At 38.9% G+C, this 57,671-nt stretch carries 57 protein-coding genes, 2 rRNA genes and 1 other annotated feature (1 of these 60 running past the window's edge); of the genes, 44 read left to right on the forward strand and 15 right to left on the reverse strand.

Going from position 1 to position 57,671, the window contains the following annotated elements; all coding sequences use genetic code 11:
• Both ACTWPF_RS07535 and rrf read left to right on the forward strand, forming a co-directional pair.
• Window positions 1–121: ribosomal RNA gene (locus ACTWPF_RS07535) — 23S ribosomal RNA — on the forward strand; the annotation flags it as partial.
• Window positions 122–200: 79 nt separating this feature from the next.
• Window positions 201–316: ribosomal RNA gene (gene rrf / locus ACTWPF_RS07540) — 5S ribosomal RNA — on the forward strand.
• Between the two features lie 82 nt (window positions 317–398).
• Here the strand turns inward: rrf and ACTWPF_RS07545 are convergent.
• Complete coding sequence (locus tag ACTWPF_RS07545; protein WP_106897204.1) at window positions 399–599, reverse strand: hypothetical protein; 201 nt, start codon at window positions 597–599, stop codon at window positions 399–401.
• A 96-nt stretch (window positions 600–695) separates the two neighbouring features.
• Window positions 696–1,946: an NAD(P)/FAD-dependent oxidoreductase gene (locus ACTWPF_RS07550; RefSeq protein WP_443148873.1), complete on the reverse strand. Its 1,251-nt coding sequence runs from the start codon at window positions 1,944–1,946 to the stop codon at window positions 696–698.
• 189 nt (window positions 1,947–2,135) lie between these two features.
• Here ACTWPF_RS07550 and ACTWPF_RS07555 point away from each other — a divergent pair, with 189 nt between their 5' ends.
• The 5 genes from ACTWPF_RS07555 to ACTWPF_RS07575 all read left to right on the forward strand — a co-directional run bounded on the left by ACTWPF_RS07555 (window position 2,136) and on the right by ACTWPF_RS07575 (window position 6,886).
• A complete protein-coding gene (locus ACTWPF_RS07555; RefSeq protein ID WP_443148874.1) occupies window positions 2,136–3,758 on the forward strand; it encodes a putative polysaccharide biosynthesis protein in 1,623 nt (540 codons plus the stop codon).
• An 11-nt stretch (window positions 3,759–3,769) separates the two neighbouring features.
• Window positions 3,770–4,489, forward strand: coding sequence for a pseudouridine synthase (locus tag ACTWPF_RS07560; protein WP_443148875.1), 720 nt, complete (start codon window positions 3,770–3,772; stop codon window positions 4,487–4,489).
• Between the two features lie 10 nt (window positions 4,490–4,499).
• On the forward strand, window positions 4,500–5,078 hold the full coding sequence (thpR, locus tag ACTWPF_RS07565; RefSeq protein WP_443148876.1) for an RNA 2',3'-cyclic phosphodiesterase: 579 nt from the start codon (window positions 4,500–4,502) through the stop codon (window positions 5,076–5,078).
• Entirely contained in the window at window positions 5,053–5,988 is a 936-nt protein-coding gene (locus ACTWPF_RS07570) for an NERD domain-containing protein (protein ID WP_238020579.1), read from the forward strand. Before thpR ends, ACTWPF_RS07570 begins: the two co-directional genes overlap by 26 nt.
• Window positions 5,989–6,067: 79 nt before the next feature.
• Window positions 6,068–6,886 (forward strand): phosphotransferase family protein, encoded by an 819-nt coding sequence (locus ACTWPF_RS07575; protein ID WP_106897198.1) that lies wholly within the window; start codon window positions 6,068–6,070, stop codon window positions 6,884–6,886.
• Here the strand turns inward: ACTWPF_RS07575 and ACTWPF_RS07580 are convergent.
• Window positions 6,873–7,160, reverse strand: coding sequence for a YtzH-like family protein (locus ACTWPF_RS07580; protein WP_106897197.1), 288 nt, complete (start codon window positions 7,158–7,160; stop codon window positions 6,873–6,875). The genes ACTWPF_RS07575 and ACTWPF_RS07580 overlap by 14 nt on opposite strands.
• A gap of 78 nt (window positions 7,161–7,238) precedes the next feature.
• On the opposite strand from ACTWPF_RS07580, the gene trmB reads away from it, so the two are divergent.
• Both trmB and ACTWPF_RS07590 read left to right on the forward strand, forming a co-directional pair.
• Window positions 7,239–7,883, forward strand: a complete 645-nt coding sequence (trmB, locus tag ACTWPF_RS07585; protein WP_443148877.1) for a tRNA (guanosine(46)-N7)-methyltransferase TrmB — start codon at window positions 7,239–7,241, stop codon at window positions 7,881–7,883.
• A 103-nt stretch (window positions 7,884–7,986) separates the two neighbouring features.
• Window positions 7,987–8,841 (forward strand): YtnP family quorum-quenching lactonase, encoded by an 855-nt coding sequence (locus ACTWPF_RS07590; protein WP_443148878.1) that lies wholly within the window; start codon window positions 7,987–7,989, stop codon window positions 8,839–8,841.
• 48 nt (window positions 8,842–8,889) lie between these two features.
• Here the strand turns inward: ACTWPF_RS07590 and ACTWPF_RS07595 are convergent, their stop codons facing one another.
• Entirely contained in the window at window positions 8,890–9,204 is a 315-nt protein-coding gene (locus ACTWPF_RS07595) for a PepSY domain-containing protein (RefSeq protein ID WP_443148879.1), read from the reverse strand.
• Window positions 9,205–9,543: 339 nt separating this feature from the next.
• On the opposite strand from ACTWPF_RS07595, the gene ACTWPF_RS07600 reads away from it, so the two are divergent.
• Both ACTWPF_RS07600 and ACTWPF_RS07605 read left to right on the forward strand, forming a co-directional pair.
• Window positions 9,544–10,614, forward strand: a complete 1,071-nt coding sequence (locus tag ACTWPF_RS07600) for a M42 family metallopeptidase (RefSeq protein ID WP_443148880.1) — start codon at window positions 9,544–9,546, stop codon at window positions 10,612–10,614.
• Between the two features lie 130 nt (window positions 10,615–10,744).
• Entirely contained in the window at window positions 10,745–11,248 is a 504-nt protein-coding gene (locus ACTWPF_RS07605; protein ID WP_443148881.1) for a DUF84 family protein, read from the forward strand.
• A 25-nt stretch (window positions 11,249–11,273) separates the two neighbouring features.
• Here ACTWPF_RS07605 and ACTWPF_RS07610 read toward each other — a convergent pair whose 3' ends face one another.
• Window positions 11,274–11,714 carry a YtoQ family protein gene (locus ACTWPF_RS07610; RefSeq protein ID WP_443148882.1) on the reverse strand — a complete coding sequence of 147 codons (441 nt, stop codon included), beginning with the start codon at window positions 11,712–11,714 and terminating at the stop codon, window positions 11,274–11,276.
• A 386-nt stretch (window positions 11,715–12,100) separates the two neighbouring features.
• Here ACTWPF_RS07610 and ACTWPF_RS07615 point away from each other — a divergent pair, with 386 nt between their 5' ends.
• From ACTWPF_RS07615 to ACTWPF_RS07650, 8 genes are all read left to right on the forward strand, one after another.
• Complete coding sequence (locus ACTWPF_RS07615) at window positions 12,101–12,415, forward strand: thioredoxin family protein (protein ID WP_443148883.1); 315 nt, start codon at window positions 12,101–12,103, stop codon at window positions 12,413–12,415.
• Between the two features lie 60 nt (window positions 12,416–12,475).
• A complete protein-coding gene (locus tag ACTWPF_RS07620; RefSeq protein WP_161465212.1) occupies window positions 12,476–13,282 on the forward strand; it encodes a DUF1444 domain-containing protein in 807 nt (268 codons plus the stop codon).
• A 15-nt stretch (window positions 13,283–13,297) separates the two neighbouring features.
• The gene (gene ytpR / locus ACTWPF_RS07625; RefSeq protein WP_161465213.1) at window positions 13,298–13,900 is read left to right on the forward strand and encodes a YtpR family tRNA-binding protein; all 603 of its coding nucleotides are present in this window, start codon (window positions 13,298–13,300) and stop codon (window positions 13,898–13,900) included.
• A gap of 146 nt (window positions 13,901–14,046) precedes the next feature.
• Window positions 14,047–16,323 carry a DNA translocase FtsK gene (locus tag ACTWPF_RS07630; RefSeq protein WP_443148884.1) on the forward strand — a complete coding sequence of 759 codons (2,277 nt, stop codon included), beginning with the start codon at window positions 14,047–14,049 and terminating at the stop codon, window positions 16,321–16,323.
• A 69-nt stretch (window positions 16,324–16,392) separates the two neighbouring features.
• Window positions 16,393–17,502 carry a nicotinate phosphoribosyltransferase gene (locus ACTWPF_RS07635; protein WP_106897187.1) on the forward strand — a complete coding sequence of 370 codons (1,110 nt, stop codon included), beginning with the start codon at window positions 16,393–16,395 and terminating at the stop codon, window positions 17,500–17,502.
• A gap of 133 nt (window positions 17,503–17,635) precedes the next feature.
• Window positions 17,636–18,940: a UDP-N-acetylmuramate--L-alanine ligase gene (gene murC / locus ACTWPF_RS07640; protein WP_443148885.1), complete on the forward strand. Its 1,305-nt coding sequence runs from the start codon at window positions 17,636–17,638 to the stop codon at window positions 18,938–18,940.
• 377 nt (window positions 18,941–19,317) lie between these two features.
• Window positions 19,318–19,722: a DUF948 domain-containing protein gene (locus ACTWPF_RS07645; RefSeq protein ID WP_106897185.1), complete on the forward strand. Its 405-nt coding sequence runs from the start codon at window positions 19,318–19,320 to the stop codon at window positions 19,720–19,722.
• Between the two features lie 29 nt (window positions 19,723–19,751).
• Complete coding sequence (locus ACTWPF_RS07650) at window positions 19,752–20,183, forward strand: YtxH domain-containing protein (RefSeq protein ID WP_036572047.1); 432 nt, start codon at window positions 19,752–19,754, stop codon at window positions 20,181–20,183.
• Window positions 20,184–20,314: 131 nt separating this feature from the next.
• Here ACTWPF_RS07650 and ACTWPF_RS07655 read toward each other — a convergent pair whose 3' ends face one another.
• Window positions 20,315–22,441, reverse strand: a complete 2,127-nt coding sequence (locus tag ACTWPF_RS07655) for a cell division protein FtsA (RefSeq protein WP_443148886.1) — start codon at window positions 22,439–22,441, stop codon at window positions 20,315–20,317.
• Between the two features lie 133 nt (window positions 22,442–22,574).
• Here ACTWPF_RS07655 and ACTWPF_RS07660 point away from each other — a divergent pair, with 133 nt between their 5' ends.
• From ACTWPF_RS07660 to motS, 4 genes are all read left to right on the forward strand, one after another.
• Window positions 22,575–23,648 carry a bifunctional 3-deoxy-7-phosphoheptulonate synthase/chorismate mutase gene (locus ACTWPF_RS07660; protein WP_106897184.1) on the forward strand — a complete coding sequence of 358 codons (1,074 nt, stop codon included), beginning with the start codon at window positions 22,575–22,577 and terminating at the stop codon, window positions 23,646–23,648.
• Window positions 23,649–23,789: 141 nt separating this feature from the next.
• Window positions 23,790–24,782, forward strand: a complete 993-nt coding sequence (gene ccpA, locus ACTWPF_RS07665; protein WP_106897183.1) for a catabolite control protein A — start codon at window positions 23,790–23,792, stop codon at window positions 24,780–24,782.
• Between the two features lie 72 nt (window positions 24,783–24,854).
• A complete protein-coding gene (motP, locus tag ACTWPF_RS07670; protein ID WP_036572054.1) occupies window positions 24,855–25,679 on the forward strand; it encodes a flagellar motor protein MotP in 825 nt (274 codons plus the stop codon).
• Complete coding sequence (gene motS, locus ACTWPF_RS07675) at window positions 25,669–26,448, forward strand: flagellar motor protein MotS (RefSeq protein ID WP_161464755.1); 780 nt, start codon at window positions 25,669–25,671, stop codon at window positions 26,446–26,448. The genes motP and motS overlap by 11 nt, the downstream gene beginning before the upstream one ends.
• Before the next feature lie 39 nt (window positions 26,449–26,487).
• Here the strand turns inward: motS and ACTWPF_RS07680 are convergent, their stop codons facing one another.
• The 4 genes from ACTWPF_RS07680 to ACTWPF_RS07695 form a co-directional block, all read right to left on the reverse strand.
• The gene (locus ACTWPF_RS07680; protein WP_443148887.1) at window positions 26,488–27,642 is read right to left on the reverse strand and encodes an acetoin utilization protein AcuC; all 1,155 of its coding nucleotides are present in this window, start codon (window positions 27,640–27,642) and stop codon (window positions 26,488–26,490) included.
• Window positions 27,639–28,292: an acetoin utilization AcuB family protein gene (locus ACTWPF_RS07685; RefSeq protein ID WP_443148888.1), complete on the reverse strand. Its 654-nt coding sequence runs from the start codon at window positions 28,290–28,292 to the stop codon at window positions 27,639–27,641. The genes ACTWPF_RS07680 and ACTWPF_RS07685 overlap by 4 nt, the downstream gene beginning before the upstream one ends.
• Window positions 28,293–28,949, reverse strand: a complete 657-nt coding sequence (locus ACTWPF_RS07690) for a GNAT family N-acetyltransferase (protein ID WP_238020565.1) — start codon at window positions 28,947–28,949, stop codon at window positions 28,293–28,295.
• 484 nt (window positions 28,950–29,433) lie between these two features.
• Entirely contained in the window at window positions 29,434–32,382 is a 2,949-nt protein-coding gene (locus ACTWPF_RS07695; protein ID WP_443148889.1) for a transglycosylase domain-containing protein, read from the reverse strand.
• Between the two features lie 118 nt (window positions 32,383–32,500).
• Window positions 32,501–32,715, forward strand: a binding site (T-box leader).
• Between the two features lie 157 nt (window positions 32,716–32,872).
• Here ACTWPF_RS07695 and tyrS point away from each other — a divergent pair.
• A complete protein-coding gene (gene tyrS, locus ACTWPF_RS07700) occupies window positions 32,873–34,147 on the forward strand; it encodes a tyrosine--tRNA ligase (protein WP_106897177.1) in 1,275 nt (424 codons plus the stop codon).
• Between the two features lie 126 nt (window positions 34,148–34,273).
• Here the strand turns inward: tyrS and rpsD are convergent, their stop codons facing one another.
• Window positions 34,274–34,876, reverse strand: a complete 603-nt coding sequence (gene rpsD, locus ACTWPF_RS07705) for a 30S ribosomal protein S4 (protein WP_036572064.1) — start codon at window positions 34,874–34,876, stop codon at window positions 34,274–34,276.
• A gap of 344 nt (window positions 34,877–35,220) precedes the next feature.
• Here rpsD and ACTWPF_RS07710 point away from each other — a divergent pair, with 344 nt between their 5' ends.
• Complete coding sequence (locus ACTWPF_RS07710; protein ID WP_443148890.1) at window positions 35,221–37,044, forward strand: sensor domain-containing diguanylate cyclase; 1,824 nt, start codon at window positions 35,221–35,223, stop codon at window positions 37,042–37,044.
• Between the two features lie 251 nt (window positions 37,045–37,295).
• On the opposite strand, the gene ACTWPF_RS07715 is transcribed toward ACTWPF_RS07710, so the two are convergent.
• Window positions 37,296–37,781, reverse strand: coding sequence for a GAF domain-containing protein (locus tag ACTWPF_RS07715; protein ID WP_106897175.1), 486 nt, complete (start codon window positions 37,779–37,781; stop codon window positions 37,296–37,298).
• A gap of 129 nt (window positions 37,782–37,910) precedes the next feature.
• Here ACTWPF_RS07715 and refZ point away from each other — a divergent pair, with 129 nt between their 5' ends.
• The 6 genes from refZ to ACTWPF_RS07745 all read left to right on the forward strand — a co-directional run bounded on the left by refZ (window position 37,911) and on the right by ACTWPF_RS07745 (window position 44,978).
• Complete coding sequence (refZ, locus tag ACTWPF_RS07720) at window positions 37,911–38,543, forward strand: forespore capture DNA-binding protein RefZ (protein WP_036572068.1); 633 nt, start codon at window positions 37,911–37,913, stop codon at window positions 38,541–38,543.
• A gap of 200 nt (window positions 38,544–38,743) precedes the next feature.
• A complete protein-coding gene (ezrA, locus tag ACTWPF_RS07725; RefSeq protein ID WP_106897174.1) occupies window positions 38,744–40,435 on the forward strand; it encodes a septation ring formation regulator EzrA in 1,692 nt (563 codons plus the stop codon).
• A 115-nt stretch (window positions 40,436–40,550) separates the two neighbouring features.
• A complete protein-coding gene (locus tag ACTWPF_RS07730; protein WP_443148891.1) occupies window positions 40,551–41,690 on the forward strand; it encodes a cysteine desulfurase family protein in 1,140 nt (379 codons plus the stop codon).
• 6 nt (window positions 41,691–41,696) lie between these two features.
• A complete protein-coding gene (thiI, locus tag ACTWPF_RS07735) occupies window positions 41,697–42,899 on the forward strand; it encodes a tRNA uracil 4-sulfurtransferase ThiI (RefSeq protein ID WP_443148892.1) in 1,203 nt (400 codons plus the stop codon).
• 97 nt (window positions 42,900–42,996) lie between these two features.
• Window positions 42,997–43,197, forward strand: a complete 201-nt coding sequence (locus tag ACTWPF_RS07740; RefSeq protein WP_036572074.1) for an alpha/beta-type small acid-soluble spore protein — start codon at window positions 42,997–42,999, stop codon at window positions 43,195–43,197.
• Window positions 43,198–43,373: 176 nt separating this feature from the next.
• The gene (locus ACTWPF_RS07745; protein ID WP_443148893.1) at window positions 43,374–44,978 is read left to right on the forward strand and encodes an amidohydrolase; all 1,605 of its coding nucleotides are present in this window, start codon (window positions 43,374–43,376) and stop codon (window positions 44,976–44,978) included.
• A 50-nt stretch (window positions 44,979–45,028) separates the two neighbouring features.
• On the opposite strand, the gene ACTWPF_RS07750 is transcribed toward ACTWPF_RS07745, so the two are convergent.
• A complete protein-coding gene (locus tag ACTWPF_RS07750; RefSeq protein ID WP_238020558.1) occupies window positions 45,029–45,829 on the reverse strand; it encodes an NAD kinase in 801 nt (266 codons plus the stop codon).
• 151 nt (window positions 45,830–45,980) lie between these two features.
• On the opposite strand from ACTWPF_RS07750, the gene ACTWPF_RS07755 reads away from it, so the two are divergent.
• From ACTWPF_RS07755 to ACTWPF_RS07775, 5 genes are all read left to right on the forward strand, one after another.
• Window positions 45,981–46,568, forward strand: a complete 588-nt coding sequence (locus ACTWPF_RS07755) for a DUF2953 domain-containing protein (RefSeq protein WP_443148894.1) — start codon at window positions 45,981–45,983, stop codon at window positions 46,566–46,568.
• 13 nt (window positions 46,569–46,581) lie between these two features.
• The gene (gene ytfJ, locus ACTWPF_RS07760) at window positions 46,582–47,034 is read left to right on the forward strand and encodes a GerW family sporulation protein (protein WP_443148895.1); all 453 of its coding nucleotides are present in this window, start codon (window positions 46,582–46,584) and stop codon (window positions 47,032–47,034) included.
• A gap of 146 nt (window positions 47,035–47,180) precedes the next feature.
• A complete protein-coding gene (gene tpx, locus ACTWPF_RS07765; RefSeq protein ID WP_106897167.1) occupies window positions 47,181–47,681 on the forward strand; it encodes a thiol peroxidase in 501 nt (166 codons plus the stop codon).
• A 154-nt stretch (window positions 47,682–47,835) separates the two neighbouring features.
• Window positions 47,836–48,822, forward strand: a complete 987-nt coding sequence (locus ACTWPF_RS07770; RefSeq protein WP_443148896.1) for a class I SAM-dependent methyltransferase — start codon at window positions 47,836–47,838, stop codon at window positions 48,820–48,822.
• A gap of 6 nt (window positions 48,823–48,828) precedes the next feature.
• Window positions 48,829–50,010 carry an acetate kinase gene (locus tag ACTWPF_RS07775; RefSeq protein ID WP_106897165.1) on the forward strand — a complete coding sequence of 394 codons (1,182 nt, stop codon included), beginning with the start codon at window positions 48,829–48,831 and terminating at the stop codon, window positions 50,008–50,010.
• 93 nt (window positions 50,011–50,103) lie between these two features.
• Here the strand turns inward: ACTWPF_RS07775 and ACTWPF_RS07780 are convergent, their stop codons facing one another.
• Window positions 50,104–50,532 (reverse strand): universal stress protein, encoded by a 429-nt coding sequence (locus ACTWPF_RS07780; RefSeq protein ID WP_106897164.1) that lies wholly within the window; start codon window positions 50,530–50,532, stop codon window positions 50,104–50,106.
• Window positions 50,533–50,717: 185 nt separating this feature from the next.
• On the opposite strand from ACTWPF_RS07780, the gene ACTWPF_RS07785 reads away from it, so the two are divergent.
• Both ACTWPF_RS07785 and ald read left to right on the forward strand, forming a co-directional pair.
• The gene (locus ACTWPF_RS07785; protein WP_182858829.1) at window positions 50,718–50,879 is read left to right on the forward strand and encodes a hypothetical protein; all 162 of its coding nucleotides are present in this window, start codon (window positions 50,718–50,720) and stop codon (window positions 50,877–50,879) included.
• Between the two features lie 167 nt (window positions 50,880–51,046).
• The gene (ald, locus tag ACTWPF_RS07790) at window positions 51,047–52,165 is read left to right on the forward strand and encodes an alanine dehydrogenase (RefSeq protein WP_238020555.1); all 1,119 of its coding nucleotides are present in this window, start codon (window positions 51,047–51,049) and stop codon (window positions 52,163–52,165) included.
• Between the two features lie 46 nt (window positions 52,166–52,211).
• Here ald and ACTWPF_RS07795 read toward each other — a convergent pair whose 3' ends face one another.
• Complete coding sequence (locus ACTWPF_RS07795; protein WP_443148897.1) at window positions 52,212–53,309, reverse strand: M24 family metallopeptidase; 1,098 nt, start codon at window positions 53,307–53,309, stop codon at window positions 52,212–52,214.
• 143 nt (window positions 53,310–53,452) lie between these two features.
• Here ACTWPF_RS07795 and ACTWPF_RS07800 point away from each other — a divergent pair, with 143 nt between their 5' ends.
• From ACTWPF_RS07800 to ACTWPF_RS07825, 6 genes are all read left to right on the forward strand, one after another.
• On the forward strand, window positions 53,453–53,965 hold the full coding sequence (locus ACTWPF_RS07800) for a DUF4178 domain-containing protein (RefSeq protein WP_443148898.1): 513 nt from the start codon (window positions 53,453–53,455) through the stop codon (window positions 53,963–53,965).
• 13 nt (window positions 53,966–53,978) lie between these two features.
• Window positions 53,979–54,644 carry a PspA/IM30 family protein gene (locus ACTWPF_RS07805; RefSeq protein ID WP_379549379.1) on the forward strand — a complete coding sequence of 222 codons (666 nt, stop codon included), beginning with the start codon at window positions 53,979–53,981 and terminating at the stop codon, window positions 54,642–54,644.
• Between the two features lie 74 nt (window positions 54,645–54,718).
• Window positions 54,719–55,354 carry a DUF4247 domain-containing protein gene (locus tag ACTWPF_RS07810; RefSeq protein WP_443148899.1) on the forward strand — a complete coding sequence of 212 codons (636 nt, stop codon included), beginning with the start codon at window positions 54,719–54,721 and terminating at the stop codon, window positions 55,352–55,354.
• A gap of 15 nt (window positions 55,355–55,369) precedes the next feature.
• Entirely contained in the window at window positions 55,370–55,765 is a 396-nt protein-coding gene (locus ACTWPF_RS07815; protein ID WP_106897158.1) for a DUF350 domain-containing protein, read from the forward strand.
• 118 nt (window positions 55,766–55,883) lie between these two features.
• Window positions 55,884–57,419 carry a polyamine aminopropyltransferase gene (locus ACTWPF_RS07820; RefSeq protein WP_443149246.1) on the forward strand — a complete coding sequence of 512 codons (1,536 nt, stop codon included), beginning with the start codon at window positions 55,884–55,886 and terminating at the stop codon, window positions 57,417–57,419.
• Between the two features lie 73 nt (window positions 57,420–57,492).
• Window positions 57,493–57,671 carry the beginning of a metal-dependent hydrolase gene (locus ACTWPF_RS07825; RefSeq protein ID WP_106897157.1) on the forward strand. Its footprint extends 502 nt past the window's final position, so 179 of the gene's 681 nt are visible here — the first part of the coding sequence; it begins with the start codon at window positions 57,493–57,495; its stop codon lies beyond the right edge, outside the window.

The following is a 57,671-nucleotide window of genomic DNA, read 5'->3' on the forward strand; positions in this document are numbered from 1 at the left end:
GAGACTTCCCATCACTTCGAGTGAGTAAGATCCCTCAGAGACGATGAGGTTGATAGGTCCGAGGTGGAAGCGTGGTGACACGTGGAGCTGACGGATACTAATAGATCGAGGACTTAACTAACATTTTTCTTGATTCGTTGTTTACTCTTATTTAGTTTTTAGGGTATAAGTACACCTAAAGATTCGGTTTCAAACCGAGGTCTGGTAGCAATAGCGGAGAGGTCACACCTGTTCTCATGCCGAACACAGAAGTTAAGTTCTCCAGCGCCGATGGTAGTTTGGGCTTTGCCCCTGCAAGAGTAGGACGCCGCCAGGCAAATGGAAAAAGGTTATGCATTTTGTATGCATAACCTTTTTTGTATAGAAATAATAAACATGCCATAATGGCACGTTTATTATTAGCTCATTCCATACGGACCGAGCTGTTCCGTATTCTCTCCGTCCTGTATTTTGCTATTTCCACTCATCTGAGTAACCAATGGGACCATTTTTTCTATGGTTTGATTGAAGTTTTGGTTATTCTTCGTCATCGTATAATACGTTGCAGCTCCTACTCCGACGGAAGCTAATATAGGTAACCACATTCCATTTTTCTGCATGTCTAACCATCCTTTCCTTGAAGCAGATTTTTTGTCAGACATGATTAGGTTGAACGTAATACAGTAAGTCATACAAGGTAGCTAATACCAATAATATTAATCTGCAGCATTACTTCCCGCAAGTCTTCCTGTTACTAATGCTGAGGTAATATTATACCCACCAGTATAACCATGAATATCTAATATTTCTCCACAAAAGAATAACCCATTCATTAACTTAGATTGCATAGTATTAGGGATAATCTCTTTAATGGAGACACCACCTCCTGTAACAAATGCTTTTTCAAGGGGCAAGGATCCCTGTACATTAAATGTAAAGTTTTTCATGTCGGCTATAATACTGCGAATTCCGTCATGAGATATATTTGCTCCATTTTGTTCAGGTGAAATCCCGTTAGCTTGTAAAAGATAATCCAAAAAGCGTTCTGGCACTAACCCTTTTAAAATTGTTTTTATAGAACGCTTTGGATGTTCTTTCATTGCCTTCAACGTTTCCTCTAATAAAACATGCTCTTTAGTGGAAGGAATGGCGTCCAAGTGCATTGCCACTTGATCTTGACCCTTCATGAGTTCTTTTACAACAAATTGAGAACAACGAAGAACAGCAGGTCCCGAAACACCAAAATGGGTGAAAAGCATGTCCATCTGGTGTGTTATAATTGGCTTGCTTTTTTTGTTAAGTACAGAGAGCGATATATCCCGCAGCGACAAACCTTGCAAAGCTTTCTCTTGGATAAATCTTTCATTTGAAGTTAAGGCAACTTCTGTTGGATAAAGCTCTGTAATGGTATGTCCAGCTTTTTTTGCCCAGGCATAACCGTCGCCTGTCGAGCCTGTATGGGGCACTGCTTTTCCTCCAACTGCAATTACAACAGAACTTGTTGGAAAAGCTTGTTTGTCTTTCAAAATAACTTGATGTGGTTCTTCATAAGAAAAATGCACTGCTTCGACTTCAGTTTCTAACTTAACGTTTACCTTTAATTCATCTAGCTTATTTATTAATGCATTTACAACTGTTTTTGCAGAATTGGAAACAGGAAACATTCGACCATGGTCTTCTTCCTTGAGTTCTACTCCTAGTTCTTCAAAAAAAGAGATAATATCATAATTATTAAAGACAGAAAATGCACTATATAAAAACCTACCGTTACCGGGGATGTGCTTAATGACTTCATCTTCTGGCAGACGATTTGTCACATTGCAACGTCCTCCACCAGAAATTGCTAATTTTTTACCTAATTTATTTCCTTTTTCAATAAGCATGGTCTTGGCACCCTTTTCAGCAGCCGCTATCGCAGCCATTAAACCTGAAGGGCCTCCACCAATTACAATTACATCATATTTCAATTTCTTCATTCCTTTCCTATGTATCATACCACTGGTATAATGTGATCTCAACGTTCAAGGGGGCGTCTAAAAGGTATTTCAATTGATGACTTCTTGAAATTCTTGAAGGAATAAAAATTATCGTTATTAGAAACCTGTCTATTTATGATAAAATAGCAGATAGAATAGAAATTAGATGCAGGTGAAAAAATGTCGAATATAATCAGAGGCACCATGTTATTAACAGGTGCTTCCTTTTTATCAAAACTCCTTGGCATGCTTTATGTTATTCCATTTAATGCCTTGGTCGGAGAGACGGGAGGCGCGCTTTTTCAATTTGCGTACATTCCCTATAGTATATTTATTAGTATTTCAACTATTGGCGTCCCTTTAGCCGTTTCAAAGTTTGTGGCGAAGTATAATTCTGTAGGTGACTACGAAACAGGAATGAGGATGTTTAAAACAGGTATGACTATGATGGCGGTGACAGGACTGCTCTCTTTCCTGGCACTGTTTTTTAGTGCGGAATTACTTGCCGAACAAATGATTACCAGTAAGGATCCAGGAAGTATTTCCGTAGCTGATGTAACATTTGTAATTCGTATGGTGAGTGTAGCGTTGATCGTAATACCTGCAATGAGTATAGTGAGAGGGTTCTTTCAGGGGAATAATTCTATGGGCCCTACTGCGATCTCCCAGGTAGTTGAACAAGTCGTTCGTATTGTCGTTTTGCTAGGTGGCGCGTTTGTAATTATGAAATTTTTAAATGGCTCCATTACGACAGCGGTTGGTTTTGCGACATTCGCTGCCTTTATTGGCGCTATAGCGTCCTGTATTGTTTTATATATATACTGGCGAAAACGAAAGTCACACTTTACAAGGCAAATGGAACAGCAGAAGTTTACGTACGATATATCGACAAAAAAACTATTAGCGGAGTTGTTTCGTTATGCAGGGCCGTTTGTGCTAGTTGGTTTAGCTATTCCATTGTATCAACTAGTTGACTCCTTTACCTTTGAACGGGCTATGGTTGCATCGGGGAGGCAAGATATATGGGAATTTTCTTTTGCTGTTATTAGCAATTATGGCCATAAACTTGTCATTATCCCGATAACATTGGCAACAGGGTTATCGCTTGCGATTATTCCTGCAATGACCAAGTCATTCACGCAAGGAAATACAGAGTTGCTTACAAAACAGATTAATCAAACCCTACAAATCGTATTGGTGCTTGTTGTTCCAGCTATTATTGGACTATCCTTGCTATCCGGCGAAGCTTATGGTTCTTTATTTGGTGCAATGAAACGGATTGATGTATCTGGCCCCTTGTTAGGGCTTTATGCACCTGTTGCTTTGTTTTTTGCATTGTACAGTGTATCTTCTGCTATATTGCAAAGTGTAAATCAACAGAATTATGCTGTAATCAGTTTGCTTATAGGGTTACTAGTGAAAATCCTGTTTAATATTCAGCTTATTCATATGTTTGGTGCTAAAGGAGCAATTATCGGTACAGCACTTGCTGCAATAATTGCAGTTGTACTTAATTTATATCGAATCAAAACATCCATCAATTTTTCTTTTAAACAAACATTCAAGCGAACGTTGCTTATTCTAATATTTGTCATCTTTATGGCAATCACGATATGGATAACCAAGTTTGTAGGAGGCTTGTTTATACCTTATGAGGAAACGCGGACAGGTGCTACGATTATGCTAGCCTTAGCTGTCCTTACTGGTGGTACTGTTTATATGTGGTTTGCTTACCACTCTACATTACTTGAACGCGTGCTGGGAAACCGGATTCGTTTCCTGGATCGAATTTTTAGTAGATAGGAGAGACAAGGATGCGAGTTGATAAGTTACTGGCGAATAGTGGTTATGGCAGTCGTAAAGAAGTGAAAAGTCTATTAAAAGGGAAACAAATAACACTCAACGGTATAGTCATAAAAGATGGAAGCACCCATGTAAATCCAGATACTGACAATGTTGAAGTGAATAACAAGAAAGTAAGTTACGAAAAATATATCTATCTTATGATGAACAAGCCACAGGGATGCCTTTCTGCTACAAAGGATGCTCGGGATAAAACGGTCATAGACCTATTGGGTGATGAAGAAAAAATCTACCAGCCTTTCCCCGTAGGGCGTCTCGATAAATACACAGAAGGGTTGCTGCTTCTTACGAATGATGGACAGCTAGCACATGAGCTGACTTCTCCAAAAAAGGATGTTAAAAAGCGCTACTATGCCAAAATTAATGGGGAAGTCCTTAATAGCCATGTAAAAATGTTCCAAGAAGGGCTCGTGTTAAAGGATGGGTACCATGCAAAGCCGGCTTGGCTGGAAATAATACAGTCAGGGAATACATCAGAGATAATCGTTACCGTAACAGAAGGAAAATATCATCAAGTGAAGCGTATGTTTGAAGCAGTAGATCGAAAGGTTCTCTACTTGAAACGTTTAGAAATGGGAGGGTTACAATTGGACAAGTCCCTTTCACTTGGTGCGTATCGACCACTTACAGAACAGGAAAAAGCGTATTGTTTCTCCATTAAACGTAAATAGAGGTGTTAACATGGGTAATCATTATTTTATCGCTGTTCCATTACCTGATCGTATCAAACAGGATTTATCGCAACTTCAGGAAAAACTAAAGAGAAATCTTACGTATAAGCAATGGCCAATCGCGGAAGATTTTCATATAACATTAAAGTTCTTTGGTGATTTACCCGATAATAAAGTACATCAACTAAAGGAACGCTTGCCTGAGATTCAAGAACAATTGGTATTTTCATTAAATGTTGGGAATATAGGTTTTTTTGGCGATTTAAGAAGACCACGGGTACTATGGGCAGGAGTAGAAAAAACGGAACCCCTTCAGAGTCTTTATTCATCTGTAGAAGATATTGCTTCAGATTGCGGCATTGTTAGAGAGAATAGACCATATCGTCCTCATATCACCATAGCTAAAAACTGGATAGGTGAAGCAAAGAGAGAACAAATAGAACAACTGGATCACATGCACAATGAACAACAAACAATGAAGGTGGATAGAATAGTGCTCTATCAAATTTTTCCACAAAAGCGACCGAAGTACCATCCGGTTGCCACTTTTGAACTAAAGGGAGATGGTGATACTGGCTCAGCTGATTAAGTTACAGGATTATATAACGCGTTATGAGTGGGATACATATCGATATCCCAGTCAATATATAAGATTAAAGCAGGATAATTGGAAAAAATTATATGATCGTTGGTTAAACCCAACTGAAGAGCCCGAAAACTCGGTACTTGAGGACACGGATAGTTCTAGAATATCCAAATTAAAATCCTTTCTAAAAAAGGATGCTATCACATCAGAAGAAGTAGAACCAGAACCAGAAGAGATACTTCCCAATACTGAGGCTGAGCTCAAGCAATATTTTTTAGATCAGCTATTTGATTTTCAGCTGAAATGGGCGACATCTACAGTGACGGAGCGTTCTGTCATGCACAAGAAATATCAAGACGACTCGTTATTGAAATTCTTCCTGCAACGTTTTCCAGACTCTTATTTGCTCCTTTACTTTCCAATATTTTCAATAAAAAAAGCCCCTGTGGATGGCGAGATTCTTCTCATTGGACCATTAGGGATTGAGATAATATATATAGCAGAAACGGAAGAAGGAGCATCCTTTATTGCTGGTGAAGAAAGGACTTGGACGATCCAGGGAGAAAAAGAAAGTAGAAAGATGCTAAATCCGTTGATTGCATTAAAACGAACGGAACAAATCGTCCGAAGTATTTTACGCACGAAAGACATAGAGTTCCCAGTGCATAAAACAGTTCTTTCCAGGACCAACTTAATTATTAACCATTATGAGCCCTATCAAACAAGGATGATTGATAAACGTTCCTTCGAAGAATGGTTCCAAGAGAAACGTAGCTCTTCTTCCCCACTGAAGAGTAGTCAACTTAAGGCTGCGGGCACATTATTAATACATTGTCAGACCACTTCTGTAAAACGACCTGAATGGGATGAAGAAGCGATAACCTTTACATTTGCTGATGATGAAAAGAAATAAAATTTTAAAGTTGTATTTTTAATTCAATCCCTATAAAATAAGTAGTTGAATGCTATTTTTTGAAAGATGTGAGGAATATATGGTGAACTGGCTGAAGCAAGTTCTAGGAAAAGGCTGGGAAGTAACTCCAGCTGGTGGGCTAACTGGCGATGCATATTTAGCAACAAAAGAAAACAGGCGGTTGTTTCTTAAGCGAAACTCTTCACCTTTTTTAGCTGTACTATCAGCAGAAGGGATCGTCCCAAAATTGATTTGGACCAAGCGTATGGAGAACGGTGATGTCATCACAGCCCAAGAATGGCTGGATGGGAGAGAATTAAAACCTGCTGAGATGCAGCGTTACCAGGTAGCTGAGTTACTACGTAAGATACATGATTCCTCTGAATTACTCCATATGTTAATGCGGATTGGTAAAAAACCCGTCACTTCTGATGAAGGGTTTCTTTATATTACTGGTAGACTGCAACAGTTGGGAATTGCTGAAAAGCATGCTTCCGTTGCTACAGCAATGTCATATTTGGAACAAATGCTCCCTGTTACGAGACATCAACAGCAGGTTGTTTGTCATGGGGACTTAAATCACAACAATATTCTTTTAACCAACGAAGGTCATCTGTATTTAATCGATTGGGATAACGCAATGATTGCCGATCCTGTAATAGATTATGGGATGGTACTTAAATGGTATATTCCTCAGGCAGAGTGGGATGACTGGCTATACCAGTATGGTATATCAATGGACAAAGAGCTTGTAGAGAGAATGTTTTGGTATTTGCTTGTTGATGCATTACATTACGTATGTTGGCATAGTGAGCGAAACGAGTTCGACAAAGTTACAGAAAGACTGCGCAATCTTGATGAATTAAATAGCTATATTAAAACATCTATCTTGCTGTGAATTGATTAATTGCACCAATCCACTGTTCAATATTGTCTCGATTCGCAGTGATATGCTCAGGAACGTTAGGTGTATTTTCACCCTGCGCGCCATAATTATATATATCGGGTAAAAGTTGAACTAGTTGGGTATCTGTAATACGATTATCTGATAGCATTGACTGGACAAGTCTCTTTATTTGCTGATATTCTGATACATTTCCGCAACATTCTCCTGATTGCTCATCCAGTAAATCCAATAGAAGTACTAATTGATGATTGGTTGTTAAAGACATGTTCGATCACCTCTTATCTTATTTTCAGCATTTTTATTAATAATATACACACATTATAAACAGAGAAAGGTGCTATATATGCGTCAACGACACAAACCGTGGGCAGATACATTTTTACAAGAGAATAATCATCTAGTTGTACCACAAGCACAGCAATATAAAGGGAGATGGAAAGAACTATTTGGTAACAATAACCCTGTGCATGTTGAAATTGGCACGGGAAAAGGACAGTTTCTAGTTGGGATGGCTCAGCAGCATCCTGATATCAATTTTATCGGGATAGAATTAGCTAAAAGTATAGTAGTAACAGCTGCGCAAAAGGTGTTGGATGCCCAACATAAGAATATTTTATTGCTAAATGAAAATGCCGCTGATTTCCGGGAAATTTTTGCTGATGGAGAAATTGCCTGTATTTATCTCAATTTTTCTGATCCATGGCCAAAAAACCGCCATGCTAAAAGAAGATTGACATATCAAAGTTTTTTAGAGCAATATCAAGAAGTTCTTGCAAGTAAGGGAGAAGTCATTTTTAAAACAGATAATCGTGGTCTCTTTGAATATTCCCTTGTTAGCTTCTCCCAATTTGGTATGGTATTAAACGAAGTCAACCTTGATTTACATGCCATAGAGGACCCTTTGAATGTGATGACAGAGTACGAAGAAAAATTTTCAGCAAAAGGGCAACCAATATATCGATGCCGGGCGTATTTCCCAGGCACTTAAGAACCTCCTAGTAGGTTCTTTTTAAATGAATAAAAATGGTAACGCTTGCAGTAATTTCGAAGCTTTTGCTACACTAAATACAGTATGGAAAGGGGAAAGGGTTATGGAGAAATTACAAGTAGGTAGAGCCACATTGACCTGGTTACGGGGCGGTGTTACGTATATGGACGGTGGAGCAATGTTCGGAGTTGTACCAAAGGCGTTATGGAGTAAAAAGTACCCAGTCAATGACAAAAATCAGATAGAGTTGCGAACAGATCCAATTTTACTGCAAATTGACGGTAAAAACCTTTTAATTGATAGTGGGGTTGGCATTGGGAAATTTACAGATAAGCAAAAAAGAAACTATGGGGTGCTCGAAGAATCTTTCATAGAACAGTCTCTTGAAGAACTAGGGTTAACCGTTGCGGACATCGATGGGGTTCTCATGACGCATATGCACTTTGATCATGCCTGTGGATTAACAGTAAAAGAAGGGGACACCTATCAATCTGTTTTTAAAAATGCAGTTATTTATACGACTGAAACAGAGTGGGCAGAAATGCGTAATCCTAATATTAGGTCTGTTAACACGTATTGGAAACAAAACTGGGAGGCCATCAAAGAACAAGTTCAGCCTTTCTCTAAACAAATGGAAATTGTGGATGGGTTACGTATGATACATACAGGTGGACATAGTGACGGGCATGCAATTGTGTATTTCCAAGACGGGGATGACAGCTTTTTACACATGGCAGATATTATGCCGACTCATGCGCATCAAAACAAGCTCTGGGCACTTGCCTATGATGACTATCCTGTCACAAGTGTACATGAAAAAGAGAAATGGATGGCTACGGGGTATGCCAATAAAACCTGGTATACCTTCTATCATGATGCATTTTACAGAGCAATAAAGTTTAACGAAGACGGCGAAAAGATTGATAGTGTAGAGAAACAACAATATACAGAGATTTAAATAAAAAAACCAGACGACTTAGTAAAGTGTCTGGTTTTTTTATTGTTTTTAGGCAGTTTGTGTAGCGCCTAGAACAGCGCCAGTATCCACGTCAACATGGAATTCATATTGTTTATTTTCTCCGTCGATGGTACGTGTTACCCCACCACGGTAAGCATTATAAAGCAAGCCATCTTTTTCTATTTCCTCTGGTTTCATGTAAATCCAGGATCCGCTTATAGGTCCTTGCTTTTTAAATGTTTCTTTTGCATGCTTCAGTGCTTTTTCAGGTGTAACACTTTGATAGTTATCGATTTGTTGTTTCGCCATATAGCCGACTACTGCACCGATTCCGGCGGCAAAGACTACTCGTTTTACACTCATTCTTCATCACCTCATGCTAAATTTTGTTTGTTAATCTCGTATATTATTTTCACTTAATAGTATAACTTATCCAATTAAAAATAGAAAATAATAAAATTCATTAAGTGAAAACTTCACTAAATAGCGATTTTTTTAACCCAAGCGTAAGGATAACTAATGGCCAATCACAGAACCCATGTATCTTGGTCGTTTTCTTCCCTGCTTCCCTTCTTATTTTTGCTCCAATTTCTTGTTCCGTAAGAACTATTAGTAGTTTTACGGTGGATAAAAGTGAATAGTGGAAAGAGAACGACACTTTCCGGTATACTAATAATATTACATACTTGAAGGTGGGATAAGATGAAGCAGGATACATTGGAGCTTTTTAGAAACTTGACTGAATTACAAGGGGCACCAGGAAATGAGCATGCCGTAAGGTCTTTTATGAAACAAGAGCTAACAAAATATGCGGATGAAATTATACAAGACAACCTTGGTGGTGTCTTTGGTGTGAAAAAGGGAGACGAAAACGGACCTAAAGTAATGGTAGCAGGTCACATGGACGAAGTTGGTTTCATGGTTACACAGATAACGAAAAACGGTATGATCCGGTTCCAAACACTTGGAGGCTGGTGGAGCCAGGTTCTTCTCGCACAACGAGTACAAGTGATGACAGACAATGGCCCAGTTGTGGGTGTAATTGGATCAATTCCGCCACATAATTTGACAGACGCGCAACGTCAAAAGCCGATGGAAATTAAAAATATGCTTATTGATATTGGTGCTGATGATAGGGAAGATGCGGAGAAAATAGGGATAAAGCCAGGACAGCAAATTGTCCCATTAACCCCGTTTACCCCTATGGCAAATGAAAAGAAGATACTGGCAAAAGCTTGGGATAATCGTTATGGTTGCGGACTATCTATTGAATTATTAAAAGAACTGCAAGGTGAAAAGCTACCAAACCAACTTTTCTCAGGGGCTACCGTTCAAGAAGAAGTTGGATTGCGTGGAGCGCAAGTAGCTGCTAATATGATTAAGCCAGACATTTTTTACGCGTTGGACGCGTCGCCTGCAAACGATGCTTCTGGTGATAAAGAGGAATTTGGTCAGCTTGGTCAAGGTGCACTCTTACGTATTTTTGACCGATCTATGATTACCCACCAAGGAATGAAAGACTTTGTTCTTGATACAGCAGAATCTAATAATATACCTTATCAGTATTTCATTTCCCAAGGGGGAACAGATGCTGGACGTGTTCATCTATCCAATAATGGGGTTCCTTCAGCAGTTGTAGGGATATGCTCTCGTTATATTCATACATCTGCTTCTATTATCCATGTAGATGATTACGCAGCAGCAAAGGAATTGATTGTAAAATTAGTAAAACAAACAGATGCTAATATGGTAGAACAGATCAGAAAGGCTTAATTTTTCAATGTGCTTGATCTGATTAAGTATATCTAGTCTAATAAAATTCTTTGTTCCAGACTTTTTTGCAGACATGCTATTATATGTTGCAAGAAAGTCTGGAGTTTTTACTTTTAGAAGAGGTGAAAAGATGAATATAGTAGTAGGGTCCAAAAATCCAACAAAAGTAGAAGCGGCTCGAGCAGTGTTTGCTTCCCATAGCATTGTCTCATTTGATGCTCCTTCTAATGTTTCCCCACAACCAATAACAGATGAAGAAACGAGAGAAGGGGCAATAAACAGGGCAAAACAATGTGCTAGCAACGATGAAGCAGACCTCGGCGTTGGTCTTGAAGGTGGCGTGATGGAAGTGGATGGGGAGCTCTTTTTATGTAATTGGGGTGCGCTTGTCACAAAATATGAAAAGATCTATACAGCTAGCGGAGCCCGTATCGCTTTACCAAGAGAGTTCGCTAAAGAACTTCATTTTGGCAAGGAACTAGGAAGTTTAATGGACGTTTATGCTCAAAGAGAAGGGGTCAGTAAAAAAGAAGGTGCTGTAGGTATTTTTACAAATGATCTTGTAAGTCGACAGGCGATGTTTGAACATGTATTAACATTATTAAAAGGCCAGTGGAAATTTTGGAACAAATAAAAAGCAGCGGAGTCGCTGCTTTTTTCTATGCATAGATATAGGCTAGTATTTCTAGTGCTTGATCAATTGTCTCAACGGTTACGTTTGCTTTATTACTCAACTCTTTTAATGGGTGTATTAAGGAATCTGGTCTCACAATAATGGTAGGTTTGTTTAGTGCTATAGCAGTGCTTGCATCCATTGCTGTATTCCATTGCTTGTATTGCTCTCCAAATAAAGCAATGACAACATCTGCTCTATTCATTAACACTTCTGTCCGCAAATTATTTACACTTGAAGCAGCATCGTCCTTGTATAGATTACTAGGTTGTTTACCAAGAATTTGTTCCCCTATGTTGTCTGAATGCTCATGGCTTGTTTGCGGGGAGACAAAATGGAGGGGGAGCTTCTTTTCCTCCGCTTTTTGTTTTAGTTCGTTTCGCCAGTCATCGTGGATTTGTCCTGCTAAATAAACAGTTAGTTCCATCATGTTCCTCCTCTATCTTTTTTTACCCCGGAGCAATCGTCCGTATGTCTCCCACTTCAAACATGAAGTGAAACCGTGATGTTTAATTGGGAGTAAACGGACGCTAACACCCCGATTCGTTCAACTAACAATCAGCGGGGAAGAACGAAGACCCCCACTGATTGAAGTTTCACTTTATATCGTATCGAAAATGACAGCCCTTGCAAAGAAATTAGCCTTCTGTGATAAAAGACAATACACTTTTGTTCCATGCGTTTTCATAGTACAATATTTCCCGATTGTATATGATGTAATAGGAGAAAGTTTAAATTTGTTCCAGCTAGTATAGCCTTGATAATTGAATCTAACTCAAAAGAAAGATATGATATGAAAGGGAGTTGATACAAATGAAAAATCTTGAAACAATTGAACAATTTAATGAATGGAAAAATAATGAAAATGTTATGATGTATTTCACTGCAGGCTGGTGTCCCGATTGTGTTGTTATCGAGCCGGTACTGCCAGAAATAGAGGAAGAATTTCCATCCTTTACGTTTATAAAAATAAACCGAGACAATTTTATTGAAATCTGCCAAGAACATGATGTATATGGTATACCAAGCTTTCTTGGGTTTTCGAATGGCAAGGAAACAGGGAGATTTGTCAGCAAGGATCGAAAAACGAAAGAAGAGATAGTGGAATTTATACAGGGACTTTCATAGTCAATATAAAAATCATTCCCTGTCCTTGATGGATGAAGTATGGACTAAGGAGGATGTAAGATGAAAATGACATCATTAAAATTAAAGCAAATTTTGCAGGAACGCTTGTCAGATACACGGTATCACACATCCTACAATCGAGATAAGGACACATTTCGTGTGGAGTGGAAAGAATCAAGACAAGGTATAACCATAACATTACCTAACGTTGTTGCGAAATATAATCAGCGAGGCCAAGAAGCAATAGAAGAGCTCGTTGAACATATTACAGAGGCACTGCGGATTATGAACGAAGAACACCAATTGGCTGGAATGGAAAAAAATATTTTCCCTGTTATAAGGGCTACCTCTTTTCCTAGTAAAACGAAGGCCAATAAAGAATTAATTAACAGGGAACATACTGCTGAAACCCGGATCTACTATGCTTTGGATCTAGGCAAATCCTACCGCTTAATCGACAAGGATTTGCTTGAAAGCGAAGGATGGACCGAAGATAGGATTAATGAAATTGCAACGTTTAATTTACGTTCACTCGATTGTGATTATAATAAAGATACGGTAGCGGGCAATGATTTTTATTTTATTGCTAAACAAGATGGTTATGATGCAAGCAGAATACTTAATGAAGCATTTCTAGAAGAAATGAAAGCAAATATGAAGGGTGAAATGGCTGTAGCTGTACCTCACCAAGATGTTTTTATTATTGCTGATATCCAAAATAAGACCGGCTACGATATTTTGGCACAGATGAATATGAAATTCTTTGCAGAGGGAAGAATACCGATCACATCTCTACCCTTTATTTACGAAGACAAGCAGCTGGAACCAGTATTTATTCTTGCAAAAAATAAACCAGAGAACAATTAGGGAAGGAAGAGTTAAATGGATGTATTTTATAACCCAGATGGTATTGGTGATGTACTTATCATTCCACTTAAAACCGGGGATCGTTACGAGCTAAAACATGATAAAGCAGGAGATATTACAAGAATTACGGATTCAGATGGAGCAATATTAGGCTACAACATATTTCAGGCTTCAAAGCATTTCACAAAGCTAACAAATGGAAAAAATACCATGACAGAAGTGTTGCTTGATGAGTTGAAGGAGTTATTTGCAGCAGAAAATGTAACGGACTCATTAGACTTTGACCTCTCACCGAAATTTGTTGTAGGTCATGTTTTAAGTAAAGAACCTCATGAAAATGCAGATAAATTAAGTGTCTGCCAAGTAGATGTGGGAAGTGAGACATTACAGATTGTCTGTGGTGCACCTAATATTGATAAAGATCAGTATGTTGTTGTTGCAAAGGTTGGCGCAACGATGCCAAGTGGTCTACAGATCAAACCGACAGAATTACGAGGTGTTCCTTCGAATGGTATGATATGTTCGCAAAAAGAGTTGGGACTACTAAATGCACCGAAGGAAAAAGGGATATATGTCTTAGAGGAATCTTATACACCTGGGGATACGTTCACATTTTAATGGGAGCCAAAGTGTAATTACTATGGTAAGCCAAGCGAGAACAACCTTTGTTAATACATGGGTTGTTTTTATTTTGAGATCTACAATCCATATAAAACCTGTTAGAATGGTAATACACGACTTATGTATGAAATGAGTGATTAAACATGTGGGATCAATGGAAGAAAAAGATAAAAACCCTCTTTGTTGAAGAGGAAGAGCAAGAACAACCAGAATTAAAACAACAACACAAACAAACACAGGATCTGCAGGCAAAGATGATGTACCAATACCCGAAAAAACCAGCTTTTCGGTTTCCTGTTATCCCAGATCAGCATGCAGATAATACTGATCCTTCAACTCCTGGGGAACGACCAAGAGAAGTTCATGTAAAACCAAAACGAACAGTTAACAAAGAAGAAAAAGCCTTTCCAAGTTACGGTAATAAAATTTACAAGAAAGAAATAGATACACCATTTAAACGTACAGAGGTGCCATCCCCTATATATGGGTTCCAGCAACGGAAAAAGAATAGTCATATCGAGGATGTTCCAGCGTTCAAGCGGAAAGAGGAGAGACTTACAAACGAACTACCGATCCTGGATGAACGACAGGAAGTGGAGGATGTAACCAATACATCAAACCTTGTACATAAAGAGACCAGTGTTGAGAAAATGGCCGCTACTATCGAAGAGGCACAGCCTGTGGTTAACGAACAAAGGGAGGAACCAGTAAAAGAACCGGTAGAGCAATCCTTTGCAAAAATGCACACAGAGACCAATGAAGAGCCTCAGGTAGGAACAAAAGAATCTTCGTCATATGAGAGAGAAAAGAGTAGCAGAAGCAATAGTACTGGTTCTGGAAACAGGACATCCGGCCAAGGCCCATTCAATGTCATTATGACACCAAGGGACAAGAAACAATTGTTTGAGAAACAAAAACAGCAAGAAAAGCACGTGCAAACAAGCAGTTCGCATAATAATTCTTCTATTGTGACGAGACAAGCCGAAGAAGAGATTGTAGGAAACACAAAATCAATTCCAAATCATCTCCTAAATGATCCTGTTCAAAAGGATAATGCTGATCATTTGTGGATAGAAGAACAGCAAGAATTACTGGAACAGACGTTAAAGCACTTTAATGTCCGGGCGAAAGTGGTTAACGCAACACAAGGCCCTTCTGTAACACGATTTGAAGTCCAGCCTGAGCTAGGCGTAAAGGTTAGTAAGGTGAAGAATCTAAGTGATGACTTAAAATTAAATATGGCTGCAAAAGATATTCGAATCGAAGCACCAATTCCTGGTAAAAATACCATTGGAATTGAAATCCCGAACCCTAACCCGCAAATGGTTGGTTTACAGGGGATATTTGAGTCAGAAGCTTTTAAAGGCAGTCTCTCCCCTTTAACGATTGCACTAGGATTAAGTATTGAAGGACAACCATTAATCACTAACATTCAAAAAATGCCACACGGGCTGATTGCAGGTGCGACTGGTTCTGGTAAAAGTGTTTGTATTAACACCATCTTAATCAGTCTTTTGTATAAAGCTAGTCATGAGGATGTTAAGTTTCTACTCATTGACCCGAAAATGGTTGAACTCGCACCATATAACGGTATTCCTCATCTTGTATCTCCTGTTATTACAGATGTAAAAGCAGCTACTGCTGCTCTGAAATGGGCGGTTAGTGAAATGGAATCCCGGTATGAGCGATTTGTTCAAGAGGGGGTCCGAGACCTTGAACGGTTTAACCAAAAGATATTAAAACAAGGTAGACCATCCGAAAAAATGCCATATATTGTCATCGTTATTGATGAGCTGGCAGATCTAATGATGATGTCACCACAGGATGTGGAAGAAGCAATTAGCCGTATTGCACAAAAGGCAAGGGCTTGTGGAATCCACCTTCTTCTAGCGACACAACGACCTTCAGTAGATGTTATAACGGGTTTAATTAAAGCAAATATTCCCACCCGGATTGCATTCAGTGTATCCTCACAAGTAGATTCAAGGACCATTTTGGACACTGGAGGCGCTGATAAACTACTCGGTAAGGGAGATATGTTGTTTATCGAAAATGGAGCAGGTAAGAGTATCCGACTACAGGGGCCATTTGTTTCTGACGAAGAGATAGAGCGGGTTACGAACTATGCCAGAGGGATTGCTGAGCCGAATTATTTGTTTGAGCAAGAACAGTTGCTCGAACAGATAGCAACAGATGACGAAGAGGACGAATTAATGGATGACGCCATTGAATTTGTGTTGCATCAGAACAGTGCAAGCACTTCACTTCTGCAACGACATTTTAAAATTGGTTATAATCGTGCAGCCCGCTTAATAGATGCACTTGAAATGAAAGGAATTATTTCGGGGCAAAATGGGAGCAAGCCACGAGATGTTTTAGCAACGAAGGCACAAATAGAGGAATGGCAGCTGAACGATTAGCCTTGTTTCCCATATCTTTTTTCTATATGATAAGAGAAACAGATTATTAGATGTAAGGAGAAACAAATAATGAAGGAAATCTCACAAAAATTAGAAGGGAAAATCAACCGGTTAACGAATAAGACATTTAAATTCGATGAACGTATTAGAGAAGGTTGGTTTTCCGCAGTATATTTTTTAAAAACAAAGGAAATAGCAGAAAACAAATTACCTGATAATAGTGTTACCATGCAATTTTTTCAGAAAGAGAGTGCTGTTTTATGTGGCACAGATGAAGCAATCGCATTGCTACACACTTTTGCCAAAAATCCAGAAACTCTAGAAATCCATTCGCTTAAAGATGGCGACAAAATTAGTCCTTTCGAGTCTGTATTAACAGTGACTGGAGCCTATCAGCAGTTTGGTTTCTTAGAGGGGATAATTGATGGAATATTGGCAAGAAGAACATCTGTCGCTACAAATGTATACAATGTCGTAAAAGCAGGCAGAACCTCCGGAAAGCAAAAGCCCGTCATCTTTATGGGGGATAGGGATGATCACTATACACAGCAGGCTGGAGATGGCTATGCTGCATTCATTGGCGGATCAACTGCACAGGCTACACACGCTATGAATGAATGGTGGGGGAAAGCAGGAATGGGAACAATGCCTCATGCCATGATCCAGATGTTCCGCGGTGACCTTGTTGCAGCTTCAAGAGCCTATCATGAAATGTACCCTGATGATGACCTTGTAGCACTTGTTGATTACAATAATGATGTTATAACAGATTCCTTAAAAGTTGCACATGAATTCGGCAGGGATTTAAAAGGTGTACGCCTGGATACTTCGCGAACGCTCGTGGATAAGTACTTCTTAAGGAATCATCATGTAATGGGAACCTTTGACCCTCGTGGCGTAAACCCTGAACTTATTTTTGCACTTAGAAAGGCATTGGATGATGAAGGGTTTGATTACGTAAAAATAATGGTTAGCGGTGGATTCACCGAAGAACGAATTACCTCTTTTGAAAAAATCGGAGTGCCTGTTGATATGTATGGTGTTGGTGGTAGCTTACTTAAGATCAACATAGGGTTTACCGGTGATAACGTATTACTAAACGGTACACCTGAAGCAAAAGAAGGTAGGCGCTATCGACCGAATCCCCGGCTTGAGAAGGTAGACTTTCTAAAATTGTAAGCTCAAGCTAATGGCGGCAACAACTTATTATTTAAATCCTTCTCTCATTTTGCTATAATAATAAAATAGGTGTAAAAATTTATCAGCTAATAGTTAAATAATCCTTTTTACGCACAATTTGGAGGTTCTTTTTATGACAACTTACCATTTTATTGGTATAAAGGGGACGGGAATGAGTGCTCTAGCTCAGATTCTTCACGATTCAGGTGAAAGAGTACAGGGCTCCGATGTGGAAAAACACTTTTTTACACAGGAAGCATTGGAGGAAAAGAACATTCCGATTCTCCCTTTTTCAGAAACGAACATTAAAGAAAATTTCACGATAATTGCAGGCAACGCTTTTTCTGATGACCATTCAGAAATAAAAGAAGCAAAAAGACAAGGTCTAACATTTTACAGGTACCATGAATTTCTTGGAGAATGGCTAAAACAGTATACGAGTATCGCGGTCACGGGTGCACATGGCAAAACGTCGACTACAGGACTCCTGGCACATGTCTTAAATGAATCGTTCCCTATATCCTATCTAATAGGCGATGGAACGGGCAAGGGACATGTTGACAGCCGTTATTTTGTATTTGAAGCATGTGAATATCGCAGGCATTTTCTTAGTTATGAACCGGACTATGCAATTATGACAAACATTGATTTTGATCATCCGGATTATTTCACAAGCATTGATGATGTGTTTGAAGCATTTCAATCTATGGCAGATCAGGTAAAAAAAGGAATTATAGCCTGTGGGGATGACGAAGAGCTTCAGAAAATCCAAGCCAAGGTGCCGGTTGTTTATTACGGCTTCGCTGCTACTAATGATTTCCAAGCTCAGAATGTAGTGGAAAATGAAGCAGGAACAACTTTTGATGTATTTGTGCGAAACACGTATTATGATACATTTACTATTCCAATGTACGGCAATCATAATGTCTTAAATGCGCTTTCTGTTATCGCGATTTGTCATTATGAAGAGGTTAAGGCAGAGGATATTAAAAAGATGGCGACATTCGAAGGTGTTAAACGCAGGTTTACGGAGAAAACGGTAGCCAATCAGGTGTTAATTGATGATTATGCCCATCATCCAAAAGAAATTACTGCAACGATTGACTCAGCAAGAAAGAAATATCCAAATAAAGAGGTTGTCGCTATTTTTCAACCTCATACATTTACGAGAACGAAAACATTTCTTGATGAATTTGCAGAAAGTCTTTCATTGGCCGATCACGTCTATTTATGTGACATATTTGGATCAGCCAGAGAAGAGGCGGGTAAGTTGACAGTGAATGACTTGCAACAGCGGATCGATGGAAGTGAAGTGTTACAGCTTGACCATACAGATGTTTTAATGGAGTATGATGATGCTGTGCTTGTTTTCATGGGTGCAGGAGACATTCAAAAATTTCAAGAGGCTTATGAAGAAAAGAAAAACGTACGAAACTAAACAAGTAGAAAAGAATCTGTTATCAGGTTCTTTTTTGCTTTTGGGAAAATTGCTCACCGTAATGTTTTATTCCTAGGGACACATGTTAGCCCTACCACAAACCGAAATGGTGTGGTGCAACCGCGATGTAAACGGCATTCATCGCTTTTGCAAATAATATTTAAAGGGATTTTTACATATATGTCGAATTAATAATAATAGAGGTAGTTTCACGAGCATGTTTAGTTCTTTTGTGTTAGGGTATTTATAAAAAAGGATTATTGTTGGTATAATTAATACGTATAAATTATACTTAAATGGCTTAATGGTTTGTCCTTTTTCATGCAAACAATGTCTAGTAGCCATACTATTGACAACAGAAGGAGTGATACTACAAAATGGAAATAATGCTTTATATTGCTGCATTGATTGTTGCGGTAGCGTTTGCAGTACTTGTTGTGTACGCAATTATGACCTTGAAAGCAACAAAACAAACAATGGACAATGTTAAAGACTCACTGGATGGTTTGAACACTCAAATGAAGGGAATAACGGATGAGACCACCCAGCTTTTAACGAAAACAAACAGACTTGCTGATGATGTACAACAGAAGTCTTCGAAACTTAATGGTGTATTTGATGGAGCGAAGGGATTAGGAGAGACAGTGAGAGATTTTAATAACTCTTTAAAACAGCTGTCTGGCAGTATATCTCGCACAGCAAATCAAAATCCTGAGAAAGCAACACAGGCAGTTAAGTGGGCCTCAACCCTAATGGAAGTATGGAAAAAGAAAAGTAAATAATAATAGTAAACATACAAGGAGGATATCGCATGGCTGAAAATAACAACATAAATACAAAAGATTTTATTATTGGTACACTGATTGGAAGTATGGTGGGTGCAGCAGCGGCATTATTGCTTGCTCCTAAATCTGGTAAAGAATTAAGAAGTGATATTAACCAGGGAGCAGGGCAAGTAAAAGACCGTGCCAATGAATGGAAAGACACTGCCCAAGAGAAAAGTGTTGACTGGAAGGATAAAGCGTATACTACTGGTGCTGAACTTAGACAAAAAGCAATGGACACAACTTCTCAGTTATCCAAAAGCGCGTCAACAAAAACGAAAGAAATGACCAGCACAGTAAAGTCAAAGCTAAATCGAAAAAAATCTAAAGAAGATCAGGCACAACAGGCAGCTAATGATGTGGCCGAAGCAATAGAAGAGGCTACAGAAGAGTTAGAAGCAGCTAAGAACCAAGGATAGTCATCATATTTTGTAAATTGAGTAATATTTAAAAGTGAAATAATAATAAGTATGCCGAGCATTTATTCAAACCTTTTCGTTTGAATGATCGCTCGGCATTTTTTATGACACCTAAGATATAAGGTAAACCATTACCAGGTAATCCGAAGCTGGTCACCATGTTGAATCTCTGCGTCAAAGGAAGCTGGCATATCATTTATATATAGTTTGAAATCCCCACTTACTTTACTAATATCTATATCAATGTACCGAAAGATATCTTGAAAAATAAAGGGCTCAATTTCTTTAGCTTTCATGCTTAAGTAGTCCAGATTATTCAATTCAGTTTCTGGCCGAACTGTCTCTCCATCTCGTTTTATGGAATAACAAGACTGTTCTAATTCAATGTACTGCCCATTAAAGTAAACGGCGGTGGTGTTTACAGCCTTTTTACCTAGCACAGTAAATAAATCAGATACAAGCGGGGTGCTAGCAGGTTCTATCGTCAGTTGATCGTTGTTATGAAGCACCTTGTCATCATTTGCTTGATTATTGTTAACAAAAATTCTAGTTTCTCCTATAGGGAGCTTTACTTCCTCGTCATTTACATAAACCGAGAAAGAATTGATCTGAAGTGATCCCTCTTTGTCAACATATGGCAAGAAATCTTTTACAGTTGTTTCATTTTCAAAGACAATGTTGTCTCGATCTTTAACAACATAGGCTTTAACTTGTTTCTTTCCGTTTACGAAATAATTGGCATAACGTTTAATAGGTTGATTATTAAAATAGATTACTTTGGATGGAAGATCACCAATAAGCTCTTCTAAAGTAATTAGAGCAGGGGAGCCATCCTCGCCTTTCTCTACCTCTACATTATCGTTATTCAGTATGGATTGTTCCACCGTAGTCTTAATGCCGTTCACAGACAGTTGTGGTGCCTGACCAAATTGCCCTGGTATTGTGATTTCCTTTCCATTCACGGTCACCATTACAGCGGATCCCGGGCGACCATACATTTTTTGAATATCTAGACCAGCCTGAATGAGGGCATCTCCAACGGTTAGTTGTTTCATTTCAAACATACGAACCTTTTGCTTATTTACATTAACAGTAACATAATGAACTGGATTTTGTTTTGCGGCAATTGCGATACCAATAGGTGTCACAAAATCGGGGCCTTTTGGTAAAGCCTCTGATGACACTAAGTTTTGAATCGCGTCAATTCCTCTAACTGCTACGCGGTTCTCTGGTAATCTTAGTTTATCCGCTAGAATTTTTGTGATCTCAGGTGTTAAACTACCACCACCTACCAACATGACGGCTTTCGGAGGATTCGCGTTTAAAAGAAGGATTTCTTCAGCTACCTTAGAAGCAAGGTACTCTACTTTAGAGCGTATTTCTCCTACTAATGCATCATAGGTAATGGTTGTTTCGAATCCGAGAATATCAGCAACCATGGCTTCTCCATCATTGACAATATCTCGTTTTGTCTGTTCAGCCAAAGGAAAGTCAAGGAGATATGCATCACTAATGGCTTCTGTAATTTCATCTCCTGCCACTGGAACCATTCCGTAGGCAGCAACTGTGCCCGCATTTGTGATGGCGATATCACTAGTTCCAGCCCCAATATCAACTAAGGCTACATTAAGCCTTCTCATTGACTCAGGAACAAGGACGTGGATAGCCGCTATTGGCTCTAAGGTAAGAGCGTCCATTTCAAGTGCTGCTCGTCCTAAGGCAGCCAACAGAGATTCCACTACGATCTTAGGGAGAAAGGTGGCAATAATTTCTACAGAAGCTTTCTCCCCACTCTGATCAATCAGAGATCCAATTCTTTCCTCATCAATTTGATAGTGTAAAATCGAGTAGCCAACACAATAATAATTATGATAATCTTCTGTTTGCTCCTCTTGAGCAAGCTTGATTTGGGCAGCTTGTACGGCACTTAACTCTAAGTGCTTGATTGTTTCCTCTTCTACAATTGGCTGTTGATTCAGCTCGATCGTAGAGGTTGCCTGAGTTGTTTTCAATGCTCTCCCGGCTGCAGCCACACAAACCTTATGTAAGCTTCCGTGTGTGTGTTCAAGCTTTTCTTTAACCTCACGAATAATATCCGATACGGCTACCACATTATGTATTTGACCATCTCGCATTGATCTTTCTGTATGTTCCTTTGTATAATAATCTATCACCTTAAATTTCGTTTCTTCTTTTTCTAAGATAATCCCTGTTACGGAGCGTGTTCCGATGTCTAAAGCAAAAATACGATCGTCCATCATAAAATAACCCTTTCCCTCATAATCTGACTCTATTATAAACTTTTAGAAACTTTTTATCGACAAAGAAATAGATATTAGCTATAATTGTCTCTAATTATTAAAAAACTGCAATCACAAGGGGAGTAGTAATATGAATGAAATGGATCAATTAAGAGAGCAAATGGACAGTGTGAATCTAGAAATCTTAAAGCTTATTAATCAGAGAGCAGAGATTGTACAACAAATCGGTCAAATTAAGGCAAAGCAAAGTATGAACCGATTTGATCCAGTACGGGAAAGAGATATGCTGAATCAGATTACTAGCAAGAATGATGGACCATTTCAAAAAAGTACAATTGAACATATCTTTAAGGAAATATTTAAGGCGAGCCTTGAATTGCAGGAAGATGACCATAGTAAAGCATTACTAGTCTCAAGGAAGAAAAAGCCTGAGGATACAGTCATTGAAATTAATGGAGCAACTATTGGGGACGGAAACACCCACTATGTGATGGGGCCATGTGCTGTAGAAAGCTATGATCAGGTAGATCAGGTTGCAGAGGCTGTTAAAAACAAAGGCATAAAGCTATTAAGAGGTGGCGCATTTAAACCACGTACATCTCCATACGATTTTCAGGGCCTTGGTATAGAAGGTTTACAAATCTTAAGAAAAGCTGCAGATAAGCATGGCTTAGCTGTTGTAAGTGAAATTGTAAATCCTGCACACCTTGAAGAAGCACTTGAATACTTAGATGTGGTTCAAATTGGAGCTCGAAACATGCAAAACTTTGAACTATTAAAAGCAGCTGGTGACATAAATAAACCAGTTTTATTAAAACGAGGCTTGTCTGCTACGATTTCGGAATTCATTAATGCAGCAGAATATATTATCTCCCGAGGAAATGGAAATATAATTCTATGTGAGCGTGGAATTCGAACATATGAAAAAGCTACACGAAATACACTTGATATCTCAGCAGTTCCTATACTGAAGCAGGAAACACACTTACCAGTAATGGTAGATGTGACCCATTCCACAGGGAGAAGAGACATCTTGTTACCTACAGCAAAGGCTGCAATCGCAATTGGGGCTGATGGTGTGATGGCAGAAGTTCATCCAGATCCTGCTGTGGCTTTATCTGATTCTGCCCAACAGATGGATATACCGATGTTTAATTCCTTTATGGATGATATTATAGATGTAGCAAATAAATTTAATCGATAATATAACAAATCCTTATGAATGTCGATTTAAAGGCTGAGCCATCACTTTGATGATTCAGCCTTTAAATTTTTTGTAATTTTTATCATTGTGGAGTATGATAAAAAAATATAGGTTGTTTAGTTAAATAGGAGGTAAAGGAAATTGAATATTACAATATACGATGTAGCGAGAGAAGCTAATGTCTCCATGGCAACAGTATCTCGCGTAGTAAACGGAAATCCGAATGTGAAACCTACCACAAGGAAAAAAGTGCTTGCGACAATAGAACGTCTTGGCTACCGACCAAACGCTGTAGCAAGAGGGCTAGCAAGTAAAAAAACGACTACTGTCGGGGCCATTATCCCCGATATTTCAAGTATCTTCTTTGCGGAGCTGGCTAGAGGAATAGAAGATATTGCCACCATGTATAAATATAATATTATTTTGAGTAATTCCGACCAAAATAAAGACAAGGAATTAGGCTTAATTAATACCATGCTAGAGAAGCAGGTAGACGGAATTATTTTCATGGGTGGAGATATTTCGGAAGAGCATGTGCAACAATTTAAAACATCTTCTGTACCAGTAGTATTGGCTGCTACCTATGATGAAAACGACGAAATACCTTCCGTTAACATTAATTATGAAGAAGCGGCTTATGAAGCGACTAAATACTTGCTTGAACGGGACAGCCTACCAGCTTTTGTTTCTGGCCAAGAAGATTCACATATTAATCTTCTTAAATACAATGGCTACAAAAAGGCATTGAAAGAAGCTTCTGTTGAGTTAGATGAAACACTTGTTGTAAAAGGGGATTATTCCTATGACTCAGGTATTGATGCAGTTAACCAACTGCTTGAGCTGGACAAGAAGCCGACCTCTATTTTTGTAGCCTCTGATGAAATGGCGCTTGGGGTCATCCATGGTGCGCAAGATAAAGGGTACAGTGTGCCAGAAGATATTGAAGTCTTTGGCTTTGATAATACAAGACTATCTACTATGGTGAGACCAACATTATCTACAATCGTTCAGCCGATGTATGATATCGGGGCTGTTGCAATGCGTCTCTTAACGAAATTTATGAACAAAGAAGAAGTAGATGATAAAAAAGTTGTGTTGCCACACCGAGTTGAAAAAAGAAACTCAACAAAGTAAAAAAGATGCCGATATAAAGAATAGAGAGAATCTTCATTCCCTTATTCCATAGTGACTTTGAGGAGAGAGAATATGAGAAAACGCGATATATTAACTCCTATCGGCATCACGTTAGGTTTTATCATGATCATGCTTGCCATAATGTCAAAAGGTGGTACAAGCGGCGCTACATTATTCTTGGATGTTTCATCCATCTTTATTGTAATCGGAGGTTTAGTTGCTTCCATGCTGATAAATTTTAAAATGGAGGAAATTAAACTCACTAGAAAGATTATTAGTGAGGCTTTTCACAAGAATGATCAGCGTCTTCCTGAGCTAATAGCGTTGTTTATCCGATTATCTGAGAGGGCTCGTCGTGAAGGCATACTTGCATTGGAAAATGAATTGGAAGATGTAGATGAGCCTTTTATAAAAAAAGGGGTCTTACTTGCAGTTGATGGGATGGAACCAGAAGTGATCAGCGATATTATGAATGCGGAAATCACGGCAACAGAGGACAGGCATTATAAAGGAAGAAATCTAATAGAAAAGGCTGGGGAATATGCTCCGGCTTGGGGAATGATTGGTACATTAGTAGGGCTTGTACTGATGCTTAATAATTTACAGGACCCGGCCAGCCTCGGGCCTAGTATGGCAGTAGCTCTTCTAACAACTTTATATGGTACGGTCCTAGCGAATCTTGTATTCGTCCCCATGGCAAATAAATTAGAGAGCAAAACAGAAGAAGAAGTATTTATTAAACAGGTTATCATCGAAGGAGTTATGGGCGTTCAGTCTGGACAAAACCCACGCATTCTTGAAGAGAAACTATCTGCTTTTCTTTCCAGTGAGATTAAAAACCAACAGACATCGGTTGAAGATGAAGGTTTTGTAGGAGAGAGAGTTAATGAAGCGTAGGAATATAAGGCGGAACAAAAACAAGGGTGCACCGAAATGGATGGTTACATATTCGGATATGGTGACCTTAATCCTCGTATTTTTTATCCTGTTGTTTTCCATGTCACAAATTGATTCGGTGAAATTTGAAGCAATCTCAGAATCATTTAAAAATCGAATGATTTTTGATTTCTACCCATCCCCAGTTCCGATGGAAAATCCAACTGAGCATACAAGGGATGAGGAAAGTGGTAAGAATTCGAATGAATTTGAGAATCCAACACAGCTGGAGAACAAACAAGATGATGACGATACAACACAGGATTCCTTGGACAACCTTATGGAAAATGTTGATCAATACTTAGATGAAAACGAGTTAAATAATGTTATTTCAGCTACCCGTACGGATCAAGGGGTCGTACTGGTGTTGCAAGAAAGTATATTGTTTGATTCAGGTGCAGCGGAAATACTGGCAAGCGGAAAACCTTTTCTATCAAAAATTGCTTCCATGTTAGACAGTTTGCCAAATAATGTTAAAGTGGAAGGGCATACGGATGATAGGCCAATAGACAGCTTTAGGTATCCTTCCAATTGGGAACTGTCAGGAGCTAGAGCAAGCAGTGTCATACGTTATATGATAGAAGAAAATAAGTTCGATGAATCACGTTTTTCTTCAGTAGGGTATGGAGATACTAGACCACTAGTTGAAAATACTTCGGAAGAAAACTGGGCAAAAAACCGACGTGTAGAGATTGTTATATTAGAAGAAAGCCAGGGAGATGATGAGTAAACGCCATCTCGCTGGCTTTTTGTTAGGAAGGAAATTAGGTCACATAATTTTTTTTGTGTATTTTAACATGCTTTGTAATAGCTTCTCATTTTTTTCTGTTATTTCTGCTCTTCGGGGTATGGAGACAATCTCTTTTTCATCTTGCCAATACGCTGGAAGGGAAGTAGGAGCTTCTTTTTCCCACTGCTTCAACCAGGTAGGAGGGATCTTTCCTGTAAGGACGTGGCCATCATGCATAATGTTCCAGAGTTGTCCCCATGCCCTCGGGACAACTCGCCAAATATCATACCCACCGCCACCTAGTGCAATCCATTTGCCACCACAGTATTCGTGCGCGATTTCATGCGCAATTTTGGGGATATACTCAAAACTTCTCATCGTACTACATAAATGAGTTAGTGGATCATAGCAATGCGCATCTGCCCCGTTCTGTGTGATAATAATATCAGGCTTGAAAAAACCAGCAACTTCTTTGATAGCGCTGTCATAAACGGAAATAAATGAATCGTCCTCTGTAAATGCATCTAGTGGTAAATTAAAGGTATATCCATGACCTTGTTTGAGTCCACGCTCATTTACATTTCCGGTCCCCGGGAAAAGGTATCTACCTGTTTCATGGATAGATAGGGTGCAGACATTCGGGTCATCATAGAAGGCCCATTGTACACCGTCTCCGTGGTGCGCATCCGTATCCACATATAACACCTTTAAATCATACTTTTCCCTGAGGTATTTTATTGCCACTGCTCCATCATTATAAATACAGAAACCAGCTGCTTTTCGTTTAAATCCATGATGAAGCCCACCTCCCAAGTGGAGTGCATGCATAGTCTGCTCTTCCATAACAGCATCGACCGCTGTCAGTGTACCGCCTACTACATAACTTGCAGCCTCATGCATATTCGGAAATATAGGTGTATCTTCCGTGCCCAGTCCAAATTGTGTAGCCTCACTGTCTGTTAACTGGGACTTACTCGCCTTTTTAATAGCTTGAATGTAAGCTACATCATGGAAAAGTGCGAGTTCGTCCTCTGTTGCTATCCGAGGAGCTAGCACTGCCTCTGCAGATAATTGACCTGTTGCCTCTAATAGCTCCTTTGTAAGCAATACACGTTTTTGGTTAAACGGATGATCTTTATTAAAGTGATAGTTTAACGTATTTTCTGAGAAGACGAACGCTGCGGAACATTTCATCGTTTTGGCCCCGGAATATTATTTGGCCACATTAGATCATACCCCGCATCTCTTAAATCCTGAATAATAGGGAGAGGATTCATCGTCTGGATCCGGAAAACAAGTATTTTGTAGGCGGGATCATCTTTATACGGATACACTAATACAGAAACAATATTTACTTTCCTTTTACCAAATATAGATGTAATTTCAGGAAGGATTCCTGGCCTATGTGGCACTCTTACTTCAATATGAGAGGAAGGCACATTCGTACCGGTAAGCTGAATCAATGTCTGAAGCATATCCTTTTCTGTGACAATGCCAACAAGCCTGTTATCCTTTCTCACAACAGGGAGGCAAGCAAATTCTTCATCATAAAAGATTCGAGCTATTTCTTCTACAAAATCAAGCGGATGAACGGTAACGACGGGACTACTCATAATGGTGTGAAGCTCATTTTTTAATTCTTCTGCCACTGTGTTATTTTTAAATATAGACGGAGAAGCATCGCGGATATCCCTGTCAGAGATAATTCCTATTACATCTTTATTCTTCTCTACAATTGGGATATGTCGAATACGATTTAGTTGTAAGATGTGCAATGCTTTTTCAATCGTATCTGTTGGTGACAAAGTAATCACGTCTCGATTCATAATTTCTTCTACTAGCATTTAAAGCCCCTCCCTCATATTGCGGTATTGATATCGCTGTAAGAAGCGCAGCTTATCAAAAGTCGTGACGGAATCATCAGTGACTTCTTTGCCGATTCTAACCATTAAGCAATTTGCTGGGTGTGAAATGATTTCTGGATCATCGGTTGGAGCGGGGAGGAGGCCACCAGTAGCCATCATCTTTTCCATCACTTTCCGGTAGTCCCAAATGCTTAGTTTCGTTCCATCCAAATCCCAGTGCCAATAATACTCAGTCGAAATAATAATATAATTCTCCATATAGTCATCCATCATGGAGACTTGCAATAAACCTGAGGCTAATTTGGCTCCCCGATAGGAGGGAACTACTTCAATTGCGCCAAGTTCCATAAGTTCTTCCATCTTGAACTCGGACCAGCGTTCCAGCGGATCAGGGTGCAAATAAGTCACATAACCAATTATTGTATCTTCGGTTCGGGCAACTATAATTCTTCCTTCAGGGAAATCGGCTATACTGCGTAGTGCTTCAAATTGTTTTGGAGCGGGTCTGAATGCAGTCAGGTGTTCATGAAAATGGAAGTTTCCAAGTTCTTCACTGGACAGGGGACCTTCAATTGTTATACTGTCTCCATTATTACTTTCACGGCATAATGCATGATAAGTTTTTGTATGTTCCAACTTTTTCACCACCTAATCTGTAAAACTAATACGCTTACATTCATTATACTAGATTACCGAACATTTATCCCGCCTCAACTGGCAGTAAAACCCCCACTTCAAGAATTTGGGAAGCAATTAAGCTCTAAATGGGGGATCAACTGCCAGTAAAGGTCCGATTCGTTCAACTAACATTTAGTGGGGAAGGTAGGGAAACCCCACCAAATGAAGTTTCACTTTATTTAGTAATAAATGTGAAAAGGGTGAAACTTATCCTTTTTCAAAGTGTTAGGACGCTGGGAAAAAGATCTATGGATAATCCCTCTTGTGATCTTCATTCACAATTATGTGTATTTCTCTACATAAAAAAGTCGAGCGAACTCAAAACTCACCATAGAGTTTCAAAAGATCGCTCGACTTGTTCGTTTGGTAGGAAACTATAGCCCAAGATATCACGAATAAGACGCGTTATTGTTCGTCCTCGCTATCATCTTGGTTACTTTCCTCATCCTTGACTGCTTTCTTCATCTTGATTATTTTCTTCTTCTTCTTCTTGATCGTTATTGCTTTCTTCTTGTTGTTTATCTTCTTTTTCGTTTTCGTTATTTTCATCTGCTGTTTCTTTCTCATTATCGGTTTCCTTGTTTGAGTCAGGTGTTTCGGGCTCTGGCTCAGACGTATTACCAACCATTATTTCTTTTGAGGCAGAGGATTCTCTACCGAAATAGTCAACAGCTTTTACGTGATAGATAGCATTATTGTTTCCGATGGTATAACTTGTTTCGGTCGTACTTCCTACAAGGCTAAATTTACCACCAGCCTTCGTAGCGCGATATACTCTATATCCTACCACGTCATTGCTGCCCGATTTCTTCCAAGTTAATTTGCTTCCAGATTTGTTTAAAGATGTCGGAGCGGAAGGGTCTTTTCCATCATCCTCAATGGCATCTCCTACTTCTGCTCCAGCTCCAGGTACACCAATCCTTTGCCACTTTTCTGTTTCGGTTCTAGGATACAATTGTGTAAGGTCCGGTAGCTTATCATACCCGTTTCGTTTAAGAAACTCAGGGCTAAACATAAGACCATCTCCTGTTACAAACTCATCAGGAGTATTAGCACCTGCAACTACTGCCTTACCATTCACGATAACAGAGCTTCCGCTCACTAAGCTGTCATCAGTTTCAGTTGGTACATATTTCGCATTAAATAAATCTGATTTTACTAGACCAGCTTTCTCGCATAATTCAGAAGGAAGCATCCCTGAAATCGCACAATAGCTTCGTTGGACAATACCGTCCGGACGTTTGAACGTTTCACTTGGTGTCACTAGCTCTGGATTAATTGCGGCAGCACTATTGATCAGCTCAGCCCATAATTTAAGGTTACGGTGACTATAATTTGTGCTCGCATTATTAATAGGACGGTTGTCATCATATCCAATCCATGTCCCGAAGGTAACGTTTGGATTTGTTGCAACGAACCAGGCATCATGATAATTATTTGATGTACCGGTTTTACCTGCCCAGTCTACACTGCCATTTGATAGCTGCGGTCTCAGGTAACCAGCTGTTCCAGAACTAATAACATCTCGCATCATATCAATCGTTAAATACGTTGTTTGCGGACTGAAAACTTCTACTGGCTCTGCTTTATGTTCATAGACAACATCGCCGTCTTGATTTGTTATCTTTTCAATCATATACGCGTCAGCGAATTTCCCGTTATTACCAAAGGTAGTAAATGCATTAATATTTTCTTCGAGGGTTAGTTCTGCTACACCTATTGATAGGGAAGCAATACCATACAGATCTTCGCTTATTGAAGTAATACCCATTTTCTCAAGGTACTTTTCTGCAGGATTAATATTCATAATACGAGAATAAATATCAGCAGCAGGCACATTATACGAGTTCTGCAGAGCAGTACGAGCAGAGACGATTCCATGATAACCACCACCATAGTTTCCTGGTTTGCCAGATGGCCAGCCAGGAATTTGCTTTCTTACGTCAGCGACAGGGGTGCCTGGTTGAACTTTTCCTTCTTCCATGGCGGGGGCATAATCTAATAATGGTTTCATCGTACTACCATTTGAACGAACAACATTGTCGGAAATATAATTAATATTGTTATTTTCGTCATATCCTCGGCCACCGACAAAGCTAATGATTCTACCGGTACTGTTTTCAATGAGCATTCCACCAGTTTGGACTCTTTGCTCTACTTCTTCTGTTTCGCCAGTTTCACTATTGGTCTCTGTAACGGTCACAGTTGGACCATAGTTATCATAGTTTGTCGCAACTTCTTGAAAAGCTTCATATATGTCCTTATCAATGGTTGTATGGATATTGTAGCCGTTTTTCCGTAAGTCTCTTTCAGCCTTCACTTCATAGTCTTCCTTTAGAGCACTATCCTTCTCGAGATCCTCTTTCGAGTAACCATCTTTCTCGGCTAGTTGATACATAATAACTTCTGTGGCCTTTTTTTCTACTTCAAAAGTTAAGTACGGATATTTCTCCACAGGGGAAGGGGAAGCTTCTTTAAAATCAGCCACAATATCATAATTGATGCTTTCATCATATTCTGCTTGTGTTATGTAGCTGGATTCGAGCATCCGGTTAAGCACTGTTTTCATTCGGTTAATTCCCCGCTGTAAACCGTCCTCGTCTTTTAGATCTCCTCCGTTAAGAAAAGGGGTGTAAGCGGATGGACTTTGTGGGAGCCCCGCAAGGTATGCAGCTTGTGCAATATTGACGTCTTTTGCATCCACACCAAATATTCCTTGTGCCGCTGTTTGTACACCGGCAATGTTGTTTCCAGAAGCGTCTCTGCCATAAGGGACAATATTTAAATATGCTTCAAGAATTTCATCCTTTTCAAAGAAGCGTTCCAGTCGCAAAGCAAGTAATATTTCTTTTGCTTTTCTTTCAAACGACACTTCATTGGTTAGGATTTGGTTTTTAATCAATTGTTGTGTAAGGGTACTACCACCTGTTTTTACTTCGGAATTTGTTACTTCCTGTAAAACTGCGCGCAGAATAGCCTTTGGCACAACTCCATGATGTTCTTCAAAGTTCTCATCTTCTGTTGCAATTACTGCATCCAGTAAGACTGGTGAGATGTTTTCTAGGGTGACCTCTTCCCGGTGTAAGTCAGACTGGACGTCGCCAAAATATTTGTCATCAGCAAAGTACAGCTTAGACGTTTCCTCATAGTTGTAAATGTCCTGTTGCATCGTTTCATAGGAGAGAACTGGCTCATCTTTTACCAAAGAGGCAAAATATCCAGCCCCTACGCCACCAGCAAAAAACATGCCAATGAAGCCAATTATTAAGAAAAACAGTAATACATTCCATCCTATGTCATAGGAAATCCGAGAGGAACGTTGAACCTTTCCAGATTTCCAGATTGATTTTAGCTTTTCCATATATTGATGAAACCGTTGTTTCCAATTCATCGCAAAACCTCCTAAAATACCTTTCTTATTATAGCATAATAATAGAATGGGGAGGAAAGATTTTCGGTTCGGTAATTGCTTTTTTAAATCAAATATGGTATAGATAAATACTATAAGATAATTTGTGTTGAAGGAACGAAGTAGTCGAGTAAATCCCTATTCTAGAGAACCGGCGGGTGGTGAAAGCCGGGATATATTTACTGACGAATTACATTCCGGAGCAATTTCGATCGTTTTGAGCGTTCGGAACGGTGGCAACATCGTTAACAATCCGAAGTGGCAGATTTTTAATTTGCAACAAGGGTGGTACCGCGTGTTAAACTCGTCCCTTTTTATAGGGGAGGGGTTTTTTTATTTTCCGCGCTAGAAAGTAATGACAAGGAAGTTAAAATTTTGAAGTCCCAAGTATAAGAAAAACATGCACATTCGTTTTTAGGATGAGCGAAGGCGAGTTTTTCTAATCTAGATAAAAAAATGGAGTGTGAAGAGAATGGATATTTTACAGGACCTTGAAACAAGGGGACTAATACATCAGACAACGGATCGTGAGGCACTTGAAAAGCAATTGCAAGAAAAACAGGTAACATTGTACTGTGGGTTTGATCCGACAGCAGATAGTCTGCATATAGGACATTTGCTACCAATTACAATGCTAAAACGTTTCCAAAAAGCAGGACATCGCCCGATTGCCCTTGTTGGTGGGGGGACAGGAATGATTGGTGACCCAAGCGGAAGAACAAGTGAACGCTCTCTTAACGAGAGTGAGGTCGTTAAAGGGTATAGTGAAAAAATTAAGCAACAAATTGCCGGATTACTTGATTTCGATAAGGGCGAAAATCCAGTCGTCGCTAGAAACAACCATGACTGGCTTTCAAGCATGACAGTAATTGATTTTCTTCGTGATGCTGGGAAGCATTTTGGGATCAATTATATGCTCGCAAAGGAATCCGTTTCTGCACGTATCGAACAAGGCATCACATTTACAGAGTTTAGTTATATGATCTTGCAATCCCTTGACTTTCTAAAGCTTTACGAACAGGAAAATTGTACACTACAAATCGGTGGTAGTGATCAGTGGGGGAATATTACCGCTGGTATGGAGCTAATTCGTAGGTCAAGAGAAAACCAGGAAGAGGAAATAAAAGTATTCGGCTTAACTGTACCACTTATCACAAAAGCCGATGGTACCAAGTTCGGGAAAACTGCTGGTGGAGCAATTTGGCTAGATCCAGAGAAAACTTCTCCTTATGAGTTTTACCAGTTCTGGTTAAATACAGACGACAGGGATGTTATCAAATTCCTTCGTTACTTTACTTTCATTTCAGAACAAGAGATGGAGCAGTTGGAAAAAGAAGTTAGTGATCAACCGGAAAAAAGAGAAGCCCAGAAACGTTTAGCTGAAGAAATGACAGTTATCGTTCATAGTCAAGAAGCATTGGAACAGGCAAAGAAAATTTCTGCATCTTTATTCAGTGGTGATCTAAAAGACCTCTCTGGTGCTGAAATTAAGCAGGGATTCAAGGATGTTCCAACACATGAGCGTGCAAAAGAAGAAGTTGGGCTAATAGACTTATTGGTTGAAGCAAAAATCTCTTCTTCTAAAAGACAAGCGAGAGAAGATATCCAAAATGGTGCCATTTATGTGAATGGAGAAAGAGTGCAAGACTTGCAACATACTATTGGCCAAGATGATCGAATCGAAGATGAATTTACCATTATTCGAAGAGGGAAGAAGAAATACACGTTGATTCGTTATGCCTCTTAATGAGTAGAACTTAAAAGACGGGAGTTGCTGTTGGATGCAACTCCCGTCTTTTACTAAAGTTTAATAGAAATAAAAAAACCTGAAATACTTGTTAACAAGCATTTCAGGTTTTTCTTTAAGAAACGATTAACGAGAGTAGAATTCAACGATAAGTGCTTCGTTGATTTCAGCTGGAAGTTCAGAACGCTCAGGGTAGCGAGTGTACGTACCTTCCATTTTGTCAGTGTCAATTGTTACATATTCAGGTACGAAGTTGTTTACTTCCACAGCCTCTTTAACGATATCGAGGTTTTTGGATTTTTCACGTAAACCAACTACTTGACCTGGTTTTAGACGGTATGATGGAATATCAACGCGTCCGCCATCTACAGTAACGTGACCATGGTTTACAAGCTGACGAGCTTGTCTGCGAGTACGGGCAAGACCCATGCGATAAACGATGTTATCTAGACGAGAATCAAGAAGGATCATGAAGTTTTCACCATGAATACCTTTCATTTTCCCAGCTTTATCAAACAAGGTACGGAATTGACGTTCGTTCAATCCATACATGAAGCGAAGTTTTTGCTTCTCTTGTAATTGTAAGCCATATTCAGAGACTTTTCTGCGTTGGTTTGGTCCATGTTGACCAGGAGCGTAAGGACGTTTATCTAGTTCCTTACCAGTTCCAGTTAATGAAATGCCAAGACGACGTGATTTTTTCCATACTGATCCAGTAAAACGAGCCATAAGACATTTCCTCCTTTTTATTTTATTTGCATAAAATAAGCGAGCGTGTTCCTATACGTTGTCCATTATGTTTTCATGTACCATCGCTCCAGCAGCTAAGAGTTACGCGATACACCTCATTCAAGTGATGAGGAACAAAATGGTTTCAAGCGTCCGGTTCACATAGGCTACTTTATTATTTTACACAAGGAATAGTATATAATTTCTTAGCTTATAAGTCAACCTTTATTGAGAAAACGAATTTAACGGGTAATATAATAGGAAATTAGGACTAGTTCGTTTATAATGATAACTAGTCAATTAGAGCACAATTCGTTTCGACATTAAGATAATAGGTGATAACTATGAAAAACACAGAATTGCTTATGGATAAGCTACGGAGTTTATACTTTGAATTGGCATCAACCCCCCTTGAGCAAAGTGACGCGAATACGCTATGTCGTGTTGCTGAGTGTATATGTAAAGTTCTCCCTGTTTCCTATTCAGGATTTTATTTGTTTAATGAATGGCAGAGAGAATATGAACTTTGTATATCAGATAGTCTTATCAGGGAAGTTCCTTTAAAAGAACATAGATTGTCAGAGAATGTCATGATGGGGGAGGAAGTTAACCATCAAATAATTCTAGAAAAGCAGGTCACCTTACTACATATTTTACCGGAAGAAGGGCCCAAAGCCATATTATGTATTGAACAGGAATTCCCAACTCCAGTAGAAGAGTTGGCAATTTTGAAGACGGAAACGGAGAAGTTAATTTCCCTCTTACAATTAGATGGAAGAAGGATGAGAAGGAATCATGCGTATTTATTTGAATTGACTTCCCAGCTGCTGTCTCTCACCACTCAAAAAAAGATATTAAGTGAAATTGTTCAAGGCCTTCGTAAACTATACCCGGAACTAGCATATAATCTTTTGCTCTCACAGGATACCGAGTTAGAAGCAGAACTTCCTGTCAAAACGATAGAATATAGTGATGATGTGATAAAACGTGTAAGTACTTTGGCCTTTATTTCAGGGGAAATTCAAATAGAAGAGCAATTAGATAAAACAGGCTGTTTCTTATATGCACCATTGGTAGGGAAACAAGGTGTATACGGAGTTCTACAGGTGATTAGTGATAAAGGAATGTATATTCCCGAAAAGGAAATAAACTTTATATCCCAGATTGCTAGTACTGCCGGCAAGGCCATCGAAAACGTCACGCTTTATGAAAAATCAAATCACCTTGTCTCTGATTTAAAGTTAATTAATGAAGCTACACACAAGTTGAACTCGAATCTTGAAATGAAAGAGATCATCAATCTTGTCAGAGACCAAGTAATGGATGTTTGTCATGCCTCAGAGGTCGGTTTTATTTATTACAACGGGGATAATGAAGAAAGGTTCGATGTCCTAACTGGAAGTACAGCGTTTTTTAATACGAATCCTGGAAGAAGATTTGCTGAGTATTTGAAAGACCATACAGATTGTAAGGGGGAGCCATTGCTTAAAGGGGATTTTGATAGAATAGATCGATTTCCATACCGGTCTATTATTGCTATTCCGATGAGCCATTCTGACACAGTTCATGGTATTATTGGGATCTTGCACGAACAACCATATTTCTTTTCATTTAATACATTTAAATTAATACAGTCACTCATACAGCATTCAACCTTAGCGCTGACAAATACAGTACTTAAAGATAAGTTGAAAAAGGCTGTTAAAACAGATTTTTTAACAAAACTCTATTCACGAAACTATTTAGAAGAAGAGATAATCGCTCATATGGCGACAGGTGAAATGGGAACATTAATTCTATTCGATATTGATGACTTCAAATCAATTAATGACACGTATGGGCATCATATTGGCGATAAGGTGTTGATACAGGTAGCGGACCTTGTTAAGTCAATTGTAAACAATCGTGATCTTGCAGCTAGGTGGGGAGGAGAAGAACTCGCTGTCTATGCACCTACTATCACTATTAACGAAGGTGTGCAAATAGCTGGATTAATTCGAAGTCAAGTCGAAAAGCATACAAATCCGTCTGTAACCCTTTCTTGTGGTGTGTCCTCATGGGAACATACGGTTACAGATACAGTCAGTGAACTCTTTATCAGAGCAGACAAGGCTCTGTATGAAGCCAAAAACAATGGCAAAAATAGTGTTGTTAGATACGTGAAATAAGTCTTAGATTACTAAAAGCCCGACGGTTACTCGGAATTCTTCTCTAGAATACGAGTTTCATCGGGCTTTTTATATCTTAAAGAATATCTATTTAACTTTATACCGGAGCAACCGTCCGTAAGACTCCTACTTCAATACATGAGGTGAAACTGTAAGTTTTTAGTGGGAGTAAACGGACGTTAACATCCCGATTCGTTCAACTAACAATCAATGGGGGAAGAATGAAAACTCCCACTGATTGAAGTTTCACTTCATCCGGCTAAATGCTTTTCAAGTACATGGACAAACTGTTCTAAGTAAGTTTGATCCACTTCGTCAAAACGGTCTGAATTCGGGCTGTCTATATCAAGTACTCCATAAATTGTCTCGTTAAGGATAATCGGTACAACGATTTCCGAGTTTGTCGCCCCGTCGCAAGCAATGTGTCCAGGGAATGCATGAACATCCGCAATGCGTTGAGTTGCTTTTTCTTTAATAGCTGTGCCACATACTCCTTTGCCGTAGCCAATCCGGATACATGCTGGTAATCCTTGGAAGGGCCCTAATACAAGTTCATCTTCTTTCCAAACGTAAAACCCTACCCAATTTACGTCAGTGAGAAACTGATTTAATAAAGCAGACGCATTCGCAAGTAAGGCGGTATGATCATGCTCGCCTTCACTGAGTGCATCTACTTGCTTCACTAATAATTGATAGTCCTTTTCTTTTTGGCCTGAGTATGCTGTTGATTGAAACATATATGCACACTCCTTTCATTGTAATGTATGGTAAGTTTGCTAATTCGACATCGTTAATTTTTTTGTCGAGCAAAAAATGCAGGATTACCCGTCTCTTTGTCGTAAAAGACAAGTAAGGAGTTGAATAGGATGAAACCAAACACATCAAAACAAAAAGTGATTGACGCAGCCTCGTCCCTGTTCTTTCAAAAGGGTTTTCATGGTACCTCGGTACGTGATATTGCAGAGCGTGCTTCTGTTAACGTGTCGCTCATCAGCTATTATTTTAAAGGAAAGCAAGGTCTTTTAGAATACGCTGTTTCGTATTATTATGAAGCATACTTGAAAGCGATAGAAGAAACTTTGCTCGAAACAGAACAGCTTTCTGCACTTGATCAATTGAAAGAGTTAATTTCAACTATTATACATTATAAACAAATGCATCATCAATTCTCCTGTTTTATTCATCGAGAACTGTCGTTGGATTCCGTGTTTGTTAGGGAAATGGCGGTAACATACTTGGCTAAAGAAAACTTCTATGTAAGCAAGGCGTTTGAAGCGGTTATTCGCGTTAATAAAAAGACAGACCCTGAGGAACGCAGTTTTTTACTCATGCAGTTTAAAGGAATGCTGACAACACCATATATATTGCATAATGAATGGAAAAATCAGGTGGTTGGACAATACTCCCACAGGCAATTTGCTGAAAAATACGTGAAGAGTATCCATCACTGGATTGATTTCGCTGCAAAAGAGCCTGCTGATAAGACTGCATCCTCTTAAAACGCAACTTTTCATACAATATGTTCATGAAAAATAAAGCATTATATGTCGAAGCTGCAAATTATTTGTATTTTTTTAGCCAAAAACACTACGAACATGGTATTATAAGTACTATCATATTAAATAACGGTTTTTATGTTCTTCAAGAGGCTCTTCAACGTTTCATCCTCTTAAATAGGAATATAGTTAGGAGGCAATTTATGGCATACTTCATAGGAATTGTACTAGTTATCATTACATTAATTATTATCGGTCTTATTCTCAGAAAACGTGTATACGATGTCGTGGATCGTTACGAGGCTTGGAAAATGGACATTATGGGTCGGAACATTGCCTCACAGTTGGGAAGGATTAAGACATTAAATTTATCCGGAGAAACGCAGGATAAGTTTGAATCCTGGAAGGAACGCTGGGAGCATATCTTAACGAAAGAACTTCCTGATATTGAAGAGCATTTATTTGATGCAGAAGAGGCAGCGGACAAATACCGTTTTTCTAAAGCTAAAAAGACATTAAATAATGTAGAAGAGATTTTGCAAACAATCGAAGCTAACATAGAGAAGCTACTTGCAGAAGTAGACATGCTGTTAGAGTCGGAAGAGCAAAGCCGAAAAGAAATGGACACTTTAAATCCTAAAATAAAAGCAATGAAAAAAGCACTTTCCCAAAACCGCTATCAATATGGAAAAGCCGAGCGATATTTCGATAATCAACTAGATACACTACAGGAAAAGACTTTGGTGTATGAGCAATCGACAGAGGCCGGCGATTATATGGAGGCTAAACAGGTTGTCGATGAACTAACTATCGAAATTCATGAGCTTGAGGAGCAATTTGACGCATTTCCTTTCTATTATAAGAAATGCAAACATGAGCTGCCAGCACAGTTAGATCAATTATTTTCCGGTCTTAAAGAGATGAAGGATGAAGGGTATCATGTCGAGCATTTGGCATTTGAAAAAGAGATACGTACATATCAAGAACGTCTAGCAAGTACAGTTGAAGCCATGGAAAAAGGCGAGACAAAAGAAGTAGAAGCAACTATGGAAGAAATGGAAGAACGTATAAAGGAAATGTACGAGCTACTGGAAAAAGAAGCACTTGCCAAGAGCTACCTCGACACACAGGTGCCAAGCTATCAGCAGGCTGTAGCAGATATGAACCAAGCTTTTCTAGACACGAAATCTGAAGTAGAGCAATTAAAGAAAGCCTATTACTTTGAAGATGGTGATATGGAACGTTATATGGCTTTAGAAAAGTCGATTGGGAAATTAACGGTTGAACTGGAAGAACTATCAGAAAAACTTACAAATGATAAAGCTTCGCATTCGGAACTTAGAAATCTGGTAGAAGATGGATATATCCAATTGGAGGAAATGAAAGAAAATCATGAAGCCTTCAAGGTACGGATCCGAAATCTTCGTAAAGACGAGTTGGAAGCAAAAGAGAAGTTGACGGAAATGCGCAATCAATTGTATGATATACAACGTAAATTAAAGAAGAGCAATGTACCTGGCATTCCGACCTTTATATGGAATTCCATGGAAACAGCGTCTGAGAAAAATAATCGCGTTATTAAAACACTCGAAAAGCAGCCATTGGATATGGCCGAAGTACAAAAGGCGTTAAGCGATGCTGCAACTGCCGTTGAGCAAGTAGCAGAGCAAACAGATATGATGCTTGAACAAGCGTATTTGACAGAACAGGTTATTCAATATGCTAATCGGTACCGCAGTCAATATCCATTACTTGCTGCAAAGTTAGCTGAATCAGAGCGCTTATTCCGTGCCTACGAATATGAGCTTTCATTAGAGCAAGCAGCCAAAGCAATTGAAGAAATTGAGCCAGGTGCTTTAAAGCGTATAGAGGAATATCAATTGACTGCAAATTAAGCGTAATATAGGTAGCTTAAATAAATATTCATTAAAAAGAAAAGGATATTATAGAAATATCCTTTTTCTTCTGTGTTCTAATATAATAAAAGGTTCATTGCAAGGAGTCCGTATTATGATTTATTTAGATAATAGTGCAACAACAAAGCCTGATCCAGGTGTACTAACTAGTTTTGAACAAATCTCAAGCCATTATTTTGCAAATCCATCCTCCATTCATCCTTTTGGTGGGGAAGCGGAGAAGCTATTGAATATGGCAAAGAAACAAGCAGCAGAGCTGTTGAAAGTGAAACAAGAAGAAGTTGTTTTCACTTCTGGGGGGACAGAAGGTAATAATATGGCGATTAAAGGTATTGCTTTACAGCACCAGCAACGCGGTAAGCATATTATTACAACGGAAATAGAACATCCTTCCGTATTTGAAGCATGTAAAAGCTTAGAATCGCTTGGTTTTGATATTACCTATTTACCAGTTGATCAATCAGGCGTTGTTTCTGCACTTGATGTGAAAGCAGCAATTAGGAAAGATACCATTCTAATTAGCGTAATGCATGTGAATAATGAGTTAGGGAGTATACAACCGATAAAGGAGATTGCTGACCTTGTTGCGACATACCCGAAAATATTTTTTCATGTAGACGATGTACAGGGATTAGGTAAAGTGCCACTTCCTTTGTCTCATTCGGGCATTAATTTATGTACGATGTCAGGGCATAAGATCAATGGACTTAAAGGCACGGGGATCTTATATGTAGACAATCGAACAACACTTTTCCCTTTATTTCACGGTGGTGAACAAGAACGAAACCTACGATCTGGTACTGAAAATGTGGCTGGTACTGTATCGATGGTAAAAGCTCTTCGTCTCATTAAAGAAAAAGAGGCTACAAGGCTTGCCAATCTATACAGTGTCCGAGACTTTCTTCTTAATTCTTTGACGGAAATACCTGAGGTAGTTATAAACACTCCAGATAATGCTGCCCCACATATTGTCAATTTCTCTGTACCGGGTACAAAACCTGAAGTAATGATTCATATACTGGCAGAGAAGGACATCTATATTTCAACCAAATCTGCTTGCTCTTCTAAACAGTCGGATGAGAGCAAAATTTTGGTGGCATGTGGTTTTCCTCGAGATCGAGCCATATCTGCATTAAGAGTGAGCTTATCGTATGAGACTACGAAAGAAGAAATTCAACAATTTATAGAAGTGCTGAAACAGGCAATACATCAATTTAAAAAAGTTATGGAGTAGATAATAATGGAATATGATCACATACTAATTCGCTACGGTGAAATGGCGTTAAAAGGGAAGAACATTAAGAAATTTATTATAAGACTGCAGGAAAACGTTCAGCAAAAGCTAAGAGCCTTTCCTAATGTAAAGGTAAAACGGACCCAGGGAAGAATGTTTATCATTTTAAATGGCTCAGATCCTGCCCCAATTATCGAAAAGTGTAAAGACATATTTGGTATTCAAAGTTTAAGCCTTGCTATAAAAGTAGAAAATGAACCAGAAGCAGTGAAAGAGGCAGCTCTTTATGCTTTGAAAAACAGTGAAGAGGTTAAAAAGTTCAAAGTGACGGTGAAACGAATTAATAAAGATTTCCCTATCCGTTCCCAAGAATTTAACCAAATCCTTGGGGGACACCTTTTAAGCAATACAGAAGGATACACGGTTGATGTCCATCATCCAGATTTAGAAATAAAAGTAGAAATCAGAAATGAAGCAACGTATATTACATCAAGTGTTGTAAAAGGTCTAGGAGGCTTACCTGTAGGGACTTCCGGGAAATCCCTTCTTCTATTGTCAGGAGGGATTGACAGTCCTGTTGCAGGGTATTTGGCAATGAAACGAGGCGTTCAATTAGAAGCTATTCATTTTCATTCTCCACCGTTTACAAGTGATCGAGCAAAACAGAAGGTACTGGATTTAGCAAAACAACTTACCAGGTTTGGTGGTTCCATTAAGGTGCATATTGTTCCTTTCACAAAGCTACAACAGGAAGTATTTAAGTCAATACCTGATGGCTACGCGATGACGATTATGCGTCGTATGATGATGCGAATCAGTGAGAGGGTTTGTGAGCAAGAATCCATCTTGTCCATGACAACAGGAGAGAATCTTGGGCAGGTGGCAAGTCAAACCATGGAAAGTATGAACACAATCAATGAAGTGACCAATTATCCCGTGATTCGTCCTCTCGTTACGATGGATAAATCTGATATTATTAACATCTCTCAGCAAATTGGGACATATGAGACTTCCATATTGCCGTATGAGGACTGCTGTACAATTTTTGTACCTAAAGCACCAAAAACAAAGCCAAAAAGAGAGAAAGCCAATTATTATGAATCCACAAAAGATTATACTGCCCTCATAGAGGAAGCAGTTTCTGGCATTGAAAAAGTAAAGGTTACTGCAGAAACAACAATCGAGCCAACGTTTGAAGATTTGTTTTAAATACAACTGATTTTTCTTCTAAGATATACCAGTTTAATCCGTGCATGTTTTTCCCTTAGATAACACATTCTATAGTTACCAAGGGAGGTGAACTAACATGGCAAGTAACAATTCTTCAAATCAATTATTAGTTCCTGGTGTTCAACAAGCATTGGACCAAATGAAGACAGAAATTGCTAGCGAGTTTGGTGTACAACTTGGTGCTGATACAACTTCTCGTGCCAACGGTTCTGTTGGAGGAGAAATTACGAAACGTCTTGTACAAATGGCTGAACAGCAATTTGGCGGACAGAAATAACAATTACAATTTTATAATTTATGGTTAGGACTGTCCGGAAACGGGCAGTCCTTAATTTTTTCCAGATTTAAGTAGAGAATAAATTTGAAAATTAAATATAAAAAGCTATATTACTTGCTAAACTGAAATATTCTTTTTAAAGTAGGACTTAATATATCTAGAGAGGAAGAGCACCTATGGGGGTACTTTGGTTTGGTGGAAACATTTACACGATGGAGAAGGAAGGAACTGCAATTGAAGCTGTCTACACAGAAGGAGGTATAATAAAGGCTGTTGGAACTTATGAGAAACTATACCATACTTATGCAGCGTCAATTGAACAAGTGGAAAACCTTCAAGGTAAGACAATGCTTCCTGGACTTGTAGATAGTCATTTACACATAATAGGCCATGGAGAAAAGCTGCTCCGGTTAGATTTATCTCAAATGAAATCAGCAACAGAAGTAGTGGAGGCGCTGAGCAATCGGACTGCCAATCTAAGTGAAGGTGAGTGGCTGATTGGGGAAGGATGGAATGAAAATCAGTGGCAAGACGCTTCCATCATACATAAAGAAGTGCTTGATAAAATTAGTCCCTATAATCCGATGATGCTATCACGTGTTTGTCGACACGCCATATTAGCAAACACCAAGGCAATGGAGCTAGCAGGCGTAATGGAGGAAAGTCCTGATCCTCAAGGTGGCATTATCGTACGAGACGATGCAGGAGAGACGACAGGGTATTTTTTAGATACAGCACAGGAACTCATTAAAAATGCCATGCCAAGTGTGTCACAAGACTATCTTGAGCAAGTTATTAATATTGCTACGGATGATCTCATGTCAAAAGGTTTAGTTGGTGGGCATAGTGAGGATTTAAACTATTATGGCGGTTTTCATAAAACATTTGGCGCATTCAAGAATGCCATTGATGGAAAGGCGAGAAAGTTTAAAGCACATTTACTTGTCCATCATGAGGTGATGTCAGACATGGTTGATGAAGGACTAGGCTATCTTGAAGGTACCGAATATGTAGAATTGGGTGCAGTTAAGATCTTTTCTGATGGCGCCCTTGGTGGCAGAACAGCATGGCTGACAGAGGAATACGCTGATGAAAAAGGGAATTACGGTGTGGCTATTCACAATGAAGAAACGCTTGAACAAATAGTGAAAGAAGCACGGCGACATGATTTACCAATTGCAGTTCATGCAATAGGAGATCAAGCTGTTGATGCAATAACTGGAATCATAAAAAAGCACCCATTGTCTAATGGGGCAAGAGACAGAATTATTCACGGACAAATACTAAATGAACATTCTTTACAAATGTTGAAAGAACTTCCCGTAGTAGTCGACATTCAACCTTCCTTTGTTTCATCTGATTTTCCATGGGTGCTCGATAGAATAGGGGATAAACGGTTGAGCTTGTCTTATGCATGGAAAACATTACTTGATGAAGGGGTAAAATGTGCGGGTGGATCAGACGCACCCATTGAGGAAGTTTCTCCATTATTAGGAATAGAGGCAGCTGTAACGAGAAAGTCACAGATTGATAATCAGGTATACCGTCCAGAAGAACGTTTGAGCGTGTTTGAAGCAGTAACATTATACACTTCAGGCAGTGCCTATGTAATTAACCAAGAGGAAACCAGAGGTAAAATCGCACCTGGATTTAGTGCAGATTTCACGGTACTAGAAGAAGATATTTTCCAAGTACAACCGGAAACCATTCATGAAATTAATGTAGCAATGACAGTTATAGATGGAAATATCGTATATAAAAACGCCCCCACTCCATTATAGGAGGGGGGGTTTGTTTTGCTAAGACCTAACTGCAAGCTTCGATCGGAAACCTACAAAAACGTTCGTTTAACGCGATCCCAGTATGAATTGTCTTTAAGCTTCACTGTTTTAATTGCTTTGTCACTAAGTGTTACATTTAGCTCATGAATATTTCGAATAGAATAGGCTTCATTATCCAAGCCGATAATCGGATAATCATTTCCGTCCTGAATGATCTCTAATGATAATTTTCTATCACTGTTAAGTACAAAAGAGGAACCGAGTGTTCTGTATCGATTATTATTAATGGAAGCGAGCTCCGACACTTGGAAGCAAGGAATTTTAGGATCAATAACCGCGCCATTCGTTGACTTGTTATAGCCTGTACTTCCAGTTGGGGTTGCTACAATTAAACCGTCACCCCGGAACGTTTCAAAATACATATCGTCAATTTTAACGTCAATTACAATTGATTTAATTAGAGTAGAACGAACACTTAATTCGTTTAGACATTCAAAGGATGTTTCACCATTAACCTCCACGTTGATTACAGGGAAGCGGCGAACCTCCATCTCTGCATGCCTCATTGTATCTAGCATGTCATCAAAGTTGTCCATATTAAAATCGCAATACAAACCAGACTCATTAGAGCGTGTAATTCCCGTGTATAGGCAATCCTCGCGAAAACCTGTTTTTCTGACTGCTTGCAAGAACATGCCATCTCCGCCAATACTGACGATTATATTTGCATTCTGTGGGTCCTCTACAATGTTAAAACCGTTTTCTTTTGCAAGGTCAAATAAAGTTTCTAATTTATTCTGTAATTCCTCATCCTTCTTATAATAAAAAAAGATATTTCTACGTTGCTCCATTTCTTTCCATACCTCCAATGCTAATTAGATACAACTATATCATATCATTTTGAAAGCGATTTAACCAAAAAGAGGAATATTGTAAGAGTAGAAAATGGCAATGTGTAGCAAAATAGTAATAGCTAACCAAATGAGCGAAATGGGGTTTCCTATGATCTGGTTCACGATTCTCCTTATTCTGTTATTAATTTTTTTGCTACTCATCACTCGTGTCTACGTTACTGCTAACCTTATATATACAACAGATAATCATTGGTTAGACCTTCGTATCCATGTGCTTCGTATTTGTGTCTTCCGCAGAAAAATACCTTTAGAAGCCGATGCTTCCCAGAAGGGCTCTCACAATATATCCTTTTCCAACGTGAGAAATGTATTGAAGCGGGAATTCAATATTGTGAAGGGGCTTGGAAAGTCAATGATTAACGTGCTAAAGCGTGTTCGTTTTCATAAACTTGTCTGGCATACAGAAGGAGGTACTGGTGATGCTGGAAGCACAGGACTTGTGGCAGGTGGGGTATGGTCAATCAAAGGTGTCATCATCTGTTACTTGGTACAGCATAGTCAGATGAAATGCAAACCTGTCATTCAAGTGGTTCCTCATTTTCAGCAACCATGTTTTTATACAAGAGTAGAATGCATTGCATCCTTAAGAATTGGGCAAGCTATTTACGCTCTCGTCCATATGTTAAAAAATACTGTAATTAAGGGAGAATCGTTTCAACCTAAAACTGAGGTATAGGAGGTAAATAATTATGGAAGAACATCCAATTCAAGGATTAATGACGACAGCAATGGAAAATTTAAAGGACATGATTGAAGTAAACACCATTATCGGAGATCCAGTTGAATCACCTGATGGAAGTGTTATTATCCCAGTTTCAAAACTAGGATTTGGTTTTGCGGCGGGAGGTAGCGAATTTAATGCCGGTAAATCACAAGGTGATAGTGAAGTAGAGTTGCCTTTTGGCGGAGGAAGCGGGGGTGGTGTTTCCATTACCCCTGTGGCGTTCCTTATTGTCAGTGAAAGAGGAATTAAGATGGTTCACCTTGATCAGCATACCCATATTTATGAAAAGATGCTTGATTTTGCTCCACAAGTTGTTGAGAAAGTGCAACAAATTATTAAAGAGTCCACACAAGGAAAAAAAACAAAAGAACAGCAATCTAGAAAATCCAAAGACTCCCCGTCTCAGTACGATATTTAAATGATGGGGCTTTCAATTTACAGAGTATGATGAATGTAATGGGTTTCAATAATTTATTGCTGAAATAAGGCAGAAATTGTTGGACAAGGCCCAAATTTATATTCATAATACTAAGGGAATACAATTATTTAGGAGGAATGCTTCATATGGCAAATGTTACATTCCATCAAGACCCTGTCACATTAGTTGGGAAAGAAGTAAAGGTTGGAGACAAGGCTCCGGATTTTAATGTTTTGAGCAATGATCTCAACTCTGTATCCCTTGGTGATTATGACGGGAAAGTAAAACTAATCAGTGTCGTTCCCTCGATTGATACAGGGGTATGTGCTGAACAGACAAAACGGTTTAACGATGAAGCGGATAAGATAGGTAATGTCAAAGTGTTAACAGTAAGTATGGATCTCCCTTTTGCACAGAAGAGATGGGTCAACAAGCACGAAATTAACAGTCTTGATACACTATCGGATCACCGGGATGCAAATTTTGGTCAAAACTACGGTGTGTTGATAGAGGAATTACGATTGTTGGCGAGATCGATTTTTGTTGTTGATTCGAACAACAACATCACATATGTTGAATATGTCAGTGAAGTAAGTAACCACCCTGACTATGATGCTGCATTAGATGCTGCCAAGAAAGCAGAATAATCGACTCCAATCTCTCTCGCTATTTAGTTGAGAGAGATTTTTACTGTGAAAACACTTTCAGCAAATTTCATAACATGTTTAGCTACCATTGCTTTGTACATAGCCATTTGTTTTGGTACAATAGAAACGCTTTAGGAACGAATGGAGGATTGTAATGGGGAAATCAAATGTAGAGCTATTATATGAATGGCTAGATCAAACAACGAACCTTATTCAACAACAACGTCATGAACCGTATTTGGATAGCCTGGCAACAACTATGGAAATTTTGTTTATGCAGGAAATACCAGAGAATCAAGATGACATAACTTCACATAAATTGCAGCAATCTATAACAGAACTTGAACTAGCGGATTTTTCAAAAGAGGATGTTCGAAAAGCGACACAGTTGGCAATGCTAAAAGGGATGAAGGATTCAACTCAACAGCAACATTTGATGACACCTGAAACCGTAGCTTTGCTTGTTGCGTATTTCGCAGAAAAGGTTATGCTTGCAAACGAAAAGGTGCGGATATTTGATCCAGCAGGTGGCACTGCTAACTTGCTATCCACAGTGCTTGATCGATTACAACAGCCGGTTGAAGCATTTGCTTCAGAAGTGGATCCTACGTTGATACAGCTTGCTGTTATGAATGCTAATTTACAAGAGAAACAAATCGAATTTTTCCATCAGGACAGCATTCGACCGTTTTTACTAGACCCAGTTGATTTGGTAGTGGCAGATTTACCAGTAGGCTATTACCCTGATGATGTTCAAGCAGCACAGTTTGAGCTTAAAGCTGAAGAAGGACATTCATATGCCCATCATTTATTTATTGAACAAGGGATGAATTATACCAAACCAGGCGGCTATATGATTTATGTCGTACCTGATTTTCTGTTTGATAGTGATCAATCGGACAAACTCCACCGTTACATCCAGGAGTATGCACATATTGTTGGGGTCGTTCGTTTACCTGAAAGTGTTTTTAAATCTGAAAAGAATGTAAAAAGCATTCTCATTCTGCAGAAAAAATCGCAGGATTCTCGTCCGCCAAAACAGCCTTTGCTTGTGCAAATGCCATCATTGAAAAACAACAACGCAATGGCAGATATTTTAGGACAAATGAATAATTGGTTCCAAACGTATAATAAGGAGTGAGCAACAATGAGTAATGTATTGGCAATTAATGCTGGTAGTTCATCTTTGAAATTCCAATTAATAAAAATGCCAGATGAGGAAGTAATGGCAAAAGGATTAGTAGAACGTATTGGTCTTCCGGAGGCGGTTTTCACCATTGAAGTTAATGATAAAGAGGATAAATTTGTTGGAGACATCCCGAATCATGAAGAGGCTGTAAAGAAATTATTAGCTTCACTAACGGATACAGGCGTTATTAAGTCCCTTGATGAATTAGATGCAATTGGCCACAGAGTGGTTCATGGCGGAGAAAAATTTAGTGATTCTGTCAAGTTGACAGACGAAGTAATTCAAAGTATTGAAGAGGTTTCAGAGCTTGCGCCACTTCATAACCCTGCCAATTTAACTGGAATTAATGCATTCAAAGAAATCTTGCCGAATGTGCCAATGGTAGCAGTGTTTGATACAGCATTCCATCAAACGATGCCAGAATCATCTTACCTATACAGTCTTCCATATGATTATTATGAAGATTATGGGATCCGAAAATATGGTTTCCATGGTACATCCCACAAGTACGTTTCACAACGCGCTTCTGAGCTAATGGGCGTTCCACTTGAGCAATTAAGACTAATCTCATGTCACTTGGGTAATGGTGCTAGTATTGCTGCTATACAAGGTGGAGAATCTATTGATACGTCTATGGGCTTCACCCCATTAGCTGGTGTGACGATGGGAACACGTTCTGGAAACATTGACCCGGCACTTATTCCATATATTATGGAGAAAACTGGTAAGACAGCGGAAGAAGTAATGGACGTTTTAAACAAAGAAAGTGGAATGCTTGCACTTTCTGGATTCTCTAGTGACTTGCGTGATATTGAGCAACAATCAGGAGAAAACAAGCGTGCAGAACTAGCACTTGAAGTTTTCGCTGGTCGTATTCATAAATATCTCGGTTCCTATGCTGCAAAAATGTCTGGTGTAGACGCAATTATCTTTACAGCAGGTGTCGGGGAGAATAGTGCAACAATCCGTGAAAAAGTGTTACATGGTCTGGAATTCATGGGTGTATATTGGGACCCTGCACTAAACCAGATTCGTGGAAAGGATCAGTTCATTAACTATCCGCATTCTCCAGTTAAGGTTATTGTTATTTCGACTAATGAAGAAGTTATGATCGCTCGCGACACGTTGCGATTAGCTTAGATTTTTATAAAGGTTTTGCCATTATGAAGTGGCAAAACCTTTTTTTATCGGTTGATTTGTTCCATTTGTTAATTTTAAGTAGACATGCTGTTTTTATCTTACAACTAACACGTCACACGAGGCATATCGCGTAATACTTTCGGAAACACTTCCAATTAAAAATCGTTCAACAGCACTCATTCCAGTAGCCCCACATATAATGAGATCTGCTTCGAAATCCTGTGCAATATCTTTTGCTATTTTGACCTTTGGGGAACCATATGCTACAGAGCGGACCAGGTCCATAACTCCAGCAGTTTTTGCATTTTCAACATACGTATCAAGTAATTCTTTAGCATAGCTGTCAGCTCTTTCGGAGAGCGTACGATCATATGCCTCTGCGGAAGCAAACGTACGGGAATCCACTACATGTGCAAGAATCAAACGAGCATGATTGCGTTTTGCAATATCTAGTGACTTTTTAAAAGCTTTTTCAGACGCCTGAGAGCCATCTACAGCTACCACAATATTTTTATATTCCATGCTACATCTCCCCCTTTACTTTAAGTATATACCCATATAATTTGAATCACAATTGAAATCTTTTATCTTATATAAATTTTCAGTACTTTTCAAATGGCGAGAAGAACTCAATTGGTTTTACTGGAAAGAAGTACGTAAGATAACATGTCACGATTATGGACAACCTATAATTGGAGGTGATAATCTTGAGTAAACAAAAGAAAGATAATTCTCCAGAAAATATTTTTGAAGATGAGAAAGGCGTTGCAGCTGTGCAAAACCAATTAAATGAGAGCTATCAAAGTGGTGTTGTTGAACAGCTGCACAACAATAAAAACATTCATACTTTTAATAACCGCAGAAGATAATATGAAGAAATAAATCCTTCTTTTTAAAGAAGGATTTATTTCTTCTTCCCCTTTGCGTAAGAATTTGGTAATGTAGCTTTAGGTACATAATGTAGTATAATGTTAGTGTGTTGTAAGTGCTTTCATAAAAATGATTATAATTACACAGAAATTGGAGGGCGAGAGCGATGAAAATAGGGATTCCAAGAGAAATTAAAAACAATGAAAACAGAGTTGCTATGGCACCTTCCGGGGTGCATACGTTATCTGATGCAGGACACGAGGTATATGTGGAAACAGAAGCCGGATTGGGATCTGGCTTTACGGATGAACAATATATAGAAGCCGGTGCTATTATTCTGGAATCAGCGCGGGAGGTTTGGGCGCAGGAAATGGTCATGAAAGTTAAGGAACCACAGCCTGAGGAGTATGGATATTTCTATGAAGGTCTTATCCTTTTCACTTATTTACATCTTGCAGCAGAGCCTGAGTTAACGAAGGCATTAATTGAGAAAAAAGTGGTAGGAATAGCTTATGAAACTGTACAACTGGACAATCGTTCCTTGCCATTGCTTACACCGATGAGTGAGGTAGCAGGAAGAATGGCCTCACAAATTGGCGCTCAATTTTTGGAGAAGCCGAAGGGTGGAAAAGGAATTTTATTAGCTGGTATTCCAGGCGTTAAAAGAGGGAAGGTAACGATTATTGGAGGCGGAGTCGTAGGAACAAATGCAGCAAAAATAGCTGTTGGTTTAGGTGCTGATGTCACAATCATTGATTTAAGCCCGGAACGTTTACGTCAACTTGACGATATCTTTGGCTCTAAAATTAATACGATGATATCCAATCCGCTTAATATTGGACAAGCTATTTCAGAATCGGATCTAGTTATTGGTGCAGTACTGATCCCAGGTGCCAAAGCTCCGAAGCTTGTAACAGATGAAATGGTGCAACAAATGCCCGAAGGTTCCGTGATTGTAGATGTTGCCATTGATCAGGGCGGCATTTTTGAAACGAGTGACAGAATTACAACACATGACAATCCTACTTATTCAAAACATGGTGTTCTCCATTATTCGGTGGCAAATATGCCTGGCGCTGTACCGAGAACTTCTACTATCGGTTTAACGAATGTAACGGTTCCGTATGCACTTCAACTTGCTAATAAGGGGTATATAAAAGCCTGTTTAGACAATGAAGCTTTGTGTAAAGGGGTAAATACGTTAGATGGCTACGTGACGTATGAAGCTGTCGCAGCATCACACGGACTTGAGTTTGATGATGCACATGTATTGTTAAAAAGATAAAAGTAAAGCCTGCAGAGTATCCTGCAGGCTTTTGCTTATCTCTTGTCTATTCAATAATTTGTAGATCCTTTGGATATGCGGTTAGGATCTCTGCACCTTTATCTGTCATGTATACCATGTCTTCAATTCGGACGCCACCTTGTCCTGGCACATAGATACCTGGTTCAATGGTATAGCACATTCCAGTTTTCAGTGGTAGTGTGTTATTGCTGTGCATGGACGGATATTCATGTGTTTCAATACCTAAGCCATGCCCTAGACGGTGGGTAAAATAGTCACCATAGCCCGCGGTTTCAATATGCCCTCTCGCAATTTGGTCGAGCTTTCCAACAGAGGTTCCGACTTTAGAAGCCTCAATTGCTTTTTGTTCAGCCTGCAATACCGTATTGTAGATGTTTTCTTGCTCTTCGGTAATTGATTTGTAGGCCACTGTTCTGGTAATGTCTGAGCAATATCCTTCAAAAATAACACCAAGATCAAATAAAACAATATCGCCTTTTTCAATCTTTTTCATACTTGGTGTTCCATGAGGTGAAGCAGTTTTTGTTCCAGATAGAGCCATCGTATTAAAGGACATTTCCTGAATGCCTTGTTTCTTCAGCTGATATTCAATTTTTGCAATCAGTTCCAGCTCACTTACGCCCTCCTGAATTGCTTCTACTCCTGTTTTGACACCGAAATCAGCTAGTGCTGCTGCCTGCTTTAATAAAGTGTATTCTTTTTTATCTTTTACCACTCTTAAGTTGGCCAATATTTCCTTACCATCGCGAATAGCTGTATCCGATAAATACTGTTTTATTGCTTCGTAACGTTCTAATGTAATTTGATCATGTTCCAATCCAATGGAGGCTGGGACTTGGTTGGAGTTTTTGAGCCTTTTGGAGAAAAGTTCCCATGGGTTTTCGTGATCACGGTAGCTAATAATTTCAAATTGCCAGCCTGCTTGTTTTGCATCCTCTACTTCCATTGATGGTACAATAAGAATGGGATCCATGCTGTGAGATACATACACTGCAATTAAACGCTCATGTGGCTCCGTATAGTAATTGCTTAAATAATAAAAATTTGCTTTTGATGTAATGAACATACTATCAAGATCTTGTTCCTTCATGCTTTTTAATAATGAATCTATTCTACTTGTCATATAGGCACTCCTTCATATGTAGTGTTATACTAAAGTATAACAGAGAATCCCAAATGTAAAAAAATATTACTTTTTGAAACCAAATTCTATTTAGAACGTAATACCTAATAGCAACAAAAGATATAATGATGTGAGGTGAGTTAATGGGGCTATTTTCCAGGATCTTTTCCAAAAAAAAGAATGATACAGCAGCTCCTCAAGAAAGAACAGTGCTTTCCATCAAAGTTGGCGATATTATCACCTATGACCTTAGGGACTATGAGGTTGTTGGAAAGATAACATATAGAGATGGGAGCTATGAGTGGTATAGTTATCAATTGCTGGAAGGAAATGATACCATTTGGTTAGCGGCTGAAATGGATGATGAACTGGAGTTAGGAATATATCGAAAGGTACAACTTCCGATTCAAAAGCCGTATCCAAAAGAAATAACGTATGAAAACAGCACATACTACCTGGAAGAGACAGGTTCAGCTAGGGTGACGGGTGAAGGAAGAAGCACCTCTTTAAATGGTTCAGAAACCCACTATGCTGAATACATGGATGAGTCAGAGCAAAGCTACCTCAGTTTTGAATCATGGGGTACGGAAATAGAAGCCAGCTACGGTTATGCCATTGAAGCTTATGAAATTAAAATATTAGCAGGATCTAAATAGGAGGAGAATATATATGTTTAAATTTTTTGGTCGAATGAAAACAGTTGTAAGTTCAGAGTTAAATGCCATGCTTGATAAAGCAGAAGACCCGGTGAAAATGCTTGATCAATTTATGAGAGATATGGCGGAAGATATTAGGGAAGTAGAAGCAGCTGTTGCCAAGCAGATTGCCAATGAAAAAATGTTGAAAAGAAAAGCCAATGATGCTCAGGCAATGGTTGAAAAAAGACAAAAACAAGCAGAACAAGCGATAGAGGCAGGTAATGATGACCTAGCTAGACGCGCACTGGAAGATAAAAAAGATCATGAAGCTACAGCAACTACTTTGAACGAATCTTGGAAGCGTGCTGAACAAGATGCTACTTCACTTCGCTCAAAGCTTGATGAAATGAAAAAAGAATATCAAGAAATGAAACTGAAAAAGGATTCATTAAAAGCACGTGCTGAATCTGCAAAAACGAGAACCAAAATGAATCGTACGATGTCTTCTATCGGTAATGATGATTCCAAGCGTGGATTTGAGCGTATGGAAGAGAAAGTGATGCAATTTGAAGCAGAAGCTGAAACAAGTGAAGACATGTCACAAGCTAGTCGTACACTTGATGATGAGTTTGAAGATTTGGGCAAAAACGAAGTGGATGATGAACTAGCAGAGTTAAAGAAGAAAATGGGAAAATAAATTAGTTGTTAATAGGAGCAGTACTGCTGCTCCTATTAATAATATAAAACTTTAGTAGAGAGAGGGGGATTTTATTGTACAAAAAATGGCTGTTACTTGGAATGGTAATCATTATGCTAGGCGTACTTTCAGCATGTGGTCCTGGTGGTATGGAACAAGATGCCAATGTTAGTGCGAGTGATATGCCGGATGAACCGAGCAAATCTGAACTAGCTGCCGCTATAGAATCAGACAACAGTAATGAAATTGATGATTTAGTAGAGGAACATTTCCCTCTGCTTGATGTAGTGAATGGTGATACATATGATGCTGAAATATTTGCCACACAGCGTTTTACTAAAGAAGAGCTCGTATCATTGTTTTCTTCCGCTATAGAGCCGGAGAATGTAAGTGAAGAAAAAGATAATCAGCAAATCATGGTTTATCCAAATGACTTTGTTACACTGAAGCATAGTGAAAGCGATGATAACGTAATTTTAATTGAAGTGGCCAGTGAAGAGTTTGTTCGAAATAATTACTCACCTAGTTTTCTGCAGACGTATTTTACCTATCGACTGCTCGACAGTTTCTTAGGGAATGGCTGGAGCAATCGTAGAGCACGTTCTTGCCAATCAGGGGATTGCTATGGTGGTTATAAAAGTGGAAGTTACGGAGCGCCAAGTCGTGGAAGTGGAACATTCCGTGGAGGCGGTCCAGGTACCGGAAAATAAAAGGAGGGTTTTTAGATGCAACCATTTATTGATACACTAATTTATTTTGCAATATCGGTCGTAATCGTATTAATTGGACTTATTATATTTGAAAACATGACAAGAAAATATAAAGACATGGAAGAAGTTAAGAATGGTAACCAGGCTGTTGCATTATCCATTGCCGGAAAAATAATCGGGATTTGTATTGTCTTAGCTTTTGCAATTTATCATAGCATTCAGATTCAAGAAACCATTATTTGGGGACTGTTTGGTGTTGTTCTCCAAATGATTGCATATGGCATTTTTGATCTGTTTACTAGAAAATTTTCTGTAGAGGAACAATTACGGGAGAACAACCTTGCAGTTGGTATCCTTTCCATGGCTGTATCTATTGGTTTAGCATTAGTCATCGGTGCTTCCATAACCTAAATAATATGGCGATTGTTTAAAACGGATTAAAATGGCTTCCGACGTTATCTGACGCGGAAGCCACATTTATTTTCATGGAAGTAAGAAGATGGAGTGATTAAAAGTGAAAGATGCAGCTATGAAGAAAAGTACCATTATCTACTGGGCTTCAGGAATTGTATCCATTTGCGGTATTATATTTGAAGTCCTATTCGGCGCACTGGGGTCTTATATATTAGGCGATGGTGTAAAACAATACACGTTAACCATTTCTCTTTTTCTTACTGGTATGGGAATTGGGGCAAGTCTAAGTGAAAAAGTAATGAAAAACCTGATTATTTCTTTTATTTGGGTTGAATTTGGAGTAGCGATAATTGGTGGCTTCTCAAGCTTTACTATGTTTGGAATTACTGCAATCGCACCTGAGGGGACAGATGCCTTCTATCTCTACTTTATCACCGCATTAGTCGGTGCATTGACAGGTTTTGAATTGCCTATATTAATTAGGAAAGCAAATGAGATAGGAGTATCGCTTAATCGAAGTACAGCTAGAGTCTTATTTTCTGATTATGCCGGTGGTCTAGTTGGAGGTTTGCTATTTGTGTTCCTATTACGCCCTCAATTCGGTATGGTAAAATCAGCCTTTTTAGTTGGTTGTATTAACGTAACCGTTGCTTTGATTGTGTTATGGCTTTTTCGAAAAGAAATTCGCCATTTTATGGTGCATGCTGTCTGTGGTGTCGTTATCGCATTGTCGCTTATTCTCGGACTGTTTTTTGGAGAAGAACTCGCCTTTAGCTTTGAACAGAAGTTATATAAGGATCCAATATTACATATGGAAGAAAGCAGCTATCAAAAAATCATCCTTACTCAGGATCAGAAAGACGTGCGCCTTTATTTGGACGGTTCGTTGCAGCTTAGTTCCACAGATGAATATCGTTATCATGAAACACTTGTGCATCCAGCAATGTCCTTTATAGATGAGCCTAAAAACGTGTTAATTTTAGGTGGTGGGGACGGGGTTGCTGCAAAAGAGGTATTGAAATATGATGCCTTAGAATCGCTCACTTTAGTGGATCTTGACCCTGCTGTTGTCGAATTAGCGAATACAAATAAGCAGCTATTGAAATTAAATGAGGGATCTTTAAAAGACCAAAAAGTGACTGTGAAGAACATGGATGCTTTTAAGTATCTTGAAAATAGTGATGAATGGTTTGATGTTATACTCGTTGACCTTCCAGACCCCAATAACGAAAGTTTAAACAAGCTTTATACCAAAGAGTTCTATTCGTTGGCAAGAAACCACCTAACAGCAGAAGGGGCAATGATGGTACAGGCTACAAGCCCTGTTTTTGCTAGAGAGGTTTATTGGACGATTTCTGAAACGATCGCTTCTACAGGTCTTAATACAGAGAATCTACATGTGGATGTGCCCAGCTTCGGTAATTGGGGATTTGTCATGGCGAGCAGAGAGGAAATTGATATTGAAAACCTGACAATTGAGCACGAAACCAGGTTCCTAGAGGAAGATATGTTAGGTAGCTTAACCGAATTCGGTAAAGATGAAGACCAAGAGATTATTGGGAAGGATGGGGAGGAAACGGTGTTAAAACCAAATACTCTAATCGATCCTCATCTAATTCAAATTTATGAACGTGCATGGGAAAATTACTAAACGGGTAAAGGAATAGAGAACTTCTTATAGAAGAATAGTAGGGAGACAATCTTTAAAAAAGGAGCGAGATAGCATGAAAGTATCTTATCATGGACATTCCGTAGTAAAAGTAGAGACCGCCACACAGACGATCCTTTTTGATCCATTTATCTCAGGTAATGAGGCATGTGATTTAAATGCAGACACAATTAAAGCAGATGTCATTCTGCTCACACATGGACACAATGATCATGTGGGAGACACATTTGAAAT

The sequence above is a fragment of the Oceanobacillus sp. M65 genome, from assembly GCF_052246275.1.
Lineage (GTDB): Bacteria > Bacillota > Bacilli > Bacillales > Amphibacillaceae > Oceanobacillus_B > Oceanobacillus_B jordanicus.

Bases quoted from the DNA above. Each gene is read 5' to 3' on its own strand.
- ACTWPF_RS07545 (WP_106897204.1), bottom strand. From the start codon at position 599: ATGCAGAAAAATGGAATGTGGTTACCTATATTAGCTTCCGTCGGAGTA.
- ACTWPF_RS07555 (WP_443148874.1), top strand. From the start codon at position 2,136: ATGTCGAATATAATCAGAGGCACCATGTTATTAACAGGTGCTTCCTTT.
- ACTWPF_RS07560 (WP_443148875.1), top strand. From the start codon at position 3,770: ATGCGAGTTGATAAGTTACTGGCGAATAGTGGTTATGGCAGTCGTAAA.
- thpR (WP_443148876.1), top strand. From the start codon at position 4,500: ATGGGTAATCATTATTTTATCGCTGTTCCATTACCTGATCGTATCAAA.
- ACTWPF_RS07570 (WP_238020579.1), top strand. From the start codon at position 5,053: ATGGTGATACTGGCTCAGCTGATTAAGTTACAGGATTATATAACGCGT.
- ACTWPF_RS07575 (WP_106897198.1), top strand. From the start codon at position 6,068: ATGGTGAACTGGCTGAAGCAAGTTCTAGGAAAAGGCTGGGAAGTAACT.
- ACTWPF_RS07580 (WP_106897197.1), bottom strand. From the start codon at position 7,160: ATGTCTTTAACAACCAATCATCAATTAGTACTTCTATTGGATTTACTG.
- trmB (WP_443148877.1), top strand. From the start codon at position 7,239: ATGCGTCAACGACACAAACCGTGGGCAGATACATTTTTACAAGAGAAT.
- ACTWPF_RS07590 (WP_443148878.1), top strand. From the start codon at position 7,987: ATGGAGAAATTACAAGTAGGTAGAGCCACATTGACCTGGTTACGGGGC.
- ACTWPF_RS07595 (WP_443148879.1), bottom strand. From the start codon at position 9,204: ATGAGTGTAAAACGAGTAGTCTTTGCCGCCGGAATCGGTGCAGTAGTC.
- ACTWPF_RS07600 (WP_443148880.1), top strand. From the start codon at position 9,544: ATGAAGCAGGATACATTGGAGCTTTTTAGAAACTTGACTGAATTACAA.
- ACTWPF_RS07605 (WP_443148881.1), top strand. From the start codon at position 10,745: ATGAATATAGTAGTAGGGTCCAAAAATCCAACAAAAGTAGAAGCGGCT.
- ACTWPF_RS07610 (WP_443148882.1), bottom strand. From the start codon at position 11,714: ATGGAACTAACTGTTTATTTAGCAGGACAAATCCACGATGACTGGCGA.
- ACTWPF_RS07615 (WP_443148883.1), top strand. From the start codon at position 12,101: ATGAAAAATCTTGAAACAATTGAACAATTTAATGAATGGAAAAATAAT.
- ACTWPF_RS07620 (WP_161465212.1), top strand. From the start codon at position 12,476: ATGAAAATGACATCATTAAAATTAAAGCAAATTTTGCAGGAACGCTTG.
- ytpR (WP_161465213.1), top strand. From the start codon at position 13,298: ATGGATGTATTTTATAACCCAGATGGTATTGGTGATGTACTTATCATT.
- ACTWPF_RS07630 (WP_443148884.1), top strand. From the start codon at position 14,047: ATGTGGGATCAATGGAAGAAAAAGATAAAAACCCTCTTTGTTGAAGAG.
- ACTWPF_RS07635 (WP_106897187.1), top strand. From the start codon at position 16,393: ATGAAGGAAATCTCACAAAAATTAGAAGGGAAAATCAACCGGTTAACG.
- murC (WP_443148885.1), top strand. From the start codon at position 17,636: ATGACAACTTACCATTTTATTGGTATAAAGGGGACGGGAATGAGTGCT.
- ACTWPF_RS07645 (WP_106897185.1), top strand. From the start codon at position 19,318: ATGGAAATAATGCTTTATATTGCTGCATTGATTGTTGCGGTAGCGTTT.
- ACTWPF_RS07650 (WP_036572047.1), top strand. From the start codon at position 19,752: ATGGCTGAAAATAACAACATAAATACAAAAGATTTTATTATTGGTACA.
- ACTWPF_RS07655 (WP_443148886.1), bottom strand. From the start codon at position 22,441: ATGGACGATCGTATTTTTGCTTTAGACATCGGAACACGCTCCGTAACA.
- ACTWPF_RS07660 (WP_106897184.1), top strand. From the start codon at position 22,575: ATGAATGAAATGGATCAATTAAGAGAGCAAATGGACAGTGTGAATCTA.
- motP (WP_036572054.1), top strand. From the start codon at position 24,855: ATGAGAAAACGCGATATATTAACTCCTATCGGCATCACGTTAGGTTTT.
- motS (WP_161464755.1), top strand. From the start codon at position 25,669: ATGAAGCGTAGGAATATAAGGCGGAACAAAAACAAGGGTGCACCGAAA.
- ACTWPF_RS07680 (WP_443148887.1), bottom strand. From the start codon at position 27,642: ATGAAATGTTCCGCAGCGTTCGTCTTCTCAGAAAATACGTTAAACTAT.
- ACTWPF_RS07685 (WP_443148888.1), bottom strand. From the start codon at position 28,292: ATGCTAGTAGAAGAAATTATGAATCGAGACGTGATTACTTTGTCACCA.
- ACTWPF_RS07695 (WP_443148889.1), bottom strand. From the start codon at position 32,382: ATGAATTGGAAACAACGGTTTCATCAATATATGGAAAAGCTAAAATCA.
- tyrS (WP_106897177.1), top strand. From the start codon at position 32,873: ATGGATATTTTACAGGACCTTGAAACAAGGGGACTAATACATCAGACA.
- rpsD (WP_036572064.1), bottom strand. From the start codon at position 34,876: ATGGCTCGTTTTACTGGATCAGTATGGAAAAAATCACGTCGTCTTGGC.
- ACTWPF_RS07710 (WP_443148890.1), top strand. From the start codon at position 35,221: ATGAAAAACACAGAATTGCTTATGGATAAGCTACGGAGTTTATACTTT.
- ACTWPF_RS07715 (WP_106897175.1), bottom strand. From the start codon at position 37,781: ATGTTTCAATCAACAGCATACTCAGGCCAAAAAGAAAAGGACTATCAA.
- refZ (WP_036572068.1), top strand. From the start codon at position 37,911: ATGAAACCAAACACATCAAAACAAAAAGTGATTGACGCAGCCTCGTCC.
- ezrA (WP_106897174.1), top strand. From the start codon at position 38,744: ATGGCATACTTCATAGGAATTGTACTAGTTATCATTACATTAATTATT.
- ACTWPF_RS07730 (WP_443148891.1), top strand. From the start codon at position 40,551: ATGATTTATTTAGATAATAGTGCAACAACAAAGCCTGATCCAGGTGTA.
- thiI (WP_443148892.1), top strand. From the start codon at position 41,697: ATGGAATATGATCACATACTAATTCGCTACGGTGAAATGGCGTTAAAA.
- ACTWPF_RS07740 (WP_036572074.1), top strand. From the start codon at position 42,997: ATGGCAAGTAACAATTCTTCAAATCAATTATTAGTTCCTGGTGTTCAA.
- ACTWPF_RS07745 (WP_443148893.1), top strand. From the start codon at position 43,374: ATGGGGGTACTTTGGTTTGGTGGAAACATTTACACGATGGAGAAGGAA.
- ACTWPF_RS07750 (WP_238020558.1), bottom strand. From the start codon at position 45,829: ATGGAGCAACGTAGAAATATCTTTTTTTATTATAAGAAGGATGAGGAA.
- ACTWPF_RS07755 (WP_443148894.1), top strand. From the start codon at position 45,981: ATGATCTGGTTCACGATTCTCCTTATTCTGTTATTAATTTTTTTGCTA.
- ytfJ (WP_443148895.1), top strand. From the start codon at position 46,582: ATGGAAGAACATCCAATTCAAGGATTAATGACGACAGCAATGGAAAAT.
- tpx (WP_106897167.1), top strand. From the start codon at position 47,181: ATGGCAAATGTTACATTCCATCAAGACCCTGTCACATTAGTTGGGAAA.
- ACTWPF_RS07770 (WP_443148896.1), top strand. From the start codon at position 47,836: ATGGGGAAATCAAATGTAGAGCTATTATATGAATGGCTAGATCAAACA.
- ACTWPF_RS07775 (WP_106897165.1), top strand. From the start codon at position 48,829: ATGAGTAATGTATTGGCAATTAATGCTGGTAGTTCATCTTTGAAATTC.
- ACTWPF_RS07780 (WP_106897164.1), bottom strand. From the start codon at position 50,532: ATGGAATATAAAAATATTGTGGTAGCTGTAGATGGCTCTCAGGCGTCT.
- ald (WP_238020555.1), top strand. From the start codon at position 51,047: ATGAAAATAGGGATTCCAAGAGAAATTAAAAACAATGAAAACAGAGTT.
- ACTWPF_RS07795 (WP_443148897.1), bottom strand. From the start codon at position 53,309: ATGACAAGTAGAATAGATTCATTATTAAAAAGCATGAAGGAACAAGAT.
- ACTWPF_RS07800 (WP_443148898.1), top strand. From the start codon at position 53,453: ATGGGGCTATTTTCCAGGATCTTTTCCAAAAAAAAGAATGATACAGCA.
- ACTWPF_RS07805 (WP_379549379.1), top strand. From the start codon at position 53,979: ATGTTTAAATTTTTTGGTCGAATGAAAACAGTTGTAAGTTCAGAGTTA.
- ACTWPF_RS07815 (WP_106897158.1), top strand. From the start codon at position 55,370: ATGCAACCATTTATTGATACACTAATTTATTTTGCAATATCGGTCGTA.
- ACTWPF_RS07820 (WP_443149246.1), top strand. From the start codon at position 55,884: ATGAAGAAAAGTACCATTATCTACTGGGCTTCAGGAATTGTATCCATT.